57 protein-coding genes and 1 pseudogene (1 of these 58 running past the window's edge) are annotated in these 53,853 nt (G+C 71.8%); 32 read left to right on the top strand and 26 right to left on the bottom strand.

The features are described 5' to 3' along the window. Positions 1-57: 57 nt before the first annotated feature. A complete protein-coding gene (locus tag ACIRR9_RS08515) occupies positions 58-789 on the top strand; it encodes a DUF2470 domain-containing protein (RefSeq protein ID WP_403748967.1) in 732 nt (243 codons plus the stop codon). Here the strand turns inward: ACIRR9_RS08515 and ACIRR9_RS08510 are convergent. The 3 genes from ACIRR9_RS08510 to ACIRR9_RS08500 all read right to left on the bottom strand — a co-directional run bounded on the left by ACIRR9_RS08510 (position 757) and on the right by ACIRR9_RS08500 (position 4,470). Beyond that, positions 757-1,983 (bottom strand): lactonase family protein, encoded by a 1,227-nt coding sequence (locus tag ACIRR9_RS08510; protein ID WP_403748965.1) that lies wholly within the window; start codon positions 1,981-1,983, stop codon positions 757-759. The two genes, ACIRR9_RS08515 and ACIRR9_RS08510, sit on opposite strands and share 33 nt — an antisense overlap. Before the next feature lie 129 nt (positions 1,984-2,112). Further along, a complete protein-coding gene (locus ACIRR9_RS08505; RefSeq protein WP_403748964.1) occupies positions 2,113-3,162 on the bottom strand; it encodes a hypothetical protein in 1,050 nt (349 codons plus the stop codon). A 54-nt stretch (positions 3,163-3,216) separates the two neighbouring features. Then, the gene (locus ACIRR9_RS08500; RefSeq protein ID WP_185149478.1) at positions 3,217-4,470 is read right to left on the bottom strand and encodes an aromatic acid exporter family protein; all 1,254 of its coding nucleotides are present in this window, start codon (positions 4,468-4,470) and stop codon (positions 3,217-3,219) included. 216 nt (positions 4,471-4,686) lie between these two features. Between ACIRR9_RS08500 and ACIRR9_RS08495 the strand changes: the two genes are divergently transcribed. Both ACIRR9_RS08495 and ACIRR9_RS08490 read left to right on the top strand, forming a co-directional pair. Further along, a complete protein-coding gene (locus tag ACIRR9_RS08495; RefSeq protein WP_403748962.1) occupies positions 4,687-5,670 on the top strand; it encodes a zinc-binding alcohol dehydrogenase family protein in 984 nt (327 codons plus the stop codon). Between the two features lie 111 nt (positions 5,671-5,781). Beyond that, positions 5,782-6,762 (top strand): DUF3626 domain-containing protein, encoded by a 981-nt coding sequence (locus ACIRR9_RS08490; protein ID WP_403748960.1) that lies wholly within the window; start codon positions 5,782-5,784, stop codon positions 6,760-6,762. On the opposite strand, the gene ACIRR9_RS08485 is transcribed toward ACIRR9_RS08490, so the two are convergent. After that, positions 6,690-7,337: a PAS domain S-box protein gene (locus ACIRR9_RS08485; RefSeq protein ID WP_403749032.1), complete on the bottom strand. Its 648-nt coding sequence runs from the start codon at positions 7,335-7,337 to the stop codon at positions 6,690-6,692. The genes ACIRR9_RS08490 and ACIRR9_RS08485 overlap by 73 nt on opposite strands. 190 nt (positions 7,338-7,527) lie before the next feature. On the opposite strand from ACIRR9_RS08485, the gene ACIRR9_RS08480 reads away from it, so the two are divergent. From ACIRR9_RS08480 to ACIRR9_RS08470, 3 genes are all read left to right on the top strand, one after another. Then, the gene (locus tag ACIRR9_RS08480; RefSeq protein WP_403748958.1) at positions 7,528-10,683 is read left to right on the top strand and encodes a bifunctional cytochrome P450/NADPH--P450 reductase; all 3,156 of its coding nucleotides are present in this window, start codon (positions 7,528-7,530) and stop codon (positions 10,681-10,683) included. A gap of 203 nt (positions 10,684-10,886) precedes the next feature. Continuing rightward, positions 10,887-12,176, top strand: a complete 1,290-nt coding sequence (locus ACIRR9_RS08475; RefSeq protein WP_403748956.1) for an ROK family protein — start codon at positions 10,887-10,889, stop codon at positions 12,174-12,176. A 111-nt stretch (positions 12,177-12,287) separates the two neighbouring features. Further along, on the top strand, positions 12,288-12,476 hold the full coding sequence (locus ACIRR9_RS08470; RefSeq protein WP_403749030.1) for a hypothetical protein: 189 nt from the start codon (positions 12,288-12,290) through the stop codon (positions 12,474-12,476). 161 nt (positions 12,477-12,637) lie between these two features. Here the strand turns inward: ACIRR9_RS08470 and ACIRR9_RS08465 are convergent, their stop codons facing one another. Continuing rightward, positions 12,638-13,600 carry an SDR family NAD(P)-dependent oxidoreductase gene (locus ACIRR9_RS08465; RefSeq protein ID WP_403748954.1) on the bottom strand — a complete coding sequence of 321 codons (963 nt, stop codon included), beginning with the start codon at positions 13,598-13,600 and terminating at the stop codon, positions 12,638-12,640. 586 nt (positions 13,601-14,186) lie between these two features. Between ACIRR9_RS08465 and ACIRR9_RS08460 the strand changes: the two genes are divergently transcribed. Beyond that, the gene (locus ACIRR9_RS08460) at positions 14,187-14,444 is read left to right on the top strand and encodes a hypothetical protein (protein WP_365342037.1); all 258 of its coding nucleotides are present in this window, start codon (positions 14,187-14,189) and stop codon (positions 14,442-14,444) included. Positions 14,445-14,454: 10 nt separating this feature from the next. Here the strand turns inward: ACIRR9_RS08460 and ACIRR9_RS08455 are convergent, their stop codons facing one another. From ACIRR9_RS08455 to ACIRR9_RS08445, 3 genes are all read right to left on the bottom strand, one after another. Next, on the bottom strand, positions 14,455-15,693 hold the full coding sequence (locus tag ACIRR9_RS08455) for a ricin-type beta-trefoil lectin domain protein (RefSeq protein WP_403748951.1): 1,239 nt from the start codon (positions 15,691-15,693) through the stop codon (positions 14,455-14,457). A 230-nt stretch (positions 15,694-15,923) separates the two neighbouring features. After that, positions 15,924-16,451 (bottom strand): VanZ family protein, encoded by a 528-nt coding sequence (locus ACIRR9_RS08450; protein WP_403749027.1) that lies wholly within the window; start codon positions 16,449-16,451, stop codon positions 15,924-15,926. A 436-nt stretch (positions 16,452-16,887) separates the two neighbouring features. Next, the gene (locus tag ACIRR9_RS08445; protein ID WP_394365492.1) at positions 16,888-17,589 is read right to left on the bottom strand and encodes a DUF4230 domain-containing protein; all 702 of its coding nucleotides are present in this window, start codon (positions 17,587-17,589) and stop codon (positions 16,888-16,890) included. Between the two features lie 141 nt (positions 17,590-17,730). Between ACIRR9_RS08445 and ACIRR9_RS08440 the strand changes: the two genes are divergently transcribed. After that, the gene (locus ACIRR9_RS08440) at positions 17,731-18,921 is read left to right on the top strand and encodes a cytochrome P450 (RefSeq protein ID WP_403748947.1); all 1,191 of its coding nucleotides are present in this window, start codon (positions 17,731-17,733) and stop codon (positions 18,919-18,921) included. Here ACIRR9_RS08440 and ACIRR9_RS08435 read toward each other — a convergent pair. Then, positions 18,848-19,477, bottom strand: a complete 630-nt coding sequence (locus tag ACIRR9_RS08435) for a class I SAM-dependent methyltransferase (RefSeq protein WP_403748944.1) — start codon at positions 19,475-19,477, stop codon at positions 18,848-18,850. The two genes, ACIRR9_RS08440 and ACIRR9_RS08435, sit on opposite strands and share 74 nt — an antisense overlap. 177 nt (positions 19,478-19,654) lie before the next feature. On the opposite strand from ACIRR9_RS08435, the gene ACIRR9_RS08430 reads away from it, so the two are divergent. Both ACIRR9_RS08430 and ACIRR9_RS08425 read left to right on the top strand, forming a co-directional pair. Then, positions 19,655-20,848: a sensor histidine kinase gene (locus tag ACIRR9_RS08430; protein WP_403748941.1), complete on the top strand. Its 1,194-nt coding sequence runs from the start codon at positions 19,655-19,657 to the stop codon at positions 20,846-20,848. After that, complete coding sequence (locus ACIRR9_RS08425; protein ID WP_403748938.1) at positions 20,845-21,519, top strand: response regulator; 675 nt, start codon at positions 20,845-20,847, stop codon at positions 21,517-21,519. Before ACIRR9_RS08430 ends, ACIRR9_RS08425 begins: the two co-directional genes overlap by 4 nt. Before the next feature lie 122 nt (positions 21,520-21,641). On the opposite strand, the gene ACIRR9_RS08420 is transcribed toward ACIRR9_RS08425, so the two are convergent. Next, positions 21,642-22,457, bottom strand: a complete 816-nt coding sequence (locus ACIRR9_RS08420; RefSeq protein ID WP_403748935.1) for a helix-turn-helix transcriptional regulator — start codon at positions 22,455-22,457, stop codon at positions 21,642-21,644. Between the two features lie 74 nt (positions 22,458-22,531). Here ACIRR9_RS08420 and ACIRR9_RS08415 point away from each other — a divergent pair, with 74 nt between their 5' ends. The 3 genes from ACIRR9_RS08415 to tuf all read left to right on the top strand — a co-directional run bounded on the left by ACIRR9_RS08415 (position 22,532) and on the right by tuf (position 25,517). Further along, on the top strand, positions 22,532-23,245 hold the full coding sequence (locus ACIRR9_RS08415) for an SDR family oxidoreductase (RefSeq protein ID WP_403748933.1): 714 nt from the start codon (positions 22,532-22,534) through the stop codon (positions 23,243-23,245). Between the two features lie 59 nt (positions 23,246-23,304). Next, positions 23,305-24,258, top strand: a complete 954-nt coding sequence (locus ACIRR9_RS08410) for a ribose-phosphate diphosphokinase (RefSeq protein WP_403748930.1) — start codon at positions 23,305-23,307, stop codon at positions 24,256-24,258. 65 nt (positions 24,259-24,323) lie between these two features. Further along, the gene (gene tuf / locus ACIRR9_RS08405) at positions 24,324-25,517 is read left to right on the top strand and encodes an elongation factor Tu (protein ID WP_403748927.1); all 1,194 of its coding nucleotides are present in this window, start codon (positions 24,324-24,326) and stop codon (positions 25,515-25,517) included. Positions 25,518-25,545: 28 nt separating this feature from the next. On the opposite strand, the gene ACIRR9_RS08400 is transcribed toward tuf, so the two are convergent. Both ACIRR9_RS08400 and ACIRR9_RS08395 read right to left on the bottom strand, forming a co-directional pair. Beyond that, a complete protein-coding gene (locus ACIRR9_RS08400) occupies positions 25,546-25,938 on the bottom strand; it encodes an anti-sigma factor antagonist (protein WP_365342019.1) in 393 nt (130 codons plus the stop codon). 172 nt (positions 25,939-26,110) lie between these two features. Further along, positions 26,111-26,539 (bottom strand): MarR family transcriptional regulator, encoded by a 429-nt coding sequence (locus ACIRR9_RS08395; RefSeq protein WP_316767867.1) that lies wholly within the window; start codon positions 26,537-26,539, stop codon positions 26,111-26,113. A gap of 144 nt (positions 26,540-26,683) precedes the next feature. Between ACIRR9_RS08395 and ACIRR9_RS08390 the strand changes: the two genes are divergently transcribed. Together ACIRR9_RS08390 and ACIRR9_RS08385 are read left to right on the top strand one after the other, a co-directional pair. Beyond that, complete coding sequence (locus tag ACIRR9_RS08390; RefSeq protein WP_403748925.1) at positions 26,684-28,141, top strand: aldehyde dehydrogenase family protein; 1,458 nt, start codon at positions 26,684-26,686, stop codon at positions 28,139-28,141. A gap of 25 nt (positions 28,142-28,166) precedes the next feature. Beyond that, positions 28,167-29,273, top strand: a complete 1,107-nt coding sequence (locus tag ACIRR9_RS08385) for an NAD(P)-dependent alcohol dehydrogenase (RefSeq protein ID WP_403748923.1) — start codon at positions 28,167-28,169, stop codon at positions 29,271-29,273. A 29-nt stretch (positions 29,274-29,302) separates the two neighbouring features. Here ACIRR9_RS08385 and ACIRR9_RS08380 read toward each other — a convergent pair whose 3' ends face one another. The 3 genes from ACIRR9_RS08380 to ACIRR9_RS08370 all read right to left on the bottom strand — a co-directional run bounded on the left by ACIRR9_RS08380 (position 29,303) and on the right by ACIRR9_RS08370 (position 31,281). After that, positions 29,303-30,253: an NADP-dependent oxidoreductase gene (locus tag ACIRR9_RS08380; protein WP_403748921.1), complete on the bottom strand. Its 951-nt coding sequence runs from the start codon at positions 30,251-30,253 to the stop codon at positions 29,303-29,305. A gap of 102 nt (positions 30,254-30,355) precedes the next feature. Then, positions 30,356-30,922 (bottom strand): TetR/AcrR family transcriptional regulator, encoded by a 567-nt coding sequence (locus ACIRR9_RS08375; protein ID WP_403748919.1) that lies wholly within the window; start codon positions 30,920-30,922, stop codon positions 30,356-30,358. Further along, the gene (locus ACIRR9_RS08370; protein ID WP_365342011.1) at positions 30,919-31,281 is read right to left on the bottom strand and encodes a DUF1304 domain-containing protein; all 363 of its coding nucleotides are present in this window, start codon (positions 31,279-31,281) and stop codon (positions 30,919-30,921) included. Before ACIRR9_RS08370 ends, ACIRR9_RS08375 begins: the two co-directional genes overlap by 4 nt. A 302-nt stretch (positions 31,282-31,583) precedes the next feature. On the opposite strand from ACIRR9_RS08370, the gene ACIRR9_RS08365 reads away from it, so the two are divergent. Genes ACIRR9_RS08365 through ACIRR9_RS08345 form a run of 5 tightly spaced genes read left to right on the top strand, consistent with a single transcriptional unit; the run spans position 31,584 to position 36,012 of the window. Continuing rightward, positions 31,584-33,404, top strand: coding sequence for a sensor histidine kinase (locus ACIRR9_RS08365; protein WP_403748917.1), 1,821 nt, complete (start codon positions 31,584-31,586; stop codon positions 33,402-33,404). 5 nt (positions 33,405-33,409) lie between these two features. Then, positions 33,410-33,820 carry a roadblock/LC7 domain-containing protein gene (locus ACIRR9_RS08360; RefSeq protein WP_046733906.1) on the top strand — a complete coding sequence of 137 codons (411 nt, stop codon included), beginning with the start codon at positions 33,410-33,412 and terminating at the stop codon, positions 33,818-33,820. Next, complete coding sequence (locus tag ACIRR9_RS08355; RefSeq protein ID WP_234537899.1) at positions 33,817-34,188, top strand: DUF742 domain-containing protein; 372 nt, start codon at positions 33,817-33,819, stop codon at positions 34,186-34,188. Before ACIRR9_RS08360 ends, ACIRR9_RS08355 begins: the two co-directional genes overlap by 4 nt. Beyond that, entirely contained in the window at positions 34,169-34,774 is a 606-nt protein-coding gene (locus ACIRR9_RS08350) for an ATP/GTP-binding protein (protein ID WP_365342006.1), read from the top strand. The genes ACIRR9_RS08355 and ACIRR9_RS08350 overlap by 20 nt, the downstream gene beginning before the upstream one ends. Next, positions 34,771-36,012, top strand: coding sequence for a cytochrome P450 (locus tag ACIRR9_RS08345; RefSeq protein ID WP_403748915.1), 1,242 nt, complete (start codon positions 34,771-34,773; stop codon positions 36,010-36,012). Before ACIRR9_RS08350 ends, ACIRR9_RS08345 begins: the two co-directional genes overlap by 4 nt. Positions 36,013-36,090: 78 nt before the next feature. Here the strand turns inward: ACIRR9_RS08345 and ACIRR9_RS08340 are convergent, their stop codons facing one another. The 3 genes from ACIRR9_RS08340 to ACIRR9_RS08330 form a co-directional block, all read right to left on the bottom strand. Further along, complete coding sequence (locus ACIRR9_RS08340; RefSeq protein WP_365342002.1) at positions 36,091-37,122, bottom strand: 7-epi-alpha-eudesmol synthase; 1,032 nt, start codon at positions 37,120-37,122, stop codon at positions 36,091-36,093. A 178-nt stretch (positions 37,123-37,300) separates the two neighbouring features. Next, positions 37,301-38,935, bottom strand: a complete 1,635-nt coding sequence (locus ACIRR9_RS08335) for an amidohydrolase (RefSeq protein WP_403748913.1) — start codon at positions 38,933-38,935, stop codon at positions 37,301-37,303. Positions 38,936-38,947: 12 nt separating this feature from the next. After that, positions 38,948-40,441, bottom strand: coding sequence for an APC family permease (locus ACIRR9_RS08330; RefSeq protein WP_403748911.1), 1,494 nt, complete (start codon positions 40,439-40,441; stop codon positions 38,948-38,950). Positions 40,442-40,570: 129 nt separating this feature from the next. Here ACIRR9_RS08330 and ACIRR9_RS08325 point away from each other — a divergent pair, with 129 nt between their 5' ends. Further along, positions 40,571-41,368 carry a TetR/AcrR family transcriptional regulator gene (locus ACIRR9_RS08325; protein WP_403748908.1) on the top strand — a complete coding sequence of 266 codons (798 nt, stop codon included), beginning with the start codon at positions 40,571-40,573 and terminating at the stop codon, positions 41,366-41,368. After that, the gene (locus ACIRR9_RS08320; protein ID WP_403748905.1) at positions 41,365-41,829 is read left to right on the top strand and encodes a pyridoxamine 5'-phosphate oxidase family protein; all 465 of its coding nucleotides are present in this window, start codon (positions 41,365-41,367) and stop codon (positions 41,827-41,829) included. The genes ACIRR9_RS08325 and ACIRR9_RS08320 overlap by 4 nt, the downstream gene beginning before the upstream one ends. Positions 41,830-41,975: 146 nt before the next feature. Here ACIRR9_RS08320 and ACIRR9_RS08315 read toward each other — a convergent pair whose 3' ends face one another. Together ACIRR9_RS08315 and ACIRR9_RS08310 are read right to left on the bottom strand one after the other, a co-directional pair. Next, positions 41,976-42,317 (bottom strand): DUF4235 domain-containing protein, encoded by a 342-nt coding sequence (locus ACIRR9_RS08315; RefSeq protein WP_403748902.1) that lies wholly within the window; start codon positions 42,315-42,317, stop codon positions 41,976-41,978. 16 nt (positions 42,318-42,333) lie between these two features. After that, positions 42,334-43,347 (bottom strand): glutathione S-transferase family protein, encoded by a 1,014-nt coding sequence (locus ACIRR9_RS08310; RefSeq protein WP_403748900.1) that lies wholly within the window; start codon positions 43,345-43,347, stop codon positions 42,334-42,336. A gap of 174 nt (positions 43,348-43,521) precedes the next feature. On the opposite strand from ACIRR9_RS08310, the gene ACIRR9_RS08305 reads away from it, so the two are divergent. Next, entirely contained in the window at positions 43,522-43,695 is a 174-nt protein-coding gene (locus tag ACIRR9_RS08305; RefSeq protein ID WP_403749039.1) for a hypothetical protein, read from the top strand. A gap of 95 nt (positions 43,696-43,790) precedes the next feature. Here ACIRR9_RS08305 and ACIRR9_RS08300 read toward each other — a convergent pair whose 3' ends face one another. Next, positions 43,791-44,240, bottom strand: coding sequence for a nitroreductase family deazaflavin-dependent oxidoreductase (locus ACIRR9_RS08300; RefSeq protein WP_403748897.1), 450 nt, complete (start codon positions 44,238-44,240; stop codon positions 43,791-43,793). Between the two features lie 126 nt (positions 44,241-44,366). On the opposite strand from ACIRR9_RS08300, the gene ACIRR9_RS08295 reads away from it, so the two are divergent. Beyond that, complete coding sequence (locus tag ACIRR9_RS08295; RefSeq protein WP_403748894.1) at positions 44,367-44,798, top strand: nuclear transport factor 2 family protein; 432 nt, start codon at positions 44,367-44,369, stop codon at positions 44,796-44,798. A 64-nt stretch (positions 44,799-44,862) separates the two neighbouring features. Here the strand turns inward: ACIRR9_RS08295 and ACIRR9_RS08290 are convergent, their stop codons facing one another. Then, positions 44,863-45,495 carry a LysE family transporter gene (locus ACIRR9_RS08290; RefSeq protein ID WP_403748892.1) on the bottom strand — a complete coding sequence of 211 codons (633 nt, stop codon included), beginning with the start codon at positions 45,493-45,495 and terminating at the stop codon, positions 44,863-44,865. Between the two features lie 293 nt (positions 45,496-45,788). Between ACIRR9_RS08290 and ACIRR9_RS08285 the strand changes: the two genes are divergently transcribed. Together ACIRR9_RS08285 and ACIRR9_RS08280 are read left to right on the top strand one after the other, a co-directional pair. Further along, positions 45,789-47,030 (top strand): cytochrome P450, encoded by a 1,242-nt coding sequence (locus ACIRR9_RS08285; RefSeq protein WP_403748890.1) that lies wholly within the window; start codon positions 45,789-45,791, stop codon positions 47,028-47,030. A gap of 12 nt (positions 47,031-47,042) precedes the next feature. Beyond that, positions 47,043-47,243: a ferredoxin gene (locus ACIRR9_RS08280; RefSeq protein ID WP_365341982.1), complete on the top strand. Its 201-nt coding sequence runs from the start codon at positions 47,043-47,045 to the stop codon at positions 47,241-47,243. On the opposite strand, the gene ACIRR9_RS08275 is transcribed toward ACIRR9_RS08280, so the two are convergent. Next, a complete protein-coding gene (locus tag ACIRR9_RS08275; protein WP_403748888.1) occupies positions 47,240-47,446 on the bottom strand; it encodes a hypothetical protein in 207 nt (68 codons plus the stop codon). The genes ACIRR9_RS08280 and ACIRR9_RS08275 overlap by 4 nt on opposite strands. A 97-nt stretch (positions 47,447-47,543) precedes the next feature. Then, positions 47,544-47,606 (bottom strand): annotated as a pseudogene (locus ACIRR9_RS08270) (hypothetical protein); the annotation flags it as partial. Between the two features lie 172 nt (positions 47,607-47,778). Here ACIRR9_RS08270 and ACIRR9_RS08265 point away from each other — a divergent pair. Then, positions 47,779-47,901 (top strand): hypothetical protein, encoded by a 123-nt coding sequence (locus tag ACIRR9_RS08265; RefSeq protein ID WP_403748885.1) that lies wholly within the window; start codon positions 47,779-47,781, stop codon positions 47,899-47,901. A gap of 2 nt (positions 47,902-47,903) precedes the next feature. Here the strand turns inward: ACIRR9_RS08265 and ACIRR9_RS08260 are convergent, their stop codons facing one another. Next, positions 47,904-48,455: a TetR/AcrR family transcriptional regulator gene (locus ACIRR9_RS08260; protein ID WP_403748882.1), complete on the bottom strand. Its 552-nt coding sequence runs from the start codon at positions 48,453-48,455 to the stop codon at positions 47,904-47,906. 94 nt (positions 48,456-48,549) lie between these two features. On the opposite strand from ACIRR9_RS08260, the gene ACIRR9_RS08255 reads away from it, so the two are divergent. The 3 genes from ACIRR9_RS08255 (at position 48,550) to ACIRR9_RS08245 (ending at position 50,625) form a co-directional block, all read left to right on the top strand. Next, positions 48,550-49,008 carry a DUF1348 family protein gene (locus ACIRR9_RS08255; RefSeq protein WP_403748880.1) on the top strand — a complete coding sequence of 153 codons (459 nt, stop codon included), beginning with the start codon at positions 48,550-48,552 and terminating at the stop codon, positions 49,006-49,008. Positions 49,009-49,028: 20 nt separating this feature from the next. Beyond that, positions 49,029-49,562 (top strand): flavoprotein, encoded by a 534-nt coding sequence (locus tag ACIRR9_RS08250; RefSeq protein WP_403748878.1) that lies wholly within the window; start codon positions 49,029-49,031, stop codon positions 49,560-49,562. A gap of 94 nt (positions 49,563-49,656) precedes the next feature. Then, positions 49,657-50,625, top strand: coding sequence for an aldo/keto reductase (locus ACIRR9_RS08245; RefSeq protein ID WP_365350062.1), 969 nt, complete (start codon positions 49,657-49,659; stop codon positions 50,623-50,625). A 99-nt stretch (positions 50,626-50,724) separates the two neighbouring features. Here the strand turns inward: ACIRR9_RS08245 and ACIRR9_RS08240 are convergent, their stop codons facing one another. Beyond that, positions 50,725-51,507, bottom strand: coding sequence for a phytanoyl-CoA dioxygenase family protein (locus ACIRR9_RS08240; protein ID WP_403748875.1), 783 nt, complete (start codon positions 51,505-51,507; stop codon positions 50,725-50,727). 68 nt (positions 51,508-51,575) lie between these two features. Here ACIRR9_RS08240 and ACIRR9_RS08235 point away from each other — a divergent pair, with 68 nt between their 5' ends. Continuing rightward, positions 51,576-52,463 carry a helix-turn-helix domain-containing protein gene (locus ACIRR9_RS08235; protein ID WP_403748872.1) on the top strand — a complete coding sequence of 296 codons (888 nt, stop codon included), beginning with the start codon at positions 51,576-51,578 and terminating at the stop codon, positions 52,461-52,463. Positions 52,464-52,916: 453 nt separating this feature from the next. Then, on the top strand, positions 52,917-53,853 hold the 5' end (the start) of the coding sequence (locus tag ACIRR9_RS08230) for an RICIN domain-containing protein (RefSeq protein ID WP_403748870.1). 944 nt of this gene lie beyond the right edge of the window; the window shows 937 of its 1,881 coding nt (coding positions 1-937); the start codon lies at positions 52,917-52,919; the stop codon falls past the right edge of the window.

The following is a 53,853-nucleotide window of genomic DNA, read 5'->3' as shown; positions in this document are numbered from 1 at the left end:
TGGCGTACTCCCCGATCTTCGATAAGTTAGGTGAGGCTTACCTAAGGAGGTTTCGAGATGGGTGACGAACAGGCAGCCTGGGCCGCCGGACCCGGCGCGGCCGAACAGGCCCGGTCGCTGCTGGCCACCACGTGGTCGTGCAGGGTGACCGCGGACGGCGGACGCGAGGAGTTCGTCGGCGCACACGGCGTCGCCGGCGACGGCCGGGTGCTGCTGCACGTACCCGAGGACAGCGCTCTGCTCGTGGCCGCGATCTGTGCCCCGCGCGGCGAGCCGTCCGCGGTGCTGGAGTTCGCCGATGTCGCGCCCGTCCCGGTGCGGAGCCGGATCCGGGCCCGGCTCTGGATGGCCGGCTGGTTCGCCTCCGCCGACGACCACCTCGTCTTCCACCCCACCCGGGTGGTGCTGCGCCGGCCCACCGGTGCGGTCGTCGTCGACCTCGACGAGTTCGCCGCCGCGAACCCCGACCCGCTGGCCGCCGCCGAGGCCAGACTGCTCACCCACCTCGCCGACGCCCACCCGGACGCCGTCGAGCGGCTCACCCGGCTCGTCGAACCCGAGAGCCTGCACGCCGCCACCCGCGTCCAGCCCCTCGCCGTGGACCGGCACGGAATCACTCTGCGCATCGAGCGCACCCGCGCCCACGGCGACGTACGGCTGACCTTCCACGCGCCCGCCGACGACGTCGCCCAGCTCACCGAGCGCATACACGTCCTGCTCGCCCAGGCCGGCGCCGCCGCCTCCTGCCCGCGGGCGCTACAGAGGCAGCGCGCAGACGGCGACCGGTGAGGCGAACGGCTCGCCTGCGAGCCGGAGTTCACCACTGTGCGCGTCGACCGTGAAGACACTCACGGTGCCGGACCGCTGGTTCGACGCGAACAGCAGCCGGCCGTCGGGGGAGAAGGCGATCTGCCGGGGGAAGTCCCCGTGCACCGGCACGGTGTCCAGCAGTCGCAGCCGGGCCCCGTCGGCCTCGACCGCGTACCGCGCGAGCGTGTTGTCGCCCCGGTTGGCCAGATAGGCGTAAGCGCCGTCCGCGGTGACCAGGAACTGGGCCGGGTAGTTGGTGGTGCCCGGGGTGCTGCCGGTGGACTGCGGTTCGCCGATGGTGAGGCGGCCGCTGGTTCTGTCGTAGCCGCAGACCGCGACAGTGTTGCCCACCTCGTCGGCCAGATAGGCGTACCGCCCGCCCGGATGGAAGGTCAGATGGCGCGGACCCGCCCCCGGCTTCGTGTGCGCCTGGGCGACCTCGGTGAGCGTGCCCTTCGCGAGGTCCAGGCGGTAGCTGTAGACCGTGTCGGTGCCGAGGTCCACGGCGAGGACATGGCCGCCGTCCGGGCTGGTGATGAACTGGTGGGCGTGCGGGCCCTGCTGACCGGGCCCGGGCGCCGGGCTGGAGTGCGTGACCAGGTCCGTGCGCTCACCGAGGGCGCCCGTGGCGTCGATCGGGTGCACGGCCACACTGCCCGAGGTGTATTCGGCGCTCAGCAGCCAGCGGCCCGAGGGGTGCACCGAGAGATGGCAGGGGCCCGCCCCGCCCGTGCTCCGGCTGCCGAGGATCTTCCGGTCGGCGAGGCGTACGGCGGTCACGGCTCCGTCCGTGCGCTCGTTCACCGCGTAGAGCGTGCGGCCGTTCGGATGAACGGCCAGATACGACGGGTCGGCGACCCCCGTGAGCGTGCCGGTGCCGGTGATCTCGCCGGTCGCGGGGTCGTAGCCGGCGAGTCCGATGCCGGTGCCGCCGCCGTCCACGGAGGTGTAGGTGCCGATGTAGAGCGGGCGGGGGGCCGAGGGCGCCTTCGGCGGGGTCTCGGCCACCGATGCCTGTGCCTGTGCCTGTGCCTGTGCCGGTGCGTTGTGCGGCCGCTGCCGGAGCGGTGCCGCCGGGGCCGGGACCGCCACCACCGCGGCGGCGCCCGCCAGCGCACCGACGAACCGCCGCCTGCTCCAGCCGCCGCCCGTCACTTCCGTACCACTGCCCATGCCCGCACCTCAGGTCGTCGGTCACCCCGGTCGTGACAGCAACCTTGGCGCGACCTCATGGTCAAAGGCAAGACGGACAACGGTCATTGCAGATGTTGCAATGACGTGTGGGCGGTGACGGCCCCGCGGTCACCAGTCGCCGTCCTCCACCGGCTTGCCCGGGGTGTCCTTGAGCGGGATCACCTGGCCCGGCGACGGCTGCTGCCAGGGCTCCAGGTCGTCGCCGAGCCAGTCGCCGACCGGCTTGACCGCCTCCAGGGCCTCCGTGGGGGCGAGATCCTCGGCGTCCTCGTCGTAGTAGTCGAACCAGGGCAGCCCCGCGCGGGTGTACGCCGCCCGGTCCACCGGCGACGGTGGGGGCGCCTCGCCCGTGATGCGGCGCCACTCCGGGGGCGTGACCAGGTGGACGAAGACGCGCCCGGCCGGGGTCTCGGACCAGTCCCGCAGCGGCCGGTCGTCCTGGTACACCTCCTGGTGCATCGAGCCGCCGACGCCGAGACCCATGGCTGCCCCGGCCGCCCTGGTGGACTTCCTTCTGCTGGTCACCGGGGCCCCACCCGGCGCGGGTGCCGCCATCTGCGGCGCCATGCCGAAGGCACCGACCGCCGGCACCCTGCGCATCCGCTCCCGCCGTCGCCGTTCCTGACGCTGGTACTCGGCGAGCGCCTCCTCGGTCAGCGGGAACGTCTGGAGCTGCACCCCGCCCCACACCTCCTCGCCCGTCACCTGGCCCTCCACCGTGGCGCCCAGCCCGAGCGGCACGGCCACGAACTGGCGGACCGTACCCTCTCCGGAGTTGATGCCGTCCAGCCAGGGCTGCCGAGGGAGTACGAGGTAGTTCTGAGGCTGCTGCGCGAGCCGGTCGCTCCACGGCCTGCCCGACACCGCGCACACCTTGCCGACGCCGACCTGGAGCGCGGCGGGCCGCGTCGTACCCGCGAAGTTCAGCCACATCGCCTCGCGCAGGTACACCGGCAGCAGCACCCCGCCGCGCGCCCGCCACTCCTCGGGGACCGTGTCCGGGAAATCGGCCACCCGCCGGACCGGGAACGTGCCGAGTCCCGGCGGCAGCGCGTGCGTGCCCGTCTCCGGCAGCCGCAGTGTGCGCATGAACTGGACCGCCACCCCGCCCGGCAGCCGCAGCGTGTCCTCGTCGATCCGCACCGCCGTATCGGTCACCGGCGTGCCCCCTTTCCGTACTTCACCGCTTCACCGCTTCACGACTTCTTCTCTTCACCGAGAACGTCCCGCGCCGCCCGTCCGGTTCCGCCGCAGCTTCTCCGGTACGCCCACCCGCTCGCGCAGCCAGGTCAGCCGCGGCAGCTTGGCGCGCTGCTCGCCGGAGACCCGGTCCAGCTCCTCCAGCAGCCGGCGGGTGCGGTGTTCGGTGTCCAGCTCGTCCAGGAGCCGGTTGACCTCGGTCAGCACGGCGCCGAGCAGCTGCCAGTTCCGGTCGTCGTGGCGGATCTCCTCCTGGAGCAGTTCGGCGAGCTTGTCGCGGGTGCCGGCCGCCGTGTGCAGCTCGGCGGCGAGCCGGGACTCGGCCGACTCGGCGTTCTCGCTGATGCTGGTGGTCACCAGCACCGCGAAGCTGACCACCGCGTCGGCGATCTGGGACAGCAACTGCTCCACGGCCGCCCCCGCGTCCGACGCGAACAGCGGCTCGGGCTCGCGGGCCTTGGCCAGGTCGGTGAAGGTGCGGGCCAGCACCCGCAGGACGACCGTACAGATCTCCAGCGTGTCCAGGCCGGTGCGCAGCACCACCCGGTGCAGCAGTCCCTCCCTGACCCTCGGATTGAGCCGCAGACTGTCCTCGGCCTGCCGCAGCGCCGCGTCCACCTCGACGATGGCGTGGTCCAGTCTGCGGGCCTCGTGCAGCCGCTCCGCCGCCCGCTGCCAGGGGGTGATCTCCACCGCCTCCTCGCCCATCCGCAGCATCAACTGCCGCAGCCGGCGCGCCAGCCCCTCGATCGACTCCCCGGCCTCGTCCACCCACACCGGGGGCGGAAGCAGCAGATTGCAGCCCATCCCGACGACCGCGCCGATCAGGGTCTCCACGATCCGCGCCCAGGCCGTACTGCTGATGGTGGTGACCCCGAGCACCAGCATCGCGCTGATCGCCACCTCGGGGATGTACTCGTCGACCCGCACCAGATGCCCCACCGCCAGCGAGGCCACGATCAGCAGCGCCAGGCTCCACCAGGTCAGCCCCACCAACTGGCTGAAGGCGATGGCGACCAGCACCCCGGCCACCACCGAGTTGACCCGGCGGAAGCCGTTGGTGAGGGTGGCGTACAGGGTCACCTGGACGACGAGGAGCGCGGTCAGCGGGGCGGTGAGCGGCGCCGGTTCCGGGCTCAGACGGAGCGCGACGACGTACGCGATCGTGGCCGCGGTGGCCGACCGCAGCGTCTGGACGACCACCGGATCCCGATGGCGCCGCAGCAGTCGCTCCAGCCCCTGGGCCCACTTCCGTACGTCTTGCATCCCTTGGCCTGTTCCCGTTCAGGTGTCACGTCGAACGTATTGTCCACGGATCACTCGCGCGCGCTAGTGGTGGGACGACCTCGCTGACCTCGCCGGCCTCGTCCGGGACCGCCCCGCTCCGGGAATAGGGCGATCCAGGCGCGGGTTCCGGACGTCGTAACGGCCGAAGACGATCACGGTGACCGACGGCCGCGGTCCGACAGCGGAGGGGGACATGTGCGGGCTATCGCATTCAAGGAGACCGGCGGACCGGAAGTACTGCGCCCGGTGGAGCTGCCCGACCCGGAACCCGGCCGGGGCGAGGTACTGATCCAGGTGTCGTACGCCGGCGTCAACTACGGCGAAGTGCAGCACCGCCTGGGTGACTTCGGCCCGCCCGAAGGCGAGACGGTGACGGGTCTGGAGGTGTCCGGGACGGTGGTGGCGTCGGGTGCGGACGTGACGGGCCTGAAGCCCGGCGACGAGGTCGCCGCGTATCTCCCGGACGGCGGCGGCTATGCGGAGTACGCGCTCGCGCCGGCGCCGTTCGTCTTTCCACTGGAAGGGCTGGGCCTCGCCCTCCGTACGGCTGGTGCCGCACCCCTCGTCCTGACGACGGCGTACGGGGTCCTGGCGGGCGCGGGCCGGATCGCCTCCGGCGACACGGTGCTGATCCATGCGGCGGCCGGCGGGGTCGGGTCGGCCGCGGCACAGCTTGCCCGGTCGCTGGGGGCGGCGGCGGTGTACGGGACCGTGAGCACGCAGGAGAAAGCGGAGTACGCGAGGCGCTTCGGCTACGACGACGTCTTCCTGCGGGACGGCTTCGCCGATGCGGTGCGAGAGGCGACGTCCGGCCGGGGCGTGGACCTGGTCCTGGACCCGGTCGGCGGCCCCACCCGGCTGGCGAGCTTCGAGGTGCTGGCCCCGTTCGGCCGGGTCGCGGTCTACGGCGAGGCGGGCCGCCACCCGGACCTCACTCTCCCGGTCCTCCCGCTGTGGAAGAACAACCGTGCCCTGACCGGCTACAACATCGGTGACCTCGGCCGCCGGGCCCCCGAGACGCTCAGCCGGCACACCCTCGCCGCGCTGGGTGAGGTCGCATCAGGTGCCGTACGCATCGACATCACGGCCGAGTACGACCTGGCCGACGCGGCGAAGGCCCAGCGACTGCTGGAAGCGGGCGAAAACAGGGGGAAGGCAGTGCTGAGGGTCCGGCGCTGAGCAGCGAAGCGGCCGGCTCCGACGGGCCGACCCCGCGGTGACATGGCCACGACCCGGCCGACCATGATCGGCTGACGTCGGCCGACACCGGGCGAGAGGAGAGGGGAGTCGATGGGACTCGGGGACATCGAGGCGGCGCGGGCCGCGGCCGCGTTGCGTCACGTGGCCGCGCTCTCCTCGGGACCGGCCCTGGACTCCGGTCTGCGCATCACCCTGAACCTCCACCCCGACCGGATGTCGGCCGGGCTGCCGGTCCTCGAAGCGCTGGCCCGGGACGGCGTCTACCACTCGCAGTTCGTCACCGGCACCAGCAACGGCGGGCTCACCGCGCACCCGGGCGGTGACCGCTGGCGCTGGGAGAGCCGGATCTTCGCCGGGATCTACGACGACGCCGACCCGGCCGAGCGACCGGTGTACGGCGCGCTGAACTTCCGCCGCCAAGTCGTCGGCGCGGCCCCGCGGTTCGGTTCCTCGCACCTTCGACTGACCGGCCCGGCACTGCACCGTGCCACCTTCTGCTACCCCGACAGCGCGGCCGAGCCGACGGACTTCGGCGTCGCCGCCGGAACGCATCTGCTCGGCCTGGCCGAGGCCGACGAGCAGGACGCCCTCAACGACTACGTCGAGGTACAGGTGCACGGCGGTGTGCGGCTCGACCGGGATGTGGAGGCGCTGATCCTGGACGCCGGTTACCGCAACACCCCGGTGGAGGCGGCGGCCCGCCGGCTGCCCTTCCCGGTGGAATGGCACCCCGGCTACCGGCTCACCGTGCCGGAGCTGCGCCGCCACGCCGACTACCGGGGCCCGGAGTACGCCGAACTGGGCGCCCTGATCGCCGAGAAGGGCGTGATCGATCCACGGATCATCGGGGACGCGGCCCGCACCGGGCGACATGAGATCCAGGACCTCAAGATGGTCTGGCACACACTCGCTCGGTTCGGCGCCCCGGAAGGCGCGGGCACCGCCTGTTCCGAAAAGTCCGCCTGTACCACCGACTCCACCTACTCCGCCGCGTCCACCTACTCCGCCGGCTCAGCCTGTTCCGCCGGCGCCGGCGGCCAGACACCGGGGGTCAGTACCCCCAAGGCGTAGGCGCGGGCGACCAGTTCGGTGCGGTTCGCCGCGCCCCAGCGGGCCGACAGCCGACGCAGATGATAGGTCACGCCGTCCTTGCTCAGGCCCAACTCGCGGGCCGCGTGCGCCGTGGTGGCGCCCCGTGCGAGGAGTGCCAGCACCCGCCCCTCGACCGGGGTGACCCGCGCGGGCTCCGACCCGGACACCTCGCGGTCGCCCGCCACCCGCAACATCACCAGCAGCGCCGGCGTCTCGCCGACGGACTCGCTCACCGGGTCAGCCGTCAACTCCCCGTACCGCTCGGTGCCGTCGGGCGCCCGCCACCGTACCGACACCTGGTAGCGCGAACGGTGCCGCAGCCGCAGCGCCTCGGCGATCCGCTCCACCTGGGCCTCCTCCTGCGGACGGAACAGGTCCAGCACGTCCCGGCCGCGCAGCCGCCCCGGCGTCGTACCGCACTCGGCGGCCATCGCCGGGTTGGCGAGCACCACCAGGCCGTACACATCGCACACCGCGACCGGCACCGCCACCCGGTCGAACAGCGTCAGGGCGCGGTTGCGCCACACCACGCCGTCGAGCCCGCCCGCCTCCATGCCCACCTCAGCTCCTGTCCGCTTCATCCAAGGCGACGACCCAGGTCAGAGGCAAGCCGACCGGACCGGCGCAAGACCCGGCGAGCACTTTCGACTGCACGATCGTGTAGTGCGACGGTGCTGTGCCCGCCTCCCGGAGGACCACGCTGGAGCACAGGATTTCCGTACCGCGAAAGGCAGTTGTCGCGCCATGCCCCCCACCGCGCCGCACACCGACACCGCACCCGCCCTGCTCGGCGTCCCCGTCGTCGACATCACCGCCACCGGCCCCGGCCGTACCCCGATCCAGCAGGTCATGGACCTGATGCGGGAGCACGGACCGGTCCTCGTACGACGGTTGCACGGACGGGACACCCTGTTCGTCGCCGACGCCGACCTGGTCGCCGACCTCGCCGACGAGGAACGGTTCGCCAAGCACGTCGGGCCCGCCCTGGAGAACGTGCGGGCCTTCGCCGCCGACGGACTGTTCACCGCCTACAACGACGAGCCCAACTGGGCCAAGGCACACGACATCCTGATGCCCGCCTTCGCCCTCGGCTCGATGCACACCTACCACCCGGTCATGCTCGAGGTCGCCCGCCGGCTGATCGACTCCTGGGACCGCGCGGCCCGCGACGGACGCCCGGTCGACGTCCCGGACGACATGACCCGGATGACCCTCGACACCATCGGCCTGGCCGGTTTCGGCTACGACTTCGGCTCGTTCGAGCGCGCCGAGCCGCACCCCTTCGTCGAGTCCATGGTCCGCTGTCTGGAGTGGAGCATGACCCGGCTGGCCCGCAAGCCCGGCGCCGACCACTCGGCGGCCGACGCGGCCTTCCGCGACGACGCCGACTACCTCGCCCAGGTCGTCGACGACGTCATCGCCTCCCGCACCGGCACCGACCAGAGCGAAGCAGCGGACCTCCTCGGCCTGATGCTCTCCGCCCGGCACCCCGAGGACGGCACCACCCTGGACCGGGCCAACATCCGCAACCAGGTCATCACCTTCCTCATCGCGGGCCACGAGACCACCTCCGGCGCGATGTCCTTCGCCCTGTACTACCTGGCCAAGCATCCGACCGCGCTCCAACTGGTGCAGCGCGAGGTGGACGCCCTGTGGGGCGACACGCCCGACCCGGAGCCGACGTACGACGAGGTCGGCCGCCTGACCTACACCCGGCAGGTGCTCAACGAGGCGCTGCGGCTCTGGCCGACCGCGGCCGCGTTCGGCCGGCACGCCCTTGCGGACACCCTGCTCGGCGGGCGGGTCCCGCTGAAGGCCGGGCAGGCGGTCACCGTGCTCGCGCCGATGCTGCACCGCCAGCCGGTCTGGGGCGACAACCCCGAACTGTTCGACCCCTCCCGGTTCACGGCCCAGGCCGAGGCGGCCCGGCCGGTGCACGCCTTCAAGCCCTTCGGCACCGGCGAACGCGCCTGCATCGGAAGGCAGTTCGCCCTCCACGAGGCGACCATGCTGCTGGCCATGCTGGTGCACCGCTACCGGCCGCACGACCACGCGGACTACGCGCTCACCGTCAAGGAGACCCTCACCCTCAAGCCCGAGGGCTTCACCCTGACCCTCACCCCGCGCACCCCCGCCGACCGTGTCCACCAGCCCCTGCCGGGCGCCCTGCCGACCATCGCCCAGGAGGCGCACGAGTCGACCGCGCTTCCGGCCCGCGTCCGCCCCGGCACCGGCGCACTCCTGCTGCACGGCAGCAACTACGGCACCTGCCGCGGCTTCGCCGCCGGGCTCGCCGACGAGACGGCCGAGATCGGCTGTGTCACCGAGGTCGCGGCCCTGGACGCGTACACCACCGGTCTCCCGACCGACCGGCCCGTCGTCATCACCGCCGCCTCCTACAACGGCCGCCCCACCGACGACGCCACCGCCTTCGCCGCCTGGCTCGACGGCAACCCCGACCTGACCGGAGTGACCTACGCCGTGCTCGGCGTCGGCGACCGCAACTGGTCCGCCACCTACCAGCACTTCCCGACCCGCGTCGACGCCCGCCTCGCGGAACTCGGCGCCACCCGGCTCACCGAACGGGCCGCCGCCGACGCCTCCGGCGACCTGACGGGCACGGTCCACGCGTTCACGGCCCGGCTGCGCACCGCACTGCTGGAGCGGTACGGCGACCCCGATGCCGTCTCCCCGGCGGAGCCGGAGCCCGCCGACGTGTACGAGATCCGCACCCTGACGGGCGGCCCCGTCAACGCCCTCGCCGAACGGCACGGGCTGGTTCCCATGACGGTCACCGAGGCGTACGACCTCACCGCCCCCGGCTACCCGCGCACCAAGCGTTTCCTGCGCATCGCCCTGCCCGAGGGCGTCGCCTACCGCACCGCCGACCATCTGACCGTGCTGCCCGCCAACGCCCCGGAACTGGTCGCCCGCGCGGCCGCGGCCCTCGGCGTCGACCTCGACACCGTCCTGGACATCCGCGCCACCCGCCCGCGCCGCGACGGCCTGGCGGTCGACCGCCCGGTGACGGTACGCCAACTCCTCACACAACACGTCGAGTTGCAGGAGTGCCCGAGCGCCCAGCAGCTGTCCCTCCTCGCCGACGCCAACCCCTGCCCGCCCGAGAAGGCCGCCCTCGCCTCCCTGGGCGACGACCCGCGCACCCTCGTCGAGATCATCGAGGACCACCCGGCGCTGCGCGGCGCCCTGGACTGGCCCCGGCTGCTGGAGCTCCTGACCCCGCTGAAGCCACGCCACTACTCGATCTCCTCGTCCCCGGCCGCCGACCCCCGCCATGCCGACCTGATGATCTCCCTCCTGGAGGCTCCCGCCCGCTCCGGCAAGGGCACCTACCGGGGTACCGGCTCCGGCCACCTCACCTCGCTCCGCCCCGGCGACACGCTGTACGCCCGTGTCCAGCCGTGCCGGGAGGCGTTCCGTATCGACGACAGCGCACCGGTCGTCATGATCGCCGCGGGCACGGGCCTGGCCCCCTTCCGGGGCGCGGTGGCCGACCGCACGGCCGCCTGCGCGGCCGGCACCCGACTCCCGCCCGCCCTCTGCTACTTCGGTTGCGACGCGCCCGAGGCCGACTTCCTGCACGCCGAGGAGTTGTACGCCGCCGAGTCCGCCGGGGCCGTATCACTGCGACCGGCCTTCAGCACCGACGGCACCTTCGTCCAGCACCGCATCGTCGCCGAGGCCGACGAGGTGTGGGCCCTGCTGGCGGCGGGTGCGAAGGTATATGTCTGCGGGGACGGCGGCAGGATGGCACCGGGCGTGCGCGACGCGTTCCGCACGATGTTCCAGGACCGTGCTCCTGGCGAAAACGCCGATGAATGGCTGAACTCCCTGGTGGCGGACGGCCGATATGTGGAAGATGTATACGCCGCGAACTGATCGACGCCGTCGTTCTGCAGCGCCCCGTCAGGGGCGCGGGGAACTGCGCGATCAGCCCCACCGGTCGGCTGCTCGCGCACCAACCGTACCCACCACCCTCGAAGCCCTTAGCTCACAGCGTGAACTAAGGGTTGGGAAAATATCGCTTCCGGCCCCCCGAAGGAGTATCTTGCAGGTCGGGAAGGGTTCGTGAAGGGAGCCACATGGCGGGGCGGAACGGGCGCACGGTACGCGACCTCAGGAGGGCCAACCGCACGGCCGTGCTGCAGCGGCTCTATTTCGACGGCCCCCTCAGCCGCTTCGAGCTGGGCCCGGCGACGGGCCTGAGCTCCGGATCGGTGAGCAACGTGGTCGCCGACCTGGTCGCCGACGGCCTGGTCGAGGAGGCCGGCAGCGTCGACTCCGACGGCGGCCGCCCCCGCACCCTGCTGCGCGTCGCCCCGCACAGCGGTCACATGATCGGCGTCGACGTCGGCGAGACCCGGGTCCGCGTCGAGCTGTTCGACCTCACCCTCACCGAACTCGCCCGCGTGGAGCGCCCGCTGGCCCAGCAGGGCTACGACGTCGACGTGATCGTCGGCCACATCCGGGACGGCATCGACGAGGTCCTCGCCACCGAGGGTGCCTCCCCCGAGCTGCTGCTCGGCGTCGGCGTGGGCGTTCCCGGCATCGTCGAGCACACCGACGACCGGGGCGCGGTCGTGCATGGCCAGACCATCGGCTGGGACGCCGTCCCGCTGGAGGAACTGCTCCGCTCCGGCTGCCAACTCCCGGACTCCGTGCGGTACTTCATCGACAACGGCGCCAAGACCCTGGGCCAGGCCGAGATGTGGTTCGGCGCGGGACGCGGCGCGGACAACGCGGTCGTGGTCCTGTTCGGCTCCGGCGTCGGCGCCTGCCTGGTGACCGCGGAGGTGGAGCACGGCCGGGCCGTCGAATGGGGGCATCTGACCGTACGGGTGCGGGGCCGCCGCTGCCGCTGCGGCGCGCTCGGCTGCCTGGAGGCGTACGCCGGTGCCGAGTCGCTGCTCGCCCGCTGGCGCGAGGAGGGCGGCCGTCCGGCCGAGGGTCTCGACGAGGAGAGCGCGCTCACCGCGATGCTCGCCGCCGCCTACCCGCCCGAGGGCGCCGAGCCCGACCCGGTCGCGCTGGCCGTCCTGGAGGAGACCGCCGAGTACCTGGGCGCCGGCCTCTCCGACCTGATCAACCTCTTCCAGCCCGAGCGGATCCTCATCGGCGGCTGGGCCGGCCTCCAGCTCGGCGCCCGCTTCCTGCCCGCCGTACGCCGGTACGCGACCACATACGCGCTGCGCCACCCCGCCGAGCAGGTCACCATCGACCTGGGCCGGCTCGGTCCGGACGCGGTCACCGTCGGCGCCGCGATCCTGCCTCTCGCCGACTTCTTCAGTCGCGGCGGGCGCCGTGCCGAACCGGTGACCGAGGACCGGCTCCCCGCCTGGCGCACGGCACTGGAGGAGCGCTCCCCGCGCTGAGACGCACCCCGTTTCGGGACTCCGGGAGGAGGTACTCGCACAGCACCCGGATCGACGCGAGGGGAGTAAGCCGTGGGCGACCGACGGGACGGCAGGCCCGTACCCCGGGACATGCAGGACCAGCAGGCCCGGCCGGACGGCCGGGACCCGTGGGACGCGGCCGAGGGCCGTCGCCCGGACGACCGCGGCGAGGACGCCGGCCTCCCCGACACCGACGAGGCCGGGACAGGACCCCGGGGTGCACCGCGCTCGGGGGCGGTACACCCCGGGGATCCGGTGCCCGACGAGCCGTCCGGCTGAGCGCGGGGCGGCCATGACCCGGGAGTTAATCGTCCGGGCGTACGGGCGCCGTGAGGATGAGGTCCGTAGGAAGTCCGCAGGACCCACCCCGGGAGGCCCCCATGAGTTCATCGACGCCGGGCGCGGGGCGCGGCGTGCGGCGGCCTGAGCACGGCCGGGTGTCAGGCGAAGGCGTTCACGCCCGTCAGCTCCGCCGAGAGGTCCCACAGCCGGGCCGCCTGCTCCCGGTCGACCGCCCAGGCCTTCACACCGGTGGGCTCGCCCTCCACGGCCGTCCCGGCGATGTCGCAGTCCTCCAGGTACACCCCGCCCATGCCCGCCAGCTGCGGGGAGGTGGCCGCCCAGGTCTGGGTGGCCGCACCCTGCGCGGGCGTCTTGAAGCCCTGGGGGTTGAGCACCGTGCCGTGCTCGTCGATCCAGCCGCGCTCGATCATCTCCTCACGGGGGATGTGGCGCTGGAGCGGGGTCATGATGCCGCCGGGGTGCAGGGAGAAGGCCCGCACACCGGAGCCCTGGCCGAGCCGGTCGAGATGCACGGCGAACAGCACGTTCGCGGTCTTCGCCTGGCCGTAGGCCTGCCACTTGTCGTAGCCGTGCTGCCACTGGACGTCGTCCCAGCGCATCCCGGAGAAGTGGTGGGCACGGGACGAGACCGACACGACCCGGGCGCCGCCGGGTTCGATGGCCGGCCAGAGCCGGTTGACGAGGGCGAAGTGACCGAGGTGGTTGGTGGCGAACTGCGCCTCCCGGCCGGGCCCGACCCGGGTCTCGGGGCAGGCCATGATCCCGGCGTTGTCGATCATGAAGTCGACGGTCCGGCCGGAGGCCAGGAACCGCTCGGCGAAGCCGCGCACACTGTCCAGGTCACCGAGGTCCAGCTGGTCCACCTCGACCCGGTCCAGGCCGGACAGGGCCTCCCGGGCGGCCTCGGGGCGCCGTGCGGGCACCACGACATGGGCGCCCGCCCCGGTGAGGGCCTTCGTGGTCTCCAGGCCGAGCCCGGAGTAGCCGCCGGTGACGATGGCGAGCCGGCCGCTCAGGTCGAGGCCCGCAAGGACGTCTTCGGCCGTGCTCTCCGCGCCGAAGCCGGAACCGATCTTGTGCTGAGGAGTCGTGGTGTTCATGACTTGAACGCTACGAATTGGAGTGCGCTCGAAGTCAAGCGGAGATCTTGAATTCCCGCGAAAGGCCCTGAAAGGGGCGGAGCGGGCGACGGAAAGCCCCGGCCGCGACGGGGGATTCGCGGCCGGGGCGGCCGGGTGGTGGGCACGAATGGCGGTCGCCTCTCGGCGAAACGCTCCACAGGGCTTCAGCCGGACGATCGTCCCTGTGGGCAAAAGGTGAGGCCCGGGGACACTGTCCCATCCGCACCCACGGCTGGTTCAACGGACAACCACCCCGGACTGTTCCATGCCGCTACGTGATCCGCATCACCGCCTGGTCGGCGGGCTGTCCGGCAGTGAGCCGGGCGGGTGAGCGGTTCGCCCGTATCTTCATCAAGCATGCGCAAATATCCGGGCAAATCCTCGGTCGGTGACGCGTCGGCCACCTGGGTCGTCTGCGGGGCCATGCCTTTGACGGACTCCAGGTGCCGGCGCCGTACCAGCAGGAAGGCGAGCCGTTCCGGCGCCTCGACGGGGGTCTGGAGCGCCTCCGTCGTCAGGGGGCTCTCGCAGGTCACTTCCGCCCGGGAGATCTACCCTCGATTGCATGACCGAGATAGCGAGCCCCCACATCTCCCAGCCGCGGATCCTGGTGCTCGGGGTCATGACCGGCAAGCCGGGGACCCTTCCCTTCCGCATCGTGGAGATCGACGGCGAGGTGGTCGCCGAGGCGAGGGACATCACCGAGGTGCTGTCGGTCGCCGCGGCCTACGGCATCACGGTCCATGACCTCGACGACCCGGGCGTGGTCTGCTGGGTGGGCGGGGACAAGTTCACCTGGAAGCCCCGCTCACCCAGCCGCTAGAGCACTGCTCTCAGCCGACCGTCCACTTCTGGTTGGCGCCGCCCGAGCAGGTCCAGATCTGCAGCCGGGTGCCGTTGGCCGAGTTGTTGCCGGTGACGTCCAGGCACTTGTTCGCCTGCGGGTTCACGATGTCGTTCGCCGACGAGACGGCCCACTTCTGGGCAGCGCTGCCGTTGCAGTCGTAGAGCTGGACCGCGGTGCCGTCCGCCGTGCCGCCGCCGGTGACATCCATGCACTTGCCCAGCGCGCGGATCGTGCCGTCGCTGCCGACCGTCCACTGCTGGGCGGCGCTGCCGTTGCAGTCGTAGAGCTGGACGGCGGTGCCGTTGGCCGAGTTGGCCCCGGCCACGTCCACGCACTTGCCGGCCAGGCCCTTGATCGCGACCCCGGTCGCCGTGTTGCTGGTCGTCACCGACACCGAGTCCACGACCAGCTGGGCCGGGAAGGAGGTGGAGCTGTCCGGGTCGCCGGGCCAGTAGCCGCCGACGGCCAGGTTCAGGATCAGGAAGAACGGCTTGTTGTTGTAGACCCAGGTCTTGCCGTTCAGGTCGGCGGGCGTGCGGGTCTCGTAGACGTTCCCGTCGACCGACCAGGTGATCGAGTTCGGTGCCCAGTCGACCGCGAAGGTGTGGAAGGCGTCGGCGAAGGCCTGGCCGTTCGGCAGCGAGTAGGCCGCGCCTATGCCGCCGGAGCCGGAGTAGCCGGGGCCGTGGATGGTGCCGTGTACGGTCGACGGCTCGAAGCCGACGTTCTCCATCACGTCTATCTCGCCCGAGTCCGGCCAGTTCACCGGGGTGCCGAGCATCCAGAACGCGGGCCACATGCCCTGGCCGCGTGGGATCTTCATCCGGGCCTCGACGTGCCCGTACTGGGCGTTGAACTTCCCTGAGGTGTTCAGCCGGGCCGAGGTGTACTGACAGGTGCCGTACCAGCACTGGTAGTTGGCGGGATTCTCCTTCTTGGCCGTGATGACCAGGTGCCCCTGGCCGTCGAGGGCCGCGTTGTTGGTGCCCGAGGTGTAGTACTCGCGCTCGTGGTTGTTGACGTTGTCGCCGGTCTCCGAGTTCCACTTCGAGGAGTCCACCGCCGAACCGGCGGGACCGTCGAAGTTGTCGGAGAAGGTCGTCACGGCGGCCGCGGCGGTGCCGGCGGCCTCGGCCCGGTGCGCGGGGCCTACCGCGACGGACCCGACCAGGGCGGCGGACAGGGCGGCGAACAGGCATCTGCGGAGCAGTCGTGGGGAGGCCACGGCCCATCCTTCCGTCGGCGACCGGACGCGGGGGGCGGCCGGCCGAGGTGGGGGGTGAAGGCGTCGCCTCTTGATTTAAGAAGTGAGATAAGTAGCGCGTCAAGAGTTTGGTACGGACCAGTGTCGAACGGCCGCACGACTGGCGACTGGCGACTGGCGACTGGCGACTGGCGGTCGCGACGGCCGACGGCCGATGAGTGCCGACCGCCGACCGCCGTGCCGGACCGGGGCTACGCCTTGGGCTTTCGCGCGTGCACCGCCCGGCCGAGCCGCCGGCCCAGCAGCAGCCAACCGATCAGCGCACCCGAGGTGTTGAGGATGACGTCGTCCACGTCGAAGGCCCGGCCGGTGACCAGCGCACCCTGCGCCATCTCCACCAGCAGCATCACGATCGCGGTGAGCGCCAGCACTCGCAGGATCCCGCGGGCGTTGGGCGCGAGAACCGGCACGAGGATCCCGAAGGGGAGGCCCAGCATGACGTTCCCGCCGATCTGCTTGACGGTGTCACGGACCGAGGGCTGGTCCAGATAGAGCTTGATGGTGGTGCCCGGGTGCAGATTCGTGTGCGCGATCGACACCGACGCCGGGGACGGGTCCAGGGTCAGCCGGGCCAGTACGGCGGCGAACGCCACCATCGCGGCGAAAGCGATCGCCATCGCCAGCAGGCGCAGCGGGAGGGGGAGCGGGCGACGCTCGGAGCCGGTCCCGGCGGGGGCGGTGCCCTTCTTGCCGGTGTCGTTCTTCTTGCCGGTGTCGATCCTCTTGGCGGTGTCGCTCTTTTTGGCGGTGCTGCCCGGTTTGCCGGTGCCGCCGGGCTTGCGGGTCCTGGCCGTGCCGCCCGGTTTGCCGGTGCCGGCCGCCTTGCCGATGATGTTCTTCTTCCCGGAGCCGGCCGGCTTGGCGGCCTTCCCCTTCCCCGGAGCGGCGGAAGGCTCGGCCCCGCGGGCCTTGACGACGCGTACGGCCTTGGTGAACACCCCGGGCTTCTTGCCGGTGTCCCCGTCCCTCTTCGTCTCCTCGGTGGTCTCGCCCTTGGTGAAACGCAGGCGCGAGGCGGCGCTGGCCATTGGTCCTCCACTCTTCAACTTTCCGGCGTGATAAGCCAGTTACCCGCGAAAAGCCCGACGATGCCGGATCGGGCAGCGCCCCGGCCGCCGTCCACTGGACGGCGGCCGGGGTCCTGCTGCCAGCCGATCACACCGTGCCGTAGGACACATGCACCTCCGTGAAGCCGAGGGAGTGCAGCAACCCCTCCAGCATGCTGGTGGTGTTGGTCTCCGCCCGGGTGGTCAGTCCGCTGTCCTTGGCCGCGTCGGAAATGTGCTTCACGGCCAGCTTCTGCACCGCCTGCTCGCTGTTGGGGTTGTCCGAGAACAGGTCGCCGAGCCGGTCGAGGAGACCGCGCTGCTTGGAGACGGCGTAGGAGTGGTCGGCGTCCAGGGTCGCCTTGCCGAGCTGGGCGTGCGGCAGCCGGATGGTGGCCTCGGTGCGGTCGCCGTTGACCGTCACGTCCTTCTGGCCGATCTGCCCGAGGTCGACATAGGCCTCCACGGTGCCCGCCCCGACGTACAGGGTGCGGGTGCCGCGGATCGCGCTGGGCAGGTACTTGGCGTCCTTCTCCAGGTCCACGACGACCTGGAAGTTGCCGGCCGCGGCATCGTAACGGCTCATGTCCTGGATGGACTTGAGCAGCGCGGGACCCGTGTTGTCGCGGGACTCCGTGCCGAACAGGTCCTTGATGCCCGGCAGTACCGCCAGTTTGATCCCGGCGAACAGCACCACGAGCACCAGTACGAACGCCGTGACCAGCTTCGCCCAACCGGGCATGCGCCGGGGCCGGGCCTTGACCGGAGTCCGAGTCTCCTTCGTGGAGCTCTCCTTGGTGGAACTCGCCATGTGACGGCCCTCCTTTCAACGACACGAATGCCCGGCAAAAGCCTTGCCAGACCGTGTTGTTGGCTGATTGAGACAGCTGACGCAGGACTGATACACGCTTTAGCGTGGAGTGACTGCCCGTCGGCGTGCCAGGAGCCCCGGATGACCGCAGACAGCACCTCTCGACCCTTATGTCCCATGCACCGTATGGTGTATCCCGAGTCCGGTCCGCCGCGGCCCGCCGCCCTGGCCACCGGTACCCCGGTATGGCTCGTCACCCGCTACCACGACGTCCGCCAGGTGCTCATGGACGCCCGGTTCGACCGGAGTTCCCTGCACGCCGAGGACGCCCCGCCGCTGCTGGCCGTACCGAACCTGCTGAGCGACCCGGACGGACTGGTGAACCAGGACGGTCCCGGGCACCAGCGGCTGCGCGGCACGGTCCAGCGGGCGTTCACCCCGCGTGCCGTCGCACGCTGGCGCCCCTGGGTGGCATCGGTGGTCGAATCACTCCTCGACGAACTCGCAGCCACCCCTCGGCCGGCCGACATCGTCGAAGGGTTCACCCGGCCCCTGCCCGTATCGGTGATCTGCCGGCTGATGGGGCTCGACCACATCGACAGCGAACGCATCCGGCACTGGGCCGACCACGCGCTGTCCGGGGGAGCGCACAGTGCGGAGGAAGTCAAGGCCGCGATGGGGGAGTTCGCCGACTTCGGGGCGGAACTGGTGGCACAGCGGCGGACGCGGCCGGGTGACGACCTGGTGAGCGGGCTGGTGGCGGCGGGTGACTCGCTCGGCATCGAGGAACGCCAACTGGTCGCGCTGGTCTGCGGTCTGGTGGTGGCCGGGCACGAGACGACGATGTCCGCGCTCGGCAACATCGTCGTCTACCTCCTCACCGACGGGCATGCCGACTGGCCCTCTCTCGCGGTGGACGAGGAGGGTGCGGCCACCGCGGCCGAGCAACTGCTGCGCACCGTGCCGATCAGCGAGGGCCGGGTGCTCCCCGGGCTGCTGCGCAGGGCCGTCCAGGACACCGTGGTGGGCGGCGTCACCATCCCGGCGGGCAGTGTCGTCGCCGTCCAGACCAACTCGGCGAGCCGTGACCCGGACGTCTATCCGTCCGGACCACCCGACCTCACCGCACCCCTGCCCGTGCCCGGCGTGATCTTCGGCGCCGGACCCCACCACTGTCTGGGCGCCTGGCTGGCCCGCCTGGAGATCACCCTCGCCCTGCACCGGCTCGCCGTCCGCTTCCCGGGGCTGCGCGCCGAGTTCACCCCCGCGACGATCGACTGGCGCGAGGGCCGGCTGACCCGGAGCCCGCGGTGTCTTCCCGTGTCGTGGTGAGGGTCGCCCGGTACACGAACGCGGGCGGCAGGTTCGGCCACACCACCCGGGTCCGCCGCACCGTGGCGAACCTGTCGTGGAGCGCCGCGGCGAGCCGGCGGCCCGGCGGGGTCCAGGCCGCGTGCAGATAGGCGAACGTCGTGAAACAGCCGCCGGGCACGAGCGCCCCGGCGACCGCGTCGAGGGTACGGTCCCGTTCGGCCGCCGCCATCACGGTCCACGGCAGCCCGGACACCACCGCGTCCACCGGCGCCCCGGCCGCCCCGGCCAGCTCCGCGGCCGCCCCCTTGACCACCGTGAGCCGCTCGTCGCGGTGCGTGGCGAACAGCCGGTCCGCGAGCACGGGGTTGAGCTCGATGGCGACCAGCCGGCCGTCCGCCGGCAGCTGCCGCAGTATCTCCCGGGTGAACACGCCCGTACCCGGACCGAGTTCGACGACGAGCCGGGCCGTTTCGAGGCCGGTGTGCTGGGTCATGGCCCTGGCCAGCCGACGCGAGCTGGCGGCCACCGCCCCGGTGGTGAGAGGACGCCTGAGGAACTGAGTGGTGATCGACACGACCGCCACACTCCGCGGCGCCCGGGTAACCCCGCGTCCTGCCCCGGGCCGCACCGGGTGGCACTGCCGGCCCGCCCCGGGTCGTACTCAGGGGCCCGACGGGTCGTCCCGTGGGAGGAGTTCTGTGCCGTCTGTGGGCTGACGCCTGCGCCGGACCCGCCGTCGTAGCGTGGATCGGTGCTTCGCCTGATCGAGAACCTGCCGGGGTGGCGGCTGCGTCACCCCTGGCTGACCGACGCCCTGCTGATCGCCCTGGTCGTGGGACCGCCCGTGATCCGCGCCCAGCCCGGCTGGCGGCCGGTGTGGGTGCAGCTCGTCGTCTACGCCGGCTTCGTGGTCCCCCTGTTCTGGCGGCGCACCCGGCCGGTGCTCGCGGCCTCGGTCGTCACGGCGGCCTTCTGGGCGCAGTATCTCGGCGATGTGTGGGGACGGGAGCCGGGGCGCGGGGTGCTGGCGCTGAGCGCGGTCCTGTACACCCTGGTGGTGCGCGGCCTGCGCAGGACGGCCACGGTCGTCGCGGTCTGCGCCGCGTCCTGTGTGCTGCTGTGGGTGCCGGACTGGCTGTCCGACTCCGCGACGGCCGGCCCCGACACCTGGTTCACCCCGGCGCTGGTGGTCCTCTGGCTCGCCGGCTCCTGGATGCTCGGCGCCTATGTGCGGGCCCGCCGCGCCTATCTCGCCGAGTTCGCCCGCCGCGCCGAGCTCACCGAGTCCCGCCGGGCGGCGCTGGCCCGTGCGGCGGCCGCCGAGGAACGCGCCCGGATAGCCCGCGAGATCCATGACGTGCTGGCCCACGGAGTCTCGGTGATGGTCCTCAACGCCGAGGGCGCCCGGCTCGCCCGCGCCACCGACCCCACCGCCGCCGACCGGGCCCTCGCGGTGATCGGCACGACCGGCCGGGAGGCACTCGGGGAACTGCGCCGCCTGCTGGACGTCCTCGGCCCGGACGGCGAGCAGGAGCAGGTCCGCGCCCCGGACCTGACGGACCTGCGCACCCTCGCCGACCGCTGTGGTGCCCGCCTCGACGTGTGTGGGGACCCGGCCGGGGTGTCCGCCGACGCGGTCGAGCAGACGTACCGGATCGTGCAGGAGGCGCTGACCAACGTGACCAAACACGCCTCGCCCGGCGCCCGGACCCGGGTGCGGATCGACCTCGGCAGCCCCGGACCCGGCCGCCGGGTCCGGGTCCGCGTCGACAACTCGGCCGGCACCGGCACCGCACCTGTGGCGCTGCCCGTCTCGGCCGGACGAGGTCTGGCCGGGATGCGGGAGCGAGCGGCCCGCTACGGGGGAACGGTGGCCGCGGGACAGCGTCCCGGCGGCGGCTACCGCGTGGACGCCGTCCTGCGCCCCGAGGCGGTGACCGCGTGAGCGGGACGTCGGCCGCGCCGTACCGAGTCCTGCTCTGCGACGACCAGGAACTGATCCGCACGGGGCTGCGCATGGTGATCGGCAGCCAGCCCGACCTCATGGTGGCCGGAGAGGCCGCCGACGCGCACACCGCGCTGGAGCTGTGCGCCGAACTCCGGCCCGACCTGGTCCTGATGGACATCCGGATGCCCGGCCTGGACGGGCTGGCGGCCACCCGCGAGCTCTGCTCCCGCGGTCCGGCGCCGAAGGTACTGGTCGTGACCACCTTCGACCTCGACGAGTACGCCTACGGCGCCCTGCGCGCCGGGGCCTCCGGCTTCCTCGTGAAGGACGCGGTGGGCGAGGAGATCCTGGTGACGGTCCGGGCGGTGCTGCGCGGCGAGGTGATGTTGGCACCCTCGGCGGTACGGCGGATGGTGGAGCGGTTCGTCCTGCCCACCGCGCCCGCAGCCGAACGGGACCGACTGGCCCTGCTGACCGGGCGCGAACGGGAGGTGCTCGCCCTGGTCGCCCAGGGGCTGACCAACGGCGAGGTCGCGGCGCGGCTGTTCCTCGGCGAGACCACGGTGAAGACCCATCTCGGCCGGGTCCTGGGCAAGCTGGACCTGCGGGACCGGGTGCACGCGGTGATCTTCGCCTACGAGAGCGGACTCGTCACGGTCGGCGGCTGAGGATCGGGGCGTGGCGAATCACCGTGCCGGGTGCCGGGTGCCGGTCGCGCGGTAGCCACCCGGCGGCCCGTCGTCCGACGGCGTACGGCGACCCGCTCATCGGCGGCGCGCTCCCCGGTCGGTCAGGCCCGCGTCGCCAGCTCCGCGATCCGGTGTGCCGACGGTGAGCCCGGATCCGCCGTCACCAGGACGACCTCCTGGTCGTCCTCCGGTACCAGCAGGACGTCGCAGTTCAGCCGCAGCCGCCCCAGCTCCGGATGGTCGACGACCTTGGCGCGATGCCCCGGGGCATGCACCGGATGCGTCGCCCAGATCCGCCGGAACTCCTCGCTTTCCGCCCGCAACTCGCCCAGTAGGGCGGCCAGTTGCGTGTCGTGCGGATAGCGTTCGGTGGCCCGTCGCAGCCGGGCCACCACGATGTGCCCGAACTCCTCGGCGCTGGAGCTCTCGTACATCCGTCCCTGGCCCAGGAAGCGCCGTCGCGCCAGGTTGGTCGTGCCGTGCCCCAGGTCGCCGCCGAGCAGCAGTTGGGCGAGGGGGTTCCAGGCCACCAGGCCGTAGGTCGCGTCAGTGACGATCGCCGCGGTGTCGGGCAGCCGCTCCAGCATCCGGGCCACCTGCGGGCGCACCTGTCGGGGCGCCGAGGTGCCGGGCGGCGGCGCGGCCGAGCCGGCCAGCCGGAAGAGGTGGCTGCGCTCGGCCGGGGCCAGCCGCAGGGCCCCGGCCAGGGCGTCCAGGATCCGCGGGGAGGGGCGCGGGCCACGGGCCTGTTCGAGCCGGGTGTAGTAGTCGACGGACATATGGGCCAGCTCGGCGACCTCCTCGCGGCGCAGACCGGGCGTGCGGCGCGGGACGGGGCCCGTCGGCAGCCCCACGGTCCGCGGGCTCAGTCCCGCCCGGTGCTCCCGCAGGAAGCGGGCCAGTTCCTGCCGCGCCATACCGTCGCCTCCCTGGTCCGCCTGGTACAGGTGGTCCCTGGCAGGACGGACGCGGCCGGGGAACCGTGGCTGTCATGAACGATCGCACAGCACTCGTCACCGGTGCCAACAAGGGCATCGGCCTGCAGATCGCCCGGCTCCTCGCCGGGGAGGGCTTCACCGTCCATGTGGGCGCCCGGGACGCCGGGCGCGGGGAGCGGGCCGTCGAGGAGATCGGCGCAGGCGCCCGGCTCCTCGTCCTCGACGTCACGGACCCGGGCAGCGTCGAGCGGGCCGCCGCCCGGGTCGAGCGCCTGGACGTCCTGGTCAACAACGCCGGTGTCCAGCCGGTGACCGGCCCGCCCGCCGAGACCGGCGTGGCGGACTTCCGGCGGACGTACGAGACCAATGTCCTCGGTGTCGTGGCGGTCACCAACGCCTTCCTGCCCGCCCTGCGCCGCTCCGCCCGCCCCCGTGTCGTGAACGTCTCCAGCGGCACCGCCTCCCTCACCTGGAGCACCCACCCCAATCCGCAGTTCGCCCACGGCAGCCCCAGGTCCGCCGCCTACCGCTCCTCGAAGGCCGCCCTCAACGCGCTGACCGTGTTCTACGCCCAGGAACTGGCCGGGGACGGGATCAAGGTGAACGCCCTCGCCCCGGGACGGCGGGCCACCGACCTGGTCCCCGGGATCACCGGCGGCGGGGATCCGGCCGAGGCCGCGCGTGGGGCCGTACGGCTGGCGCTGCTGCCCGACGACGGGCCGACCGGCGGGTTCTTCTCCTGGGACGGCACACCCGTGCCGTGGTGAGCGCGCCACGGTCCGTAGCATGAGGCCGTAGCCCGTGATGATCATGCGAGGAGCGGATCGTGCGAGACATCGCCGTCTTCAGCGGCAGCGCCCACCCCGAGCTGGCCGAGGAGGTCTGTGCGCACCTCGGGGTGCCGCTCAGCCCGACCCGGGTCAGCAGGTTCGCCAACGACTGTCTGGAGGTGCAGCTCCAGGCCAACTGCCGGGAGCGGGACGTCTTCCTGATCCAGCCCCTGGTCCGGCCGGTGCAGGAGCACCTGGTGGAGCTGCTGATGATGTGCGACGCGGCCCGGGGCGCCTCGGCAGGCCGGATCACCGTCGTCATGCCGCACTACTCCTACGCCCGCTCCGACAAGAAGGACGCCCCGCGCATCTCGCTCGGCGGCCGCCTGGTCGCCGACCTGATGGTGGCCGCGGGCGCGAGCCGGGTCCTCGCCATGACCCTGCACGCCCCGCAGGTGCACGGCTTCTTCTCGGTGCCCGTCGACCATCTGCACGCGCTGCGGGAGCTGGCCGCGCACTTCCGGCGGTACGACCTCTCGCGCACCACCGTCGTCTCGCCCGACCTGGGCAACGCCAAGGAGGCCGCCGCCTTCGCCCGGCTGATCGGCGCCCAGGTGGCGGCCGGTGCCAAGCAGCGGTTCGCCGACGACCGGGTCACCATCAGCTCGGTGATCGGCGATGTGGCCGGGCGGGACATCATCGTGCTCGACGACGAGATCGCCAAGGGCAGCACGGTGCTGGAACTTCTTGACCGACTGCGGGAGTTGGGGCCCAGGTCCATTCGAGTTGCGTGCACGCACGGGCTGTTCGCGGCCGGGGCGCTGAAGCGGCTGAGCGAGCAGCCCGACGTGCTGGAGATCGTCTGCACCAACACCGTGCCGGTGCCCGCCGAGGAGCACACCGACAAGTTGCGGATCCTGTCCATCGCCCCGGCGCTGGCCGAGGCCGTACGCCGGATTCACAACGGCGAGTCCGTGAGCGCCCTGTTCGACGAGCCGCGCAACCTCTAGACAGGAAGGAGGAGTTGTAGCGCTGAACCGCGCTCGGCGGCACCGAGGCGGACGGGAGGCCCCCAGTGGCGAAGGCCAGGTTCGAGCGGACGAAACCGCATGTGAACATCGGCACCATCGGGCACATCGACCACGGCAAGACGACACTCACCGCGGCGATCACCAAGGTGCTGCACGACAAGTTCCCGCAGCTCAACCCCTTCACCCCGTTCGACCAGATCGACAAGGCGCCCGAGGAGCGACAGCGCGGCATCACCATCTCCATCGCGCATGTCGAGTACCAGACCGAGCGCCGGCACTACGCGCACGTCGACTGCCCGGGGCACGCCGACTACATCAAGAACATGATCACCGGGGCCGCCCAGATGGACGGGGCGATCCTGGTGGTCGCGGCCACCGACGGGCCGATGCCACAGACCAAGGAACACGTTCTGCTGGCCCGTCAGGTGGGCGTTCCCTACATCGTCGTCGCCCTCAACAAGACCGACATGGTCGACGACGAGGAGATCCTGGAGCTGGTGGAACTGGAGGTGCGCGAACTGCTCACCGAGTACGAGTTCCCCGGCGACGACGTCCCGGTGGTCAAGGTCTCCGCGCTCAGGGCCCTGGAGGGCGACCCCGAGTGGACCGCGGCCCTGCTCGAACTCCTCGACGCCGTCGACGAGTTCGTGCCCGAGCCGGTGCGGGACGTGGACCGGCCGTTCCTGATGCCCATCGAGGACGTCTTCACCATCACCGGGCGGGGGACGGTCGTCACCGGCCGGATCGAGCGCGGCACGCTGCGGGTCAACAGCGAGGTCGAGATCATCGGCATCCACCCGCAGAAGACGAGGACCACGGTCACCGGCGTCGAGATGTTCCGCAAGCTGCTCGACGAGGGCAGGGCCGGGGAGAACGTCGGACTGCTGCTGCGTGGGGTCAAACGGGACGACGTCGAGCGCGGCCAGGTCGTCATCCGGCCAGGATCGGTCACCCCGCACACGGAGTTCGAGGCGCGGGCGTACATCCTCTCCAAGGACGAGGGCGGCCGGCACACCCCGTTCTTCCAGAACTACCGCCCCCAGTTCTACTTCCGCACCACCGATGTCACCGGAGTGGTCACCCTGCCCCCGGGCACCGAGATGGTGATGCCGGGCGACAACACCACCATGCAGGTCCGGCTGATCCAGCCGATCGCGATGGAGGAGGGCCTGAAGTTCGCCATCCGCGAGGGCGGGCGGACGGTCGGCGCCGGTCAGGTGACGAACATCCTCAAGTAGCCCGCCCGGCAGGCGTGGTGGGGAGCGGTCATAACGTCCCGGACGTGGCCTCCGGCTGGCCCAGGGCCGCGTCCAGGGTCGCCAGCGGCGGCAGCAGCCGCGACAGTCCCGTCACCTTCAGCACCCGCAGGGTCAGCGGGTGCGCGCAGACCAGCTGGAGCTGTCCGCCGCGCTCCAGCACCCGGCTGCGCGCCCGGTACAGCAGCCGCAGCCCCGAGCAGTCGAAGAACTCGACGTGCAGCAGGTCGATCACCACCCGGGCGCTGCCCCGCGCGGTCACCAGGTCCAGGTAGGGCATGATCTCCGTCGCCGCCGCGATGTCGATCTCGCCCCGGAACTCCAGCACCGTGTGGCCGCGGTCCTCGCGGACACGCAGGTGCCGGGTGAGCGGCGCGGGATCCTTTCGGGGTTCCTGGCGCACGACGGCATCACCTCCCACCCCTGCCGGTCAATTCCGTTCCCCGCACTGCAAGTTACCCTCGATGGAGGGAATTTGAGCATGTTCGATTGACATATGTCTGCTGCTTCGGCACGTCATTTTCTGTGGCGTGCGCGACAGTCGGAGAACGTGCACGTGGGAGCGGTACCGCGCGCTAGGAGAGCGCGTGCCACGCCTTGCTCAGTGCCTGGCGGAACTGTTCCTCCTGATGTGCGGTGAGCTCGCGCACCATCCGCTCCTCCAGCTCCCGCACCGGCCCGGCGACCCCGGCGAGCAGCTCGCGCCCTGCGTCGGTCAGCAGGATCAGCAGCTCACGCCGGTTGCGCGGGTTGCGCTCCCGCCGGATCAGCCCACGGCTCTCCAGTGACCGTACGAGGTCCGCCATCGACTGGGCGGTCACGAAGGAATCCCGCGCCAACTGCGCGGCCGAAAGCCCGTCATGGCGCTCCAGGACGGTCAGGGCCGTGTACTGCAGCGCCGTGATCCCGGCGGGCCTGACCAGCTCGTCGAGATGGGAGCGCACCACGAGCTCCACCTGCTTGACCATGTACAGCAGCGAGGGGCGTGTCTTTGTACCGACCATGCGTGCACCCTAGACCATTGACAGGAATCCTGTCTGTAATCAGACTGCGGACCAGACGCGGGACCAACAGGATTCCTGTTTGTTGAAAACTTGGTGACCGGGGCGGTGGGTGCCCTCGACGCCATCAACACTGGGAGTGGGCCAATGACGACCACCTTCGAGACCGGGCCGGGGCAGCTGTTCATCGGCGGACAGTGGCGGGAAGCCGCCGACGGGGCCCGGACGGAGGTCACCGACCCGGCCACCGGCCAGGTGATCACCACCGTCGCCGAGGCCGGGGCCACCGACGTCGACGCGGCCGTACGCGCCGCCCGCGAGGCCTTCGACGCGGGGGAGTGGTCGGGGCTCAGCGGCCGGGAGCGCGGCCGGGTGCTGCACCGGATCGCCGAACTGATCCGGGAGAACGCCGAGGACATAGCCGCCCTGGAGAGCCTGGACGTCGGCAAGCCCATCACACTGGCCGGGGCCGTCGACGTCACCAACGCGGCCAACGACTACGAGCACTTCGCGGCCCTCGCCCACTCCCTGGACGGCGCCGTCCGCGACGTCCCGCTCAACGCCCTCGCCTACACCCGGCGCGAACCCATCGGTGTGGTCGCCGCCATCACACCCTTCAACTTCCCGCTCATCCTGGCCGGTTCGAAGATCGGCCCGGCCCTCGCCGCCGGCAACACGGTCGTCCACAAGCCCGCCGACGAGACCCCTCTCAGCGCCCTGTACATGGCCCGCCTCTTCCAGCAGGCGGGCGTGCCCGACGGCGTCGTCAACGTCGTCACCGGCGCCGGACCGGTCGCCGGCGAGGCCCTGCTGCGCCACCCGGGCGTCGACAAGGTCGCCTTCACCGGCTCCACCGCCATCGGCAGGCACGTGGCGAGCACCGCGGGCCAGGCACTCAAGCCGGTCACCATGGAACTCGGCGGCAACGCGGCCCACCTGGTCTTCGAGGACGCCGACCTGGAGAAGGCCGTCGGCGCGGTGATCAAGGCGTTCGTCTTCAACACCGGCCAGTTCTGCATGGGCGGCCCCCGGCTACTCGTCGCCCGCTCCGTCTACGCCACCCTGCTGGGCATCCTCGCCGAGGCCGTCCCGGGCGTCCCGGTCGGCGACCCGCGCGACCCGGCAACCGTGGTCGGCCCGATGGCGGGGGAGAAGCATCTGCGCAAGGTCGAGGAGTACGTCGAACTCGCCCGCAAGGAGGGCGGCCGTATCGTCTGCGGCGGTGCACGCCTCGACCTGGACGGCGGGTTCTACTACCGGCCGACGGTCGTCGCCGACCTGCCGAACGACTCCCGGGTGATCCAGGACGAGATCTTCGGACCGGTACTCACCGTGCAGCCCTTCGACTCCGAGGACGAGGCCGTCGCCCTCGCCAACTCCACGCCGTACGGCCTCGCTTCGGGCATCCAGACCGGCAGCCTCGCCCGCGCGCACCGCGTCGCCGCCCGCCTCCAGGCCGGCATCGTCTGGGTCAACGACTGGGCGATGCTCGACCCCGCCGTCCCCTTCGGCGGCGTCAAGGCCTCCGGCTACGGCCGTGAGTACGGCCCCGAGGCCCTCGATTCCTACACCAAGGTCAAGTCCGTCGTCGTCTCGCTCGACTGAGCCCCGCAGACCAGGAGTCCGTACGATGCCCATCACCACCCGAGCCGCCGTCGTCGAGTCCGGCGGCGCGCCCTTCACCCTCGCCGACGTCGAACTCGACGCGCCGGGGCCGTACGAGGTGCTCGTCCGCATGGTGGCCGCCGGTCTGTGCCACACCGACCTCGGCGTGGCGAGCGGCGGGCTGCCCTTCCCGCTGCCCGGAGTTCTCGGCCACGAGGGCGCCGGTGTCGTCGAGGCCGTCGGCTCCGCCGTCACCGGCGTGGCCCCCGGCGACCATGTCGTGCTGTCCTTCACCTCCTGCGGCAACTGCCGCAACTGCCACGGCGGTCACCCCGCCTACTGCACCACCTGGCTGCCGCTCAACCTCATCGGCGGCCGGCGCGCCGACGGCACCGCCACCGTCAGCCGGGACGGCGATCCGCTCGGCGGCCACTTCTTCGGCCAGTCGTCCTTCGCGGAGCGTGCGTTGGTCGACGAGCGCAGCCTGGTCAAGGTCGACCCCGACGTCCCGCTGGAGTCGATCGCCCCGCTCGGCTGCGGGGTGCAGACCGGCGTCGGCGCCGTGTGGAACGTACTGGAGCCGGCCGCGGGCAGCACGATCGTGGTCCTGGGCGCCGGAGCGGTGGGTCTGTCGGCGGTGATGGCGGCCGCGCTCACCCCGGCCACCACGATCGTCGCTGTCGACCGGGTGGCCGAACGCCTTCAACTGGCAAGGGAGTTGGGCGCCACGCACACCGTCGACGCCACCCGGGAGAGCCTCCCCGAGGCCATCGGGCGCATCTCGGGCGGAGCCGGCGCCGACGGCATCGTGGAGACCACCGGGAACGTCGGTGTGCTCCGCCAGGGCGTCGACGCGCTGGCCGCCCGCGGCACCCTGGTGGTCGTCGGCGCTCCGCCCTTCGGCACCGAAGTGCCCCTGGACGTCAACGGGTTGCTGGCCGGCAAGCGGATCGTCGGCCTGACCCTCGGCGACAGCGAGACCCAGGCCTTCATTCCGGCCCTGGTCCGGCTGGTCCGCGAGGGACGGCTGCCGCTGCACCGGCTGGTCTCCACCTATCCGTTCGCCGAGATCGACCGGGCCGTGCAGGACATGAGCACGGGCAAGGCGATCAAGCCCGTGCTCACCTTCTGAGCCCGTCCTCCGAACCCGGCGCGCGGACGTCAGTCCGTCACCAGGACCAGCTTCCCCGTGGTCCGGCCGGTGTCGCCCAGCTCATGCGCCTTGGCGGCATCGGCCAGTGGGAACGTCCCCGCCACCGTGGCCCGGAGCTTCCCCTCCTCGACCAGGGAGGCGATCGCCCGCATCCCCGCCCGGTCGGCGTCCACCAGCATCCGCACCGCCCGCACACCGAGCCGCTCGGCCTCCTCGTACAGGCTCGCCGAGCCCACCGGCAGGATCGACACCAGGACCCCGCCGGGCCGCAGCACCCGCAGTGAGGCCACCGCGGTGTCGCCGCCCAGGGTGTCGAGCACGACGTCGACGTCCCGCACCGCCTCGGTGACGTCCACGGACCGGTAGTCGACCGGCTCGTCGACGCCGATCTCCCGCAGGAAGCCGTGCTTGGCGGCGCTCGCCGTGCCGATCACATACGCTCCGCGCGCCTTGGCGATCTGCACCGCCACATGCCCGACCCCGCCGGCCGCCGCGTGGATCAGCACCCGCTGCCCCGGCCGCACGTCGGCGTACTCCACCAGCGCCTGCCAGGCCGTCAGCCCCACCAGTGGCAGCGCGCCCGCCTGGACGTGGTCGATCACCTCCGGCTTCGGCACCAGGACGCGGGCGGGGACGATCACGTACTCGGCGTGCGTGCCGTGGCCGAACGGGTAGGGCACCATCCCGAAGACCTCGTCACCGGGCGCGAAGGCGGCGACGCCGATCCCGGTCTCCTCGACCGTGCCGGAGACGTCCCAGCCGAGGACGAAGGGCGGCTGGCCCAGGAAGATGCCGAGCTCCCGGTGCTTCCAGTCGGTCGGGTTCAGTCCGGCGGCCCGCACCCGGACCAGCACCTCGTTGGGACGCGGCTTCGGCCGCGCCACCTCGACCAGCTTCAGTACCTCGGGACCGCCGAGGACGTCCTGGCTGACCACACGCATCGTGTTCACATCGCTCATGGTCATCCAGCCTGCCGGGGCGCGCCCGCCCGGGAAATGGCACGATTGCCAATATCCGATGGAATCGTGCCATCCCATCGTGCCGGTCGGTCCCCGGGCGGCTCAGCGGCTCATGTGCAGGGCGACCAGCAGCTGCCACACCTGGTCCGCCACTTCCTCCGGGCCTGCGTCGAGCAGGCCGTGCAGCCAGTCGGCCAGTACCCCGGCGAAGGTGGCCGCCACCGCCGAGGCCACCAGCGGCGCGTCCGCCGCGCCCACCAGCTCCCGCTCGGCCAGGCTGCGCGCCCGCAGGTCCCGGTGCAGCACCCGGCCCAGCGGACCCCCGCCGCCCGGTGCGAGCAGCTCCCGGTACAGGGCCGCGTGCGGGGCCAGCCCTGCGAAGAACTCCAGCAGCGCGGGCGGCGCGTGCACCGGATCGGGCCGCCCCCGCCAGGCGTGCAGCGCGTCCACCGCCTCCCGTACGACATCCGCGCAGGCATCGACCGCCAGCGCCTCCAGGCCGTCGTAGTGCACGTAGAAGGTGGCCCGCCCGACCCCGGCCCGGCGTACCAGTGCGGCCACGCCCACCTCCGCGAGCGGCCGTTCGGCGCACTCCTCCAGCAGGGCCGCCTGCAGGCGCGCCCGGGTGCGCGCGGCCCGCGGGTCCTCCACGGCCGGGCGGCCGGTCACCGCGCGGCGAGGACGGCGGCCAGGGCGAGCGCGCCCGGCAGCGCCTGCGCGAAGAGGATCCGCCGGTTGGCCGTGACCGCGCCGTACACCCCCGCGACCACCACGCACGACAGGAAGAACACCTGGGCCCGGAAGCCCGTCGGATCGGCCGCGACCAGCCCCCACACCAGACCGGCCGCCAGGAAGCCGTTGTACAGGCCCTGGTTGGCCGCCAGCGGTGCGGTGCGCCGCGCCAGTTCCGCGTCGAAGCCGTGGAAGCGCATCCCCGGCGTCTTCTGCCACAGGAACATCTCCATCACCAGGATGTACGCATGCAGCGCGGCCACCAGGCCGACCAGCACGTTCGCCACGATTTCCATGATCGCAGACCCTCCCCATCTCTTGAACAGGTGTCCACTATAGCTGGACAGGTGTCCAGTAGCCGAGGGGTGGCAATGGGTATTTGTTGATTTGCCACCACCTGGCTGAGCGTGACGGAATCCTCACTTCCTCTGCTTGCCGCGGTTGATCCTTTCGGGTTCAAACCCGATAAGCTCCATGCAGTCACAGCGAGTTGACGCTCCCCACGGTGGGTTCGTCCCGCCGTGCGTGCTCATGAGTGCGGCCTTCGCACACTGCCCCTGTTCGCTGTTGTTCGATTGTGTTGTCTCGAAGGATGCAGATGGAACTCGCCACTCCGCCGCCGGCGGCGCGGGCCCCTGTCGCCTGGTACAGCTGGTGGCTGATGCCGCTGGCCTTAGGGGGAGGGACGGTCGCCGCCACGTTCATGAGCTCCGAGCGAATAACCGCGGCCGTCGCCGGCGCCGCGGCCACCGCCGCCAGCTCTGTGTGTGTACGGCTCCTGATCCGCTCGCAGCGTCAACTGCGCAGCGCCGAAGGGTCGTTCCGCAGCTCGCAGGCCGAGCACTCCCAGCAGTGGCAGCAGCATGTCTCGGGCCTGGAACGGAAGTTCTCGGCCGAGCGCGCCACGCTGGAGGCCCAGCTGACCGAGCAGTCGGCCGCGTTCGACGCGCAGCTCGGCAAGCGGGCGGCCGCCTTCGACACCCGGCTGGGTGAGCAGACCGCCCACTACGACGGTCAACTGGCCGAGCAGGCAAGGGCGTACGAGGAGCGGCTCGCCGACCTGGTGAAGGCCTCCGACGCGCAGCTCGCCGACCAGGCCGAGGTCTGGCAGGACCAGGTCGAGCACCAGCGGTCCGCGATCACCCGGCTCGCCGACGAGCAGCTGCCCGAGGCGCTGAAGCGACTGCGCGAGGGCGACGCCATCGACGACCTGCTGCCGGTGACCGAGCAGTGCGCCAAGGTCGACAAGGACCTCCAGGCCAATCTGCGCCGTATCCTGCGCACCTCGCTGATCGGTGTGGAGGAGGAGTTCAACCGCTCCACCTCCGCCGAGCAGGCCGTGATCAGCATCGGCAACCGCATCCACGTACTGACCAGCAAGCTGCGTGGTCGGCTGCACGAGATGCAGGGCGAGCACGGCCGGCTGCCCGCCGTGGCCCGCGGTCTCATGGAGCTCGACCAGGAGCTCGGTCCCGCCGACTCGCTCGCCGCCAGCATCGGCGTGCTCGGCGGCTCGGACCGACCGGGCCGTCAGTGGCAGGAGCCCCAGCGACTGCTCAGTGTGGTGCGCGGCGGTATCGGCCGGATCAAGGACTTCCACCGCGTCGAGGTCCGGCATCTGCCCGAACTCGGCGTCGACGGCGGTCTGGTGGACCATCTCACGCTGATCTTCTCCCAGCTCCTGGACAACGCGGCCCGCTACTCGCCGCCCACCGAGCCGGTCGTCGTCTCCGGCAAGGAGGTCCCGAACGGCGTCGGCATCGAGATCCAGGACTCCGGCAAGGGCCTGAGCGAGGAGAAGAAGCGCGAGGCCGAGCACTCCCTGGCGGGCACCGAGGCCGGACCCGGCATCGGCGGCATCTCCGAGGACGCCAACATCGGCCTGCGGGTCGTCGGCATCCTCGCCCGCCGCTACGGCATCCGGGTCACCTTCGCGGACTCGCCCTGGCTCGGCACTTCGGTGGTCGTCGTGGTCCCGCACAAGTACTTCAGCCCGCTGCCCGCGGCCGCCCCGGCCCCGATGACCGCGTCGGCCGCCCCCGCCGCCGCGTCCCCGGTGCAGGCGCACGGCCCGGTCGCCGTCGAAACCGTCACCCAGCCGGAGTCCGGCGAGACCCTGGAGACCACCCCGGGCGGACTGCCCCGGCGGCGCAGCCGGCGCCGCGAGGAGGAGCAGCCCGGGGAGCGCACCGCCCGCACGCAGGGCGCCGCGTTCCCCGCGGTCCCGCCCGAGGAGTCCTTCGCTGGCCTGGCCGCCTTCGCCACCGCGGGCCGTGCGCCCGCGGCGGACGAAACGGCGGACAGCGAGGCCGAGTTGACCGGAGACGAAGACGACGTGGCACCCGCGACCCCGGACGGCGCCGATGACGCCGCCGCCGGACGCGAGTCCGCCGAGCACCGCACTGAAGAGAGCGACTAGTCCACATGACGCAACAGGGAACCGACGTGAGCTGGGCGCTCCGTGATCTGGTGGAGAGCATCCCGGAGATCCGTTTCGCCCTCGTGGCCTCCAGCGACGGCAAGGCCATCACCTCCTTTGGTGCCGAGGACCCCGACGACGTGGACCGCTTCGCGGCCGTGGTGGCCGGGCTGCAGGCCCTCGCCCAGCCGGTCGCCGAGCAGTTCCCCAAGTACGCGGGGCAGCTGCGGCTGGCGATGATCGAGGTCGACGGCGGTCACCTCTTCGTCGTACGGGCCGGTGTGGAGACGTATCTCGGGGTCCTCGCCCGCGAGGGGCTCGACCAGGGGCTGCTCGGGCACCAGATGAGGGACCTGTCGCGGCGGATGGGTGAGCTGCTCGGCACCTCTCCGCGCCTGGAGGAGCACTCTGGATGAGTGCTCCCCGTCGGCCCACGGACCCGTCCGGTCTCGAGCGTTATTACGTCCTCACCGGGGGACGCAGCGGACCGGGCGGGTCGGCGTCGAGTCTCGACGTGGCGACCCTCGTCGTCTCCCGCACCGCCCCGGTCCCGGGGATGCAGCACGAGTACGAGGAGATAGTCCGGCGTTGCCGTGATCCGCTGTCGGTGGCCGAACTCACCGCCCATCTCGGATTGCCCTTCAACATTCTCGCGGTGCTGTTGGCGGATCTGCTGGACGCAGGCCGTATTGAAGCCCGTGATCCCATTCCGGCGCACCACGCCGGACGCGGGCCTGACCTCGCGCTCCTCCAGGAGGTACTCAGTGGACTTGAAAGGCTTTGACCATCCCGGCGACCCCGGTGCCGGGGGGACCCGCTCGGTCAAGGTGATGATCGCCGGGGGGTTCGGCACCGGGAAGACCACCATGGTCCGCTCCGTCAGCGACATCAAGCCGCTCACCACCGAGGAGACCCTCACCCAGGCGACCGTCGGCGTCGACAACCTCATCGGCGTCGCGGACAAGGCCGAGACCACGGTCAGCCTCGACTTCGGGAAGATCAGCCTCAACGAGAGCCTGATGCTGTACCTGTTCGGCACCCCCGGGCAGGAACGGTTCTGGTTCCTGTGGAACGGGTTGTTCAAGGGGGCTCTCGGCGCGATCGTCCTGGTGGACACCCGGCGGCTGGCCTCCAGCTTCCGGGCGATCGAGGAGATGGAGCGGCAGGACGTGCCCTTCGTCATCGCCCTGAACGTCTTCCCGGACTGCAAGGAACACCCCATCGAGGAGATCCGGGACGCCCTCGACATCTCCCCGCACACTCCGATCGTGGCCTGTGACGCCCGTGACCGGGCCTCCAGCCGTGATGTTCTCGTCGCGCTGATCCAGCATCTGCAGGAACGCTCGGCCGTCGCCCTGGAGTCCCGATGAGCGCGCCGCACGATCCGGGCGCCGCGGGCGGCTGCCCGGTGGCCCACGGTGCCGGCGTCACCCGGCTGTACGGCGCCGACGCGGAGAAGGACCCGCACGGCATCTACGAGCGGCTGCGCGAGGAGTACGGCAGCGTCGCCCCCATCCTGGTGGAGGGCGACGTGCCCGCCTGGCTGGTGCTCGGCTACCGGGAGAACCGGCGGGTCCTCGACAACCCGCTCCAGTTCAGCCGTGATTCGCGCATCTGGCGGGACTGGCGGGACGGCAAGGTCGCCGTCCACTCACCGCTGATGCAGATGGTGGGCTGGCGGCCCGACTGTGTCTCCCAGGACGGCGAGCCGCACCGCCGGCTGCGCGGCGCGGTCACCGACAACCTGCTGAAGGTGGCCGGGCGGGGCATCCGCCGCCATGTCACCCACTTCGCCAACAAGCAGATCGACGCCTTCGCCGGCACCGGCCGCGCCGACCTGGTCACGGACTTCGCCGAGTACCTGCCGATGCTGGTGCTCACCCGGGTCTTCGGGCTCGCCGAGAGCGAGGGGCGTACCCTCGCCGAGTCCAGCGCCCAGGTCATCAAGGGCGGTGCGGACGCCCTCGCGCACAACGAGAAGATCGTGTCGATCCTCGCCGAACTCGCCGCCCGCAAGCGGTCGGAGCCCGGCTCCGACTTCGCCACCGGACTCATCGACCACCACTCGGACCTCGACGAGGACGAGATAGTCCAGCATCTGCGGCTGGTGCTGATCACCGCGCACACCACCACCAGCAACCTGCTGGCCCGGGTGCTGGAGATCGTCGTCACCGACGACGCGCTGCGCTCCGGACTGGTCAGCGGCCAGCTGAACATGTCCTCCGTGGTGGAGGAGGTCATGTGGAACACACCGCCGCTGGCGGTGCTGCCGGGCCGGTTCGCCACCTCCGACCTGGAGCTGGGCGGCCGTCCCATCAAGGAGGGCGACATGCTGCTCCTGGGCCTCGCCGCCGGCAACGTGGACCCGCTGATCCGCCCGGACATCGAGGCCTCCGTCGCCGGCAACCAGTCCCATCTGGCGTTCAGTGCCGGACCGCACGAATGCCCGGGGCAGAACATCGGCCAGGGCATCATCGAGACGGCCGTGGACGTCCTGCTGCACCGGCTGCCCGGACTGCGCCTGGCGGTGCCGGCCGAGGAGCTCACCTCGACGGCCTCCACCTGGGAGTCCCGACTGGACAGCCTGCCGGTCGAGTTCGCCGTCTGAGCCGGCCGGGGAACAGCTGAACCGAACGGCCCGGGGGCCGCCGTCCGACGGGACGGCGGCCCCCGGGCCGTCAACGGGTCACACCGCCAGCAGGTCGTCCACCGACCCCTGCCCGGCCATTTCGGCGGCGGCCGCCGGACCCTCCTTGGCCGCCGCGTACCGGCCCGAGGACAGCCCCCACATGTAGTTGCCGTTGATCCAGTGCTGGATGGCCTCCACGCCCATCCGCACACTGTCCCGCTGCTTCTCGTCGAGACCCAGCTCGTCGCACATCCGGGGCACCCTGGCCTCCAGTTCGACGTACTCGTCGAGGCAGGCGGTCGTCATCCGGTACGCCTCCTTCATGGCGTCCTCCCACGAACCGCCCCGCCGCCGGTGCAGCACGGCTATCAGGTTGTGCCCGTCGCCCCGGCGCCGCTCGCGTTCGAAGGAGTGGATGTCGTTCATGAACCCGATGGTGTCCGCGGCCAGATCACGCATCCGCTCCATCAGCGGATGCGCCTCCGCCTGAGCGGGCACCTCGAAGCCGCGGCTGCGCTCGCCCATGTCGATGCTGTGGTGGATGCCGACGGTACGACGCCGGAAGACCGCGTACTCGTCGAGGTCGAGCGTCCCGGCCAGCCCCCGCGCCGCCAGGTCGACCTCCTCGCAGTGGGCGACCAGGAACCGGCCCCAGGAGGCCGCGAACCGCGTCCGCCACGTCAGGGACATGCCATCCGAGAGATGCTGCCAGACCTCCGCCCAGGCCAGCGTGATCGGGCAGACCACGCGTGGCCGGATGCCGGGCGGGCGCAGTGGGGTCACGATCAGCTCGCGCGCGACGTCGGCGATCCGGTCGGCGCGGTCCGGCCGATTGGCGTCGAACTGGTCATCGAACAGGAAGGCCAGCGAGAACCAGTTCATCAGGACGACCATGTCCTCCGCCGAGGCGTGCGGATAGGTCCGGGCCGCCGCCTGCGGCAGGTCCCACGACTTGTACTCCTCGAACCCGGCTTTGCTGCGCACCAGGTCCATGTCCCAGATCCAGCGCAGATGCCGGGCCCGGGCGTGCTCCAGATGCTCGCTGACGGGCGTGTCGAAGGGCAGGTCGAAGGTGACGTCCTGGGGCATGTGTTTCCTTTCGGGAGACGGAGCGCAGAGTCCCCCCGTCCCTGCGATCGGACGGTCAGGCAGCCGCCCGTGCACTCGAACTGGCCTTCGTGGCTCGAAAGTTGAGCCGTGAAGCGGTACGAGACTGCCCAGAGCGTAAATGATCTACGCGTGACCCCACCGTGATGTGTGTTACTGCTCACGCCTCCTGGATTGAGTACACTCGCGCGCCCCCCACGTATGTGTGCGTCACGCGCGCGGCCGTGATGTCCTCCGGGTCTCCGGCGAACGGATCGCGGTCCAGCACCACCAGGTCCGCGAGTGCCCCGACCGCCACCCGCCCGGTGTCGTCCAGATGGTTCACATACGCTGATCCCGCCGTGTACGCCGTCACCGCCTCCGCCAGTCCCAGCCGCTCCCCGGGCAGGAACACCGGCGTGTCGCCGCCCGGTTCGACCCGGTTCACCGCGACATGGATGCCCTGGACCGGGTCGGGGCTGCTGACCGGCCAGTCGCTGCCGGCCGCGAGCCGCGCCCCGGAGCGCAGCAGCGACCCGAACGGGTACTGCCACCCGGCCCGTTCGGACCCCAGGAAGGGGATCGTCAGCTCGTCCATCTGCGGCTCGTGCGCGGCCCACAGCGCCTGGATGTTCGCGGTGGCGCCGAGCCGGGCGAAGCGCGGTACGTCGTCGGGGTGCACGACCTGGAGATGCGCCAGATGGGGCCGCGTGTCGCTCGGACCGTTCGCGGCCCGCGCCGCCTCGACGGCGTCCAGCGCGTCCCGTACCGCACGGTCGCCCAGCGCATGGAAATGGCACTGGAAACCGAGCGCGTCCAACTCGGTCACGTACTGGGGAAGTTGCTTCGGGTCGATGAAGCTCTTGCCGCGATTGGCGGTGGCGCAGCCGCAGTTGTCCAGGTACGGGTCGAGCAGCGCGGCCGTGCCGTTCTCGGCGACCCCGTCCAGCATCAGCTTCACCGTGCCCGCCCGGAACCGCCCATGGCTGAACGCGGCGCGTCTCTCGACGAGTTCGGGAATCTGCTCGGCGCCGCGCTCCCGGTCCCACCACAGCGCCCCGACCACCCGCGCGGTCAGCGAACCGTCCCGGGCCGCCGTGAGATAGGCCTCGGCCGGGTTGTCCATGCCGAGGAACTCCCCGACCAGCGCGTCCTGCCAGGCCGTGATGCCGAGCGCGTGCAGATGCCGCTGGGCGTGCAGCAGCGCCGCGAGCCGGTCCGCCGGTCCGGCCGGCGGCGCGAGCCGGCCGACCAGCTGCATCGCCCCCTCCTGGAGCGTTCCGCTCGGCTCGCCCGAGGCGTTCCGCTCGATCCGCCCGTCGGCCGGATCGGGCGTGTCGCGGTCGATCCCGGCCAGCTCCAGGGCCCGGCTGTTGACCCAGGCCCCGTGATGATCCCGGTTGGGCAGATACACCGGACGGTCCGGTACGGCGGAGTCGAGCAGTTCCTTCGACGGCGTACCGCCCGCGAACGACTCCATGGACCAGCCCCCGCCCAGGACCCACTCCCGCTCCGGATGCGCCTCGGCGTAGGCGCGCACGGCGGCCACGGTCTCCTCGGCGGTGCGCAGCCCGGTCAGGTCGCACTGGGCCAACTCCAGCCCGGCCGGCACCGGATGGACGTGCGCGTCCTGGAACCCGGGCAGCAGCAGCCGCCCCGCGAGGTCGACCACCTCGGTGCGCGGCCCGGCGAGCTCCCGCAGTTCCTCGGCGGATCCGACGGCGGTGATGCGCTCACCGGTGACGGCGACGGCACTGGCCGTCCGGCCCTCGGGGGTGAGGACGGGGCCACCGGTGAAGAGCAGATCTGCGTGCATGTTTCCTGTTCCCTAGTTGGAGGTCGTGAGGAGCTGGGGTGCGTCGGCATCCGTGCCCTCGCCGGTGCGGAAGTACGGCGATCGGCGCACGTACCTCGCCCAGCCGGCGGCGACGAACCCGGACGCGATCATCGCCAGCGGGGTGGTCAGCAGGAACCAGCCGTTGTCCGCGCTGACCTCGAAGTGGTCCGTCGAGGTGTAGAAGGACCAGCCGAGGTAGCCGCCGAGCCCCAGCAGTGCGAGGGCGCTCAGCGCCGGCAGCACCACGGCCCGTACACCCTGCCGCCAGTCCTCGCGCAGCAGCGAACGGAAGCGCGCGGCGGCGGCGAGCGCGGTGAGCGCGTACGACAGGGCGACGACGATGCCGACGGCGTTCACCGTCGCCATGATCATGTCGGCGAGCCTCGGGATCACCAGGGCGAGCCCGGCGACCGCCGCGGCCAGCGCCCCGATCAGCAGCGTCCCGGCCGCCGGGGTGCCGTACCGGGCGCTGACCCTGGACCACACCGGCCCGAGGGTACGGTCCCGGCTCATCGCGAACATGCCACGGGCGGTCGGGATCACGCCGGCCTGGAGCGAGGCCACCGCCGAGAACATCAGCGCCACCAGCGGCAGCGCGGCCCACGGCTGGGCGGCCAGCCGGTCGCCGAAGAACGCCAGCCCCTCGGCCCCGTGCCCGGCCAGCTCCTTCTCGGACAGCACCCGCTGGAACGCCACCGAGCCCAGCAGGAACAGCCCCAGCATCGTCACCAGCGTGATCAGCCCGGCCCGGGAGGCGTCCCGGGGGTCGCGCACCTCCTCGTTCACGCTGAACGCGGCCTCGAAGCCCCAGTAGCAGAACACCGACAGCAGCATTCCCTGCGCCAGCGCCGTCGCCGAGGGGATCGCGAACGGGTCGAACCAGCTCAGGCTGAAGGCGTGCGGTCCGGTGACGATGCCGTAGCCGCAGAACCCGAGCAGCACGACGTACTCGAAGACCAGCAGCCCGGTCTGGAGCCGGGCCGCGGTGCGGATACCGGTCACGGCGGTGAGGGTGACGGCGACCAGGACGACGATGCCGACGGCCGTGGTCTGCGCCGTCGAACCGGGGTCCAGGGCGAGCGAGCCGATCCGGTGCACTCCGGCCTCTTCCGCCAGCTGCAGCATCGCGGACCCGGTGACCGCCGTGGTGTAGGCGAGGAAGGCCACCGTCGCCACGATGTTCACCCAGCCGACCATGAAACCGAGCCACGGGTTGAGCGAACGGCCCACCCACACATAGCCGTTGCCCGCGTTCGGCTCCACCCGGTTCAGCCGCGAGTAGGCGCCCGCGATCCCGAGGACAGGCAGGAACGCCAGCAGCATGATGGCCGGCAGATGCAGCCCGACCACCCCGGCCGTCACACCGAGACCGATGCCGATGCTGGTGGTGGCGGCCGTACTGGACGCGGCCACCGCGACGCCGTCCAGGACGGAGAGGGATCTGCGCAACTCCGGTGGGTCCGCTGTGTAGGGCTGGTCGGTCATGGCCGGCACACTCCGCTCGCACCTGGGGGCCGGCCCGACCGGCCCCGGTGACCGGTCATGAAACTGCCGGTGCACTTCACAGGTCAACGGTGTTGTCATAAGGTGCCGACACATCGCGAGGGAGGCCCCATGAGCGAACGCGTCGTCCCGGCCGCCGGCCGGCGGCGCCGGCGCCCCACCAAGCAGGGCGTGGTCCTCTCCGAGGAACTGATCGTGGAGACCGCGCTCCGGCTGATCGAGGAGCACGGCGCCGAGGCACTCTCCGTGCGCCGCCTGGGCCGCGCCCTGGGCGCCGACCCCAGCTCCCTCTACCGCTACTTCGAGCACACCGACGACCTGATGCTCGCCATCGCCGACGAGCTGATCGGCCGTACCCTGCGCACCTGGCGGCCCACCGGCGAGTGGCGCGCCGACCTGCGCGACCTGGGCCTGCGCATACACGCCGGCGCCCTCGCCCACCCCAGAGCCGCGGTGCTCAGCGCCCACCGGGTGACCGGACGGACACACGAGATCCAGGCGGTCGAGACCATCCTGGGGGTGCTGCGCAGCGCCGGTTTCCCCGATGCGGAGGCGGTCCGCGTCTACCACGCCTTCATCGACCAGGCCCTCGCGTACGGCGCCCTCGACTCCGCCAACACCGCCCTGCCGAAACCCGCCCGCGAGGCCGAGGCGGACGTGTGGCGGACGACCTACACCCGGCTGCCCGCCGCCACCCACCCGAACATCGCGGCCACCGCCCGCCATCTCGTGGCGTCGATGCGGGGAAGTTCCTACCCGGCGGCCCTGGAACTGCTGCTGACGGCGGCCGGGGCCCGGCTCGCGGAACACGGTGCCGTGTCACATTCCACGCTCGGTGCCACGTCACATTCCACGCCGCCGGTCCGTCATCTCCGCGACACCGATCACGAGGAGGCCGAACGACCATGACCCGACCGCCCACGCGCAGCGCCGAGCAGCGCAAGAAGAACACCCTGGACCGGCTGGAGCGGGACGAGGACGTCTGGGTGGCCACCGCGGGGGAGGAGGGCGGCGCGCCGTACCTGGTGCCGCTGTCCTTCCGGTGGGACGGTTCGACCCTGCTGCTGGCCACCCCGGCCGCGAGCCCCACCGGCCGCAATCTCGTGGCGACCGGCACCGCCCGGCTTGCTGTCGGGCCGACCCGGGACGTGGTCATGATCGAGGGAGAGGTCCGCGCGGTGACCCCGGAGGAACTGTCCGTCGAGGAGGGTGACCGGTTCGCCGCGAAGTGCGGCTTCGATCCGCGTCGACTCGCCACCCGTTACCTGTACTTCAGGGTCACCCCGAGACGGGTGCAGGCCTGGCGGGAGGCCGACGAGATCGCGGGGCGCGAGCTGATGGGCGACGGGAAGTGGCTGGTGGCCGACTGAATCCCGTGATCGGGGACGGACACACCGCGCGGACCTGGACGAGGCGGAGCGCCGGGTGGCCGGCCTCGGCGGGCCGGCGGTCGAGGCGCGGGGTCCGGCCGGGCCGTACGAGGAGCGCGGTCGCTCCGGCCCGGCCGGACACTCCTTCACGCCGCGTCCGGCCCCGCCGACGGCGGGCCGACCCGGTCCCGGTCGCCCTTCCGGGCCGTCGGCCACACTCCGGTGGAACGCTCTATGGCCGTGGCGCCGGTGCGGTCCACGGCGCTGCGCGCCACCGCGAAGACGGCGCCCTGGAGGGCCGCGCCGAGCAGCACCTCGCCCCAGCCGCGGTTCCGGTCCAGGGCGTCCGGCGCGTCCTCCTCGCCGCGCAGCGCCCTCCAGGTCCGGCGGAAGACCAGCGCGCCCAGCGCCCCGCCGGCCCAGCTCAGCACGAGGCCGAGGGGCGCGTAGACGAGGGGGAGCTTCAGTTTCTTCCTGCTCTTGGCCATGCCTGCCTCCGCGTGGTCAGGGCCGCCCCGTGACCGGCACCTCCTCGCCCGCCGGCACCGGGCCGGGCGGTGTCCCGTCCCCGAAGGGCCGACCGCCCAGCTCCTCACGGTGATGGGGTGTCAGCCACCCGGCGAGGTCCGGACCGAGGGGCACGACGGCGGTGGGGTTGATCCCGGTGTGGACCTGGTAGTAGTGCCGCTTGATGTGGTCGAAGTCGACGGTGTCACCGAATCCCGGCGTCTGGTAGAGGTCCCTCGCGTACGCCCACAGCACCGGGTTCTCGGTGAGCTTCCGGAGGTTGCACTTGAAGTGGCCGTGGTAGACGGCGTCGAACCGGACCAGCGTGGTGAACAGCCGGATGTCGGCCTCGGTGATCGTGTCCCCGACCAGATAACGCTGCCCGGCCAGCCGCTCGGCGAGCAGGCCGAGCCGCCGGAACACCGCCGTGCACGCCTCCTCGTAGTCCTGCTGCCCGGGCGCGAAACCGGCCCGGTAGACACCGTTGTTGACGTCCGTGTAGACCTCCGCCATCACCGCGTCGATCTCGTCCCGCCGGCCGGCCGGATACAGCTCGGGCGCCCCCTCCCGGTGCAGTGCCGTCCACTCGGTGGCCAGGTCCAGGGTCAGTTGCTGGTAGTCGTTGGTGACCAGCTGCCCGCTCGGCACGTCCACGACCGCGGGCACGCTCACCCCGCCCGGGTAGCCGGTCTCCCGCCGGTCGTAGGCCTCGCCGAGGAACCGGATGCCGAGCACCGGGTCCCGGCCGCCCGGGTCCAGGGTGAAGCGCCAGCTGCGGTCGTCCTGGATCGGGTCGGTGACGGCCAGGGAGAGGGCGTTCTCCAGGCCGAGCAGCCTTCGTGAGATCACCGCCCGGCTCGCCCACGGACAGGCACGGCTGACCACCAGCCGGTAGCGCCCGGCCGCCACCGGCCAGCCGTCCCGTCCGTCCGCCGTGATCCGGTCCGCGAAGTGACTGGGGGACCGGGAGAACGCCTTGTGCCCCAACGAGGCGTTGCCGCCACCGCTCATGGTTCCTCCTTGCCGAGGGGACGTCGCCCCGAGGACCGGTACGCACCGGTCCATGAGGGTCGGTACGCACCGATGCACCGGGTTCCCCCGATGTTCCCCGATTCGCGCCGCCCGTACGGTGTGATCGGTGCGCGTCGGGGCAGTCGGCGGGCGTGAGCGGGACCGAAGAATCCGGTGATCGCCGCCGGCGGGGTCGTCGCCGGCTCGCCCGCGCTGCTGTCGGAGGCCGCGGCGTCAAGGATCTTCGCCATGGGCGGCTGTTTCTCCGTCGGCCAGGACGTCACCGACCGCTCCGCGCACGAGACAGCGGAAAGCCCCGCCGCGACGGGGGAACGCGGCGGGGCCTGACCTTCGACTGCCCGGCCCGGACCCGGCTCATGCCTGCCGGAAACAGATTTTTCTAAATTCCGACGGTTCCAGGCCGGAAAGGATTCCCGGAACCGTCAGTTCCCCGCGACCGGCTCCAGCACGAACACCGGGATCGCCCGGGACGTCTTCTTCTGGTAGTCGGCGTACGGCGGGTACGCGGCGACCGCGCGCTCCCACCACTGCTCCTTCTCCGCACCGGTGACCTCACGGGCCGTCATGTCCCGCTTGACCGCCCCGTCCTGGAGCTCGACAAGCGGCTCCGACTTGACGTTGAAGTACCAGACCGGATGCTTGGGCGCACCGCCCTGCGAGGCGACCACCGCGTACTTCCCGTCGTGCTCCACCCGCATCAGGGGCGTCTTGCGGATCTTCCCGCTCTTCACCCCCAGGGTGGTCAGCAGGATGACCGGCATCCCGGTGTCCATCAGGGTCGTGCCCTTCGTCCCGCCCGAGCTCTCGTACAACTCGACCTGCTCCCGCACCCAGGCGGTCGGGCTGGGCTCGTACTCGCCCTCAAGAGGCATGAGGTCCGTCCCCTTCGTCGCTGCCAAGACTGACGCCACGATTCAACACCCGGTGCGGCCCGGATCATCCACGCGACACCGAACCCCCTACCCCACACGTAATCGCCTACCCCGCGCGTTCCGGGCATGGTCCTACGCCCACCGCATCCGGCCGACACACAAGGCAGGTCACCCACGTCCCGCACCCGCGCCGTCGTCGAGGAACTGCTCCGCCGGAGCGGCGCGGGCGACCCCGGGCCGATCGCCGAGCTGTACGCCGAGGACCTCGACCGGCGGCTGAACCGGCCCGAGGACGAGCACGACCGTCCCGCCACCCCGTGGATCACCCACCGGACAGGCCGCGCCGGCGCCGCCGCCCACGTCCGGGACCTCGCCGCGCACCCCGTGCCCGGGCAGGCGGACACCCGGATCGAGCGCGTCCTCGTCGACGGCGCCGAAGCGGTCGTGCTCGGCGAGATCCGGCAGACCGCGAAGCCCACCAGGCGTCCCTATCGAGCCAGGTTCGCCCTGCACCTCACCGTCCGGGACGGTCTGGTCGTCCGGCACCACGTGTACTAGGACAGCCTCGCCGTCGCCCGGCCTTCGCGTCCTGACGTCCGTCGCGTCCTGGCGTCTTCGGCCGTCAGCCCGGCGACAGTGCCATGCGGGCCGCGAGCCCCAGCATCACGCAGCTCGACAGCAGCGCCGTGACCAGGCGCCCCCGGTGGCCGGTCAGGCCCCGGCCGAGGAGCGCCCCGCTGCCCGCCAGCAGCAGCTGCCAGCTCGCGGACGCGGCGAAGGCCGCCAGCACGAAGACACCCTGCTCCAGCGGCCGTACCGCCGTACCCGCCCGGGTGCCGACCACCAGGGCCGCGAAGTAGATGACCGTGGTGGGGTTGAGCAGCGTGATGCCGAGGAGGCCGAGATACGCCCGTGCGGGGCCTGGTACCGGCCGTTCGGCCCGGACCGCCAGCCGCCGCTCCCGGAACCGGCGCAGCGCGACCGCCGCACCCCGCACGGCGAGCGCGACCAGGACCGCGGCCGAGGCCCAGCGCAGCGGCCCGAGCACCGGCTGCAGCGCCGCCGCCAGCGCGGCGCCGCCGGCCATGGCGAGCAGGGCGTAGAGACCGTCCGCGCTGGCGACGCCGAGGGCGGCACAGGCGCCGGTCCGCAGGGACGTACGAGCCGTGAGGGACACTAGATATGTGCCGACCGCGCCGACCGGGACGGCGATGCCGTACCCGGCGAGCAGGCCGGCGACGAGCGCGGCCGTCACCGGCGTGCGGGCTCGGGCCTCCAGGAGCGCCCCGGCTGCTGCTGGCCCCGCACCGGACGGACGGTCGCGGAGGTCAGCGTCGCACAGGCGTGAGGAGTCGTCATGCGCAGATCCTCCGGCCCGCCTCGCCGCCCCGGCAAGCGAATTTCGGCGTGGAACCGTCCCCCGACCGCATGCCGTTCGGCCAGATCACGCACTTCACCGATCTGGCTGAACTTGCGGTCGCCCCATAGATGCCCCGGGCATCTAATGAAGATCGGCACGACGTACCGCATTCGTCTGCGAGGTCTTCCATGAACGAACTGACGGACCTGACGGAACCCACGACTTCTGCCCATCCGGCCGACCCCGTGGCCTGGCCGCAGGACCGGACGTGTCCCTACCACCCGCCCACCGGCTACGACCCGCTGCGCGACGGAAGCCCGCTGTCCCGTATCCGTCTCTACGACGGCCGTACCGCCTGGGCGGTCACCGGCCACGGCGCGGCCCGGGTGCTGCTCGCCGACCCCCGGCTCTCCAGCGACCGCCGGCGGGAGGACTTCCCGATGCCGAACGCCCGGTTCGCGGCGGTCCGGGAGCGCCGCAACGTCGCCCTGCTCGGTCTCGACGACCCGGAGCACCAGAAGCAGCGCCGGATGCTGATCCCGGACTTCACCCTCAAACGAGCGACCGGGATGCGGCCGGCCATCCAACGGATCGTGGACGGGCTGCTCGACAGGATGATCGCCGCGGGACCGCCCGCCGACCTGGTGAGCTCCTTCGCCCTGCCCGTGCCGTCCATGGTCATCTGCGACCTGCTCGGTGTCCCGTACGCCGACCACGAGTTCTTCGAGGCGCAGTCCCGGCGGCTGCTGCGCGGTCCGGAGCCCGCCGACTCCCTGGACGCGCGCGAGAAGCTGGAGGTCTATCTGGGCGACCTGGCGGACCGCAAGAGCCGGGACGAGGTGCCCGGCGACGGCGTCCTCGACGACCTCGTCCACGAGCGGCTGCGGGACGGCGCCCTGGACCGCGCCGAGGTCGTCTCACTCGCCCTCATCCTGCTGGTCGCCGGGCACGAGACCACCGCCAACATGATCTCGCTCGGCACCTTCACCCTGCTCCAGCAGCCCGAGCGGCTCGCCGAACTGCGCGCCGACCCCACGCTGGTGCCCGCCGCCGTCGAGGAACTGATGCGGATGCTGTCCATCGCCGACGGGCTGCTGCGCGTCGCCCTGGAGGACATCGAGGTGGCCGGCACCACCATCCGCAAGGGCGACGGAGTCCTCTTCGCGACCTCGGTCATCAACCGTGACGAGTCCGTGTACGACGACCCCGACACCATCGACTGGCACCGCCCGACCCGTCACCACGTGGCCTTCGGCTTCGGCATCCACCAGTGCCTGGGCCAGAACCTGGCCCGTGCCGAGCTGGAGATCGCCCTCACCACCCTGTGGGAGCGGCTGCCGGACCTGCGGCTCGCCGCGCCTCCGGAGGAAATCCCCTTCAAACCCGGCGACACGATCCAGGGGATGCTGGAACTCCCCGTGACCTGGTAAGAGGCTCCTGCCATGCACATCGAGATCGACCAGGACGTCTGTATCGGCGCCGGCCAGTGCGCCCTGACCGCGCCGAACGTCTTCACCCAGGACGACGACGGCTTCAGCACCCTGCTCCCCGGAAAGGAGGACGGCGGCGGCGACCCGCTGGTCAAGGAGGCGGCCCGGGCCTGCCCGGTACACGCCATCACGGTCAAGGAACCCACGGGCTAGGCAGTCGGCGGCGCGTCCAGTACCGCCAGCTCCAGCCCTCGCAGCAGCGCCGGGTCGGCGACCACCTCGTAGGCCGCCACCCGGTCGCCCTCGACGGTGACCCGCAGGACGTACAGCAGGCGTCCCCGCGGGGCGACGGCGAGGCCGACCCGGCCGTCGACCAGGACCGGTACGGCGAACCGGGCGCGCCGGCGCAGCAGCACGGTGCCCTCCGCGACCGCCGGGCTCCCCGCAGCTCCGCCGGCGACGCCCGGCGGTCGTCAGCCAGGCGCCGAGGTTGTCGATCCCGGTACCGCCCGCCCGGCTCAGCCGCAGCCAGGCCTCCTGGACCGCGTCCTCGGCGTCGCCGGCCGAGCCCAGCATGCGGTAGGCGATCGCCCGCAGCCGCTCGCGCGGTGCCTCGAACTCCGCCGCCAGTTCGTCGTGCCCGTCCATTGGTCACCTTTCCGCTCCGTGCTCCGTCACCCCGTCGACGAACCCGAACCGACCGGCCTGGACGGCTCGTCTCGGCGTCCGCCCCGAACACCTCTGGACGGTGGCGGCCGAGCTGACCCGCGTCGACGTGCTGCCCGTCCTGGCCGGTCAGGAGGAGACCGCCGCCGCCTCACTCGCCGCGGCGCGCGCCGAGCTCTCTCGGCTCGTCGCCGCCGTGGGCTGACCTCACCCGGCGCGCAGCAGCACCCGGGCCGCCTCGCGCGCCTCGGCCGCCGGCGCCGTGCTGCCGGTGATACCGGCGGTGACCATCGCCCCCTCGGCGAGCAGGAACAGCGGCCCGGTGAGCCCGGCGTCCAGCCCGGCGCCGGCCACCAGCTCCGCGAGGTAGTCCCGGAACGCCCGCTTGTGGCCCCGCACCTGGGCCACCACCCGCGGGGAGGTGGCGCCGAGCTCGCCGTACGCGTTGATCCACGCGCACCCCCTGAAGTCCTCCTCGCCGAACCAGGTCTCCAGCCAGTCGAAGACGGCGAGCAGCCGCTCCCGAGGGTCCTCGTGCCGCTGGACGTGTTCGGCGAGCCGTTGCCGCCAGCGCGCGTCACGCCGCTCCAGATAGGCCTCCACGAGCTGCTCCTTCGCGGGGAAGAGCTGGTAGAGCCGTTTGAGGGAGACCCCGGAGGCGCCGCGTATGTCGTCCATGCCGACGGACTGCACCCCGCGCCCGTAGAACAGCCGCTCGGCGGCGTCCAGGGCCTGCTCACGGGCCACCACGCTGTCCATGGACCACTCCTTGACGAGAGAACGTGCGTTCTCCTATGTTAGCAGCGACAGGGAGAACGCACGTTCTCCATCGAAGGACATCGAGGAGGAGACCATGACCGACCGTCCGCCCCTGCCGCCGTTCACCCGGGAGACCGCGGCCCAGAAGGTCCAGGCCGCCGAGGACGCCTGGAACACCCGCGATCCGCAGCGCGTGGCGCTCGCCTACTCCGAGGACTCCGTCTGGCGCAACCGCGGCACCTTCGTCACCGGACGGGCCGAGATCGTCGAGTTCCTCACCGCCAAGTGGGACCGCGAACTCGACTACGCGCTCCGCAAGGACCTGTGGGCCTTCGACGGCAACCGCATCGCGGTCCGCTTCCAGTACGAGTGCCACGACGCGGACGGGCAGTGCTGGCGGTCGTACGGCAACGAACTCTGGGAGTTCGACGAGCACGGGCTGATGACCCGGCGCGAGGCGAGCATCAACGACGTCCGGATCGAGGAGCACGAGCGCCGCCTCCACGGCCCGCGCCCGGAGTCCGAACACGGCCTGTCGTTCCCGCTCCGGTAGAACCCGCATAGGGTTCCCGGATGACCGATGAGACCGCGAAGCCCTTCCTCTACCTGGTTGTCTGCGCGGCCGGCATCGCCGTCGGCGTCGGCAAACTGATCACCGCGGCGCAGGAGCGCGGCTGGGAGGTCGGGATCATCGCCACACCGGTCGCCATGAACGGGTTCTTCGACACCGCCGAGGCCGAGGCGCGCACCGGCCGCCCGATCCGCTCGGCCTGGCGCAGGCCCGCCGACCCGCGCCCCTTCCCGCCGCCGGACGCGGTGGCCGTCGCCCCGGCCACCTTCAACACCGTCAACAAGTGGGCCGCCGGACTCGCCGACACCCTGGCCGTCGGCACCCTGTGCGAGGCCCTCGGCCTGGGCGTCCCGATCGCCGTGCTGCCCTGCGTCGCGGACGCCCTGTCCGCCCACCCCGCCTACCAGGAGAGCCTGGCCCGGCTGCGCGGACTGGGCGTCCGCTTCGGCGACCCGTACGCCGGCGAGCCCGAAGCGGACGGCGGGCGCCCCGAGTTCGCCTGGGCACGGGTACTGGACCTGCTGGAGCGGGACTGACGGCGTCCGATTGCGGCGCCGTCCCGAGAGACCGGACAGCCCGTAGACGTACGCTCGGCTCTGTACGACGTGATCTCGACGGCGGGAGACAACGATGGAGTACGTGAAGCTCGGCCGCACCGGTCTGGACGTGTCCCGGATCTGCCTCGGCTGCATGACCTACGGCCTGCCCGACCGCGGCACCCACGAGTGGACCCTCGACGAGGAGGCGTCCCGCCCGCTGATCCGGCAGGCACTGGACGCGGGCATCAACTTCTTCGACACCGCCAACGTCTACTCCGACGGCACCAGCGAGGAGATCGTCGGCAAGGCGCTGCGCGACTTCGCCCGGCGCGACGAGATCGTCCTCGCCACCAAGGTGCACGGCCGGATGCGCCCCGGCCCCAACGGCGGCGGCCTGTCCCGCAAGGCGATCCTCTCCGAGATCGACCACAGCCTCGGCCGCCTCGGCACCGACTACGTCGACCTCTATCAGATCCACCGCTTCGACCACGACACGCCGATCGAGGAGACCATGGAGGCGCTGCACGACGTCGTCAAGGCGGGCAAGGCCCGCTACATCGGGGCGAGTTCGATGTACGCCTGGGAGTTCTCCAAGGCCCAGTACACGGCTGAGCTGGGCGGCTGGACCAAGTTCGTCTCCATGCAGAACCACTACAACCTCCTCTACCGCGAGGAGGAGCGCGAGATGCTGCCGCTCTGCGCCGACCAGGGCGTGGGCGTGCTGCCGTGGAGCCCGCTGGCCCGGGGCCGCCTCACCCGCGACTGGGGCACGGTCACCGAACGCAGCGCCACCGACAACTTCGGCAACCGCCTCTACCAGGACGGCGACCGCGCGATCGTGGAGGCGGTCACCCGCATCGCCGACGACCGTGGCGTCCCCCGGGCCCAGGTGGCACTGTCCTGGCTCCTCCACCAGAACACGGTGACGGCCCCGATCATCGGAGCGTCCAAGCCCCGGCACATCGAAGACGCCGTAGCGGCGGTGGAGTTGGAGCTCAGCGACAAGGAACTCGAAGAACTGCAGCAGCCGTACGGTCCCCATCCCATCTCCGGCCACTGAAACGCGCCCCGTTTTTTGCTTTTGAGGGGCGCGGGGCTGTATTCGATTTGCGGCTACCGCCGGGTGGGCGCGACCAGCCCCCACCCACCCGCAGCCGAATCACAGCCGTTCTGTCCCGCAAGGACCACCCCCTTCGCTCTCGAGCAACGGGACACGATCCCCGGACATCGTCAACGTCCGGTAGTACCCCCCGATCCGCACCGCCGACCGTCCCACGTAGTGCCCGATGAACGACCGTCGGAACCGCCCTGCGGAGCGGTTCGGCTGTGACCCGTGCACCAGGCTCCCGTTGAAGAACAGCACATCTCCCGGCCCCATATCGACCGGCACCGCCGCCAGCCCCTTCGGTGGTGCCACGTACTCCCGCGCGAAGGACAGCTCCGCGTCCGACTCCTCCGGGCAGAACAGATCCATCCGATGCGTCCCCGGCACCACCTGGAGACCGCCGTTCTCCCGGTCGATCGCCTCACAGGCGATCCACGCCGCGACACACGTCCCCGGTTCCACCCGCAGATAGAAGTTGTCCTGGTGCAGCGCCTGCCCCCGGGCCCCCGGCGGCTTGAAGTAGAACATGCTCTGCGCGGCCAGCACCTCCTCCCCGAACAGCCCCTCCAGGATCACCCGCAGCCGCGCGTCCAGCAGAAACCGCCGGGCGAGCGCGCTGATTTCGTGCGGCTGCATCACCCGGGGATACCGGTGCAGCGGATCAGCCGTCGGCCCCGGCTCGAAGTGCCCCGGCACGGCCCGTCCCGCCGCGTGCAGCGCCGCGAACTCCGCGCACAGCCGGTCGATCTCGTCGTACCCGAACAACCCCCGTACGACGGTGAACCCGTCCTCCTCGAACTGTCGCAGGACGGTGGTGTCGTTGCCCGTGACTGTCATACCCGCGCTCCTCGGTCCGGTGTCCTGGCCTGTCACGCTAGGACGACGCACCCGCGGAGAGGATGCCCATGAGCGCTGAGGAACTGCCCGGGACTGCTGTCCCGGCGCCACCGCTGGGCATGGTGGTCACCGGCCGCTACGACCAGGGACCCGGCTACCGGGTCAACCGCCCGAAGGGGTCGAGCAGTTGGCTGCTCACCTGGACCACGGACGGCCGTGGTCTGCTCCGGCAGGGCGCCACCCGGATCCTTGCGCGTCCCGGAGACCTCGTCGTCCTCGCCCCGGGCATCCCGCACAGCTACACGGTCGGGCCCGGCGCCGGCCGCTGGCGTTTCTGGTGGACCCACTGCGAGGCCCGCCCCGCCTGGGCGCAGTGGCTGGGGCCGGGTGCCGTGGGCGACGGCGTCTACGCCGTCGGCGCCCCGGGCGCACTGCACACCCGGATCGAGGCCGCGTTCCACCGTGTGCTCGCCGACTCCCGCTGGACCGGCACCGGCGCGCCGCCCGCCCCGGCACCCGGCGACGACCCCGTCGCCGTCGCGCACGGCAGCGCCGCGCGCGAACTCGCCCTGTGCGCGCTGGAGGAGGTCGTCCTGCTCGCGACGGCCGGCGCCCACCGGACCCCGCCCGGCCCGGACGACCGGGTGCGGCGCGCCGAGGAACTGATCGCGGCCGACCCCGGCGCCCCGCACACCGTCGGCTCGCTCGCCGCGCGTGTCGCGCTGTCTCCGTCCCGGTTCGCCCACCTCTTCACCCGTCAGACCGGCGTGGCACCGATGCGCGCGTTGCGCGAGGCCCGGCTGCGACACGCCGTTCGGCTGCTGGAGAGCACCGACCTGACCGTCGAGCGGGTCGCCGCCGCGTCCGGATTTCCCAGCCCGTTCCACTTCAGCCGGGTTTTCCGTGAAAGATACGGTGTCCCGCCCGGTGCCTACCGCTCCGGTGAACGTCCGTAATCCATCCGGCTATTGGTTCATGGGCGCCGAGGAGCCGGCGGCTTGCGCAGGTCGGGCCGTGGTTCAATGGTTCATGCCGATCGCGGGGCGGCCGGCGGTGAATCCCCGTGCCAATTGCGATGTCGATACAGCGACACAGTGCGAACTCGCTCATTGACGATTCGTCAAATTAACCCGTGGTCCAGGCAATGCGCAAAACCCCGGGATCCCTTGTTCTGCCCTGCTGGCCTGTGCAAAGGTGTGGCGTGTCGGCATGCGGACAATTATTTACACCCGCATGCGCGAGGCCGCTCCCGTTCGCCCCCCACGCTTCAAAAGAGCAGCCGACGGCGGATGCGCGAGCGCCGAACCCCCAACAGGCCCATCCGATCAAGGTATCGGCCGGGTCGTATACCGGTTGCATACCAGACGGTATGGGCCGAATCCCGCGTTGCGTCTGGAAGGAATGCAGTCGTGAATGACGCAGGCCTGGGGAATTCCCCTACCCCCGCCCGGCCGTTCGACGTCACCGACGAGGAGCTCAGCACCGAGCTCAAGCAGTGGACGGGCACCGCGCCCGCCCTGCATCCCGTCGGCGAACTCCTCGACCGGCACTGGGAAGCGGCCTTCGCCTACGCCCGTCTGTGCACCGACGGGACGCGCGGCGCGGGAATGCTCACCACCGCCGCATTCACCCGCCTCTTCGGCGAATCCCTCCGCCAGACCGGCCCGACTGCCGCCTGGCGCCCCCAACTCCTTGTCACCGTCCGCCGTATCGCCGCCGAATGGGACAACGACGGGCGCGGCGAACTGCTGCACCCCGAACTGCGCGCCCAAAAGGGGGAGCGGGTCGCTTCCCGGCTGCTCCCGCCCGCGAACCGGCGGCTGCTCTCCCGCGCCTTCCAGCGGCTGACCCAGTCCTCGCGCGCCGTGCTGTGGCACACCGAGGTCGAGTCGGAGCCGCTGTCGACCCCCGCCGGGCTGCTGGGCCTCGACGAGCAGGACGCGCAGGTCGAGTTGCGCCGGGCCCGCGAGCGGCTGCGCGAGGAGTGCCTCCAGGTGCACCGCGAACTCGCCCACGAGGACGAGTGCCAGCGCTACGTCCGGATGATCGACGTGACCTTCCGGCGCGGCGGGGTCGACGTCGACCGGGACCTCCAGCAGCACCTGAACGGCTGCAAGCACTGCCGCTTCACCGCCGACCAGCTCCACCAGTTCAACGGAGGCCTCGGTACAGCCCTCGCGGAGGCCGTGCTCGGCTGGGGTGCCCATGCCTACCTGGAGTCCCGGGCGGCGGGCCGCATGGCGGAGCCCGCCGAGCCGGTGGCCGCGGCCGTCGGCGGATTCGTCGGAGGACCCGCGGGCGGATTCGCGGGCGGTGAGGCCTTCGCGCCGGGCAAGGACCTGGTGG

It is taken from the genome of Streptomyces sp. NPDC101234 (genome assembly GCF_044767525.1).
In the GTDB taxonomy this organism is placed as follows: Bacteria; Actinomycetota; Actinomycetes; order Streptomycetales; family Streptomycetaceae; genus Streptomyces; species Streptomyces sasae.
The sequence above is the reverse complement of the archived record's forward strand: the minus strand, read 5'-3'. Positions and strand labels throughout refer to the sequence as shown.

Coding starts and splice junctions, on each gene's coding strand:
- ACIRR9_RS08515 (WP_403748967.1), top strand. CDS start 58: ATGGGTGACGAACAGGCAGCCTGGGCCGCCGGACCCGGCGCGGCCGAA.
- ACIRR9_RS08510 (WP_403748965.1), bottom strand. CDS start 1,983: ATGGGCAGTGGTACGGAAGTGACGGGCGGCGGCTGGAGCAGGCGGCGG.
- ACIRR9_RS08500 (WP_185149478.1), bottom strand. CDS start 4,470: ATGCAAGACGTACGGAAGTGGGCCCAGGGGCTGGAGCGACTGCTGCGG.
- ACIRR9_RS08490 (WP_403748960.1), top strand. CDS start 5,782: ATGGGACTCGGGGACATCGAGGCGGCGCGGGCCGCGGCCGCGTTGCGT.
- ACIRR9_RS08485 (WP_403749032.1), bottom strand. CDS start 7,337: ATGGAGGCGGGCGGGCTCGACGGCGTGGTGTGGCGCAACCGCGCCCTG.
- ACIRR9_RS08480 (WP_403748958.1), top strand. CDS start 7,528: ATGCCCCCCACCGCGCCGCACACCGACACCGCACCCGCCCTGCTCGGC.
- ACIRR9_RS08475 (WP_403748956.1), top strand. CDS start 10,887: ATGGCGGGGCGGAACGGGCGCACGGTACGCGACCTCAGGAGGGCCAAC.
- ACIRR9_RS08470 (WP_403749030.1), top strand. CDS start 12,288: ATGCAGGACCAGCAGGCCCGGCCGGACGGCCGGGACCCGTGGGACGCG.
- ACIRR9_RS08465 (WP_403748954.1), bottom strand. CDS start 13,600: ATGAACACCACGACTCCTCAGCACAAGATCGGTTCCGGCTTCGGCGCG.
- ACIRR9_RS08460 (WP_365342037.1), top strand. CDS start 14,187: ATGACCGAGATAGCGAGCCCCCACATCTCCCAGCCGCGGATCCTGGTG.
- ACIRR9_RS08445 (WP_394365492.1), bottom strand. CDS start 17,589: ATGGCGAGTTCCACCAAGGAGAGCTCCACGAAGGAGACTCGGACTCCG.
- ACIRR9_RS08440 (WP_403748947.1), top strand. CDS start 17,731: ATGACCGCAGACAGCACCTCTCGACCCTTATGTCCCATGCACCGTATG.
- ACIRR9_RS08420 (WP_403748935.1), bottom strand. CDS start 22,457: ATGGCGCGGCAGGAACTGGCCCGCTTCCTGCGGGAGCACCGGGCGGGA.
- ACIRR9_RS08415 (WP_403748933.1), top strand. CDS start 22,532: ATGAACGATCGCACAGCACTCGTCACCGGTGCCAACAAGGGCATCGGC.
- ACIRR9_RS08395 (WP_316767867.1), bottom strand. CDS start 26,539: ATGGTCGGTACAAAGACACGCCCCTCGCTGCTGTACATGGTCAAGCAG.
- ACIRR9_RS08390 (WP_403748925.1), top strand. CDS start 26,684: ATGACGACCACCTTCGAGACCGGGCCGGGGCAGCTGTTCATCGGCGGA.
- ACIRR9_RS08385 (WP_403748923.1), top strand. CDS start 28,167: ATGCCCATCACCACCCGAGCCGCCGTCGTCGAGTCCGGCGGCGCGCCC.
- ACIRR9_RS08380 (WP_403748921.1), bottom strand. CDS start 30,253: ATGAGCGATGTGAACACGATGCGTGTGGTCAGCCAGGACGTCCTCGGC.
- ACIRR9_RS08370 (WP_365342011.1), bottom strand. CDS start 31,281: ATGGAAATCGTGGCGAACGTGCTGGTCGGCCTGGTGGCCGCGCTGCAT.
- ACIRR9_RS08365 (WP_403748917.1), top strand. CDS start 31,584: ATGGAACTCGCCACTCCGCCGCCGGCGGCGCGGGCCCCTGTCGCCTGG.
- ACIRR9_RS08360 (WP_046733906.1), top strand. CDS start 33,410: ATGACGCAACAGGGAACCGACGTGAGCTGGGCGCTCCGTGATCTGGTG.
- ACIRR9_RS08355 (WP_234537899.1), top strand. CDS start 33,817: ATGAGTGCTCCCCGTCGGCCCACGGACCCGTCCGGTCTCGAGCGTTAT.
- ACIRR9_RS08345 (WP_403748915.1), top strand. CDS start 34,771: ATGAGCGCGCCGCACGATCCGGGCGCCGCGGGCGGCTGCCCGGTGGCC.
- ACIRR9_RS08340 (WP_365342002.1), bottom strand. CDS start 37,122: ATGCCCCAGGACGTCACCTTCGACCTGCCCTTCGACACGCCCGTCAGC.
- ACIRR9_RS08335 (WP_403748913.1), bottom strand. CDS start 38,935: ATGCACGCAGATCTGCTCTTCACCGGTGGCCCCGTCCTCACCCCCGAG.
- ACIRR9_RS08330 (WP_403748911.1), bottom strand. CDS start 40,441: ATGACCGACCAGCCCTACACAGCGGACCCACCGGAGTTGCGCAGATCC.
- ACIRR9_RS08325 (WP_403748908.1), top strand. CDS start 40,571: ATGAGCGAACGCGTCGTCCCGGCCGCCGGCCGGCGGCGCCGGCGCCCC.
- ACIRR9_RS08320 (WP_403748905.1), top strand. CDS start 41,365: ATGACCCGACCGCCCACGCGCAGCGCCGAGCAGCGCAAGAAGAACACC.
- ACIRR9_RS08315 (WP_403748902.1), bottom strand. CDS start 42,317: ATGGCCAAGAGCAGGAAGAAACTGAAGCTCCCCCTCGTCTACGCGCCC.
- ACIRR9_RS08310 (WP_403748900.1), bottom strand. CDS start 43,347: ATGAGCGGTGGCGGCAACGCCTCGTTGGGGCACAAGGCGTTCTCCCGG.
- ACIRR9_RS08300 (WP_403748897.1), bottom strand. CDS start 44,240: ATGCCTCTTGAGGGCGAGTACGAGCCCAGCCCGACCGCCTGGGTGCGG.
- ACIRR9_RS08295 (WP_403748894.1), top strand. CDS start 44,367: ATGGTCCTACGCCCACCGCATCCGGCCGACACACAAGGCAGGTCACCC.
- ACIRR9_RS08285 (WP_403748890.1), top strand. CDS start 45,789: ATGAACGAACTGACGGACCTGACGGAACCCACGACTTCTGCCCATCCG.
- ACIRR9_RS08280 (WP_365341982.1), top strand. CDS start 47,043: ATGCACATCGAGATCGACCAGGACGTCTGTATCGGCGCCGGCCAGTGC.
- ACIRR9_RS08260 (WP_403748882.1), bottom strand. CDS start 48,455: ATGGACAGCGTGGTGGCCCGTGAGCAGGCCCTGGACGCCGCCGAGCGG.
- ACIRR9_RS08255 (WP_403748880.1), top strand. CDS start 48,550: ATGACCGACCGTCCGCCCCTGCCGCCGTTCACCCGGGAGACCGCGGCC.
- ACIRR9_RS08250 (WP_403748878.1), top strand. CDS start 49,029: ATGACCGATGAGACCGCGAAGCCCTTCCTCTACCTGGTTGTCTGCGCG.
- ACIRR9_RS08245 (WP_365350062.1), top strand. CDS start 49,657: ATGGAGTACGTGAAGCTCGGCCGCACCGGTCTGGACGTGTCCCGGATC.
- ACIRR9_RS08240 (WP_403748875.1), bottom strand. CDS start 51,507: ATGACAGTCACGGGCAACGACACCACCGTCCTGCGACAGTTCGAGGAG.
- ACIRR9_RS08235 (WP_403748872.1), top strand. CDS start 51,576: ATGAGCGCTGAGGAACTGCCCGGGACTGCTGTCCCGGCGCCACCGCTG.